58 protein-coding genes, 2 tRNA genes and 1 riboswitch (1 of these 61 cut by a window edge) are annotated in these 54,616 nt (G+C 60.8%); of the genes, 29 read left to right on the forward strand and 31 right to left on the reverse strand.

What is annotated here, in order from left to right; all coding sequences use genetic code 11:
* Positions 1 to 1,610: 1,610 nt before the first annotated feature.
* The 4 genes from GQ59_RS06855 to GQ59_RS33295 all read right to left on the reverse strand — a co-directional run bounded on the left by GQ59_RS06855 (position 1,611) and on the right by GQ59_RS33295 (position 3,266).
* A complete protein-coding gene (locus GQ59_RS06855; RefSeq protein ID WP_037079279.1) occupies positions 1,611 to 1,898 on the reverse strand; it encodes a hypothetical protein in 288 nt (95 codons plus the stop codon).
* A complete protein-coding gene (locus tag GQ59_RS33010; protein WP_051903848.1) occupies positions 1,895 to 2,332 on the reverse strand; it encodes a hypothetical protein in 438 nt (145 codons plus the stop codon). The genes GQ59_RS06855 and GQ59_RS33010 overlap by 4 nt, the downstream gene beginning before the upstream one ends.
* Positions 2,286 to 2,705 carry a glycoside hydrolase family 19 protein gene (locus tag GQ59_RS33015; RefSeq protein WP_051903849.1) on the reverse strand — a complete coding sequence of 140 codons (420 nt, stop codon included), beginning with the start codon at positions 2,703 to 2,705 and terminating at the stop codon, positions 2,286 to 2,288. Before GQ59_RS33015 ends, GQ59_RS33010 begins: the two co-directional genes overlap by 47 nt.
* A gap of 435 nt (positions 2,706 to 3,140) precedes the next feature.
* Positions 3,141 to 3,266 (reverse strand): hypothetical protein, encoded by a 126-nt coding sequence (locus tag GQ59_RS33295; protein ID WP_280114032.1) that lies wholly within the window; start codon positions 3,264 to 3,266, stop codon positions 3,141 to 3,143.
* 17 nt (positions 3,267 to 3,283) lie between these two features.
* Between GQ59_RS33295 and GQ59_RS06865 the strand changes: the two genes are divergently transcribed.
* Positions 3,284 to 3,529 carry a hypothetical protein gene (locus GQ59_RS06865; RefSeq protein ID WP_037079280.1) on the forward strand — a complete coding sequence of 82 codons (246 nt, stop codon included), beginning with the start codon at positions 3,284 to 3,286 and terminating at the stop codon, positions 3,527 to 3,529.
* 19 nt (positions 3,530 to 3,548) lie between these two features.
* Here the strand turns inward: GQ59_RS06865 and GQ59_RS06870 are convergent, their stop codons facing one another.
* Entirely contained in the window at positions 3,549 to 4,184 is a 636-nt protein-coding gene (locus tag GQ59_RS06870) for a hypothetical protein (protein WP_037079282.1), read from the reverse strand.
* A gap of 29 nt (positions 4,185 to 4,213) precedes the next feature.
* Positions 4,214 to 4,762: a hypothetical protein gene (locus GQ59_RS32515; RefSeq protein ID WP_037079283.1), complete on the reverse strand. Its 549-nt coding sequence runs from the start codon at positions 4,760 to 4,762 to the stop codon at positions 4,214 to 4,216.
* Between the two features lie 465 nt (positions 4,763 to 5,227).
* Here GQ59_RS32515 and GQ59_RS30520 point away from each other — a divergent pair, with 465 nt between their 5' ends.
* The 5 genes from GQ59_RS30520 to GQ59_RS06895 all read left to right on the forward strand — a co-directional run bounded on the left by GQ59_RS30520 (position 5,228) and on the right by GQ59_RS06895 (position 7,889).
* Complete coding sequence (locus GQ59_RS30520; protein WP_051903850.1) at positions 5,228 to 5,962, forward strand: hypothetical protein; 735 nt, start codon at positions 5,228 to 5,230, stop codon at positions 5,960 to 5,962.
* Positions 5,963 to 6,086: 124 nt separating this feature from the next.
* Positions 6,087 to 6,488: a hypothetical protein gene (locus GQ59_RS06885; protein ID WP_037079284.1), complete on the forward strand. Its 402-nt coding sequence runs from the start codon at positions 6,087 to 6,089 to the stop codon at positions 6,486 to 6,488.
* The gene (locus GQ59_RS06890; RefSeq protein WP_152564265.1) at positions 6,485 to 6,706 is read left to right on the forward strand and encodes a hypothetical protein; all 222 of its coding nucleotides are present in this window, start codon (positions 6,485 to 6,487) and stop codon (positions 6,704 to 6,706) included. The genes GQ59_RS06885 and GQ59_RS06890 overlap by 4 nt, the downstream gene beginning before the upstream one ends.
* Complete coding sequence (locus GQ59_RS32650) at positions 6,703 to 6,876, forward strand: hypothetical protein (protein ID WP_167336293.1); 174 nt, start codon at positions 6,703 to 6,705, stop codon at positions 6,874 to 6,876. Before GQ59_RS06890 ends, GQ59_RS32650 begins: the two co-directional genes overlap by 4 nt.
* 644 nt (positions 6,877 to 7,520) lie before the next feature.
* Positions 7,521 to 7,889, forward strand: coding sequence for an NIPSNAP family protein (locus GQ59_RS06895; RefSeq protein WP_037080193.1), 369 nt, complete (start codon positions 7,521 to 7,523; stop codon positions 7,887 to 7,889).
* 451 nt (positions 7,890 to 8,340) lie between these two features.
* Here the strand turns inward: GQ59_RS06895 and GQ59_RS33300 are convergent, their stop codons facing one another.
* On the reverse strand, positions 8,341 to 8,469 hold the full coding sequence (locus GQ59_RS33300) for a hypothetical protein (protein WP_280114033.1): 129 nt from the start codon (positions 8,467 to 8,469) through the stop codon (positions 8,341 to 8,343).
* Positions 8,470 to 10,178: 1,709 nt separating this feature from the next.
* A complete protein-coding gene (locus GQ59_RS06900) occupies positions 10,179 to 11,081 on the reverse strand; it encodes a hypothetical protein (protein ID WP_051903852.1) in 903 nt (300 codons plus the stop codon).
* 431 nt (positions 11,082 to 11,512) lie between these two features.
* On the opposite strand from GQ59_RS06900, the gene GQ59_RS32315 reads away from it, so the two are divergent.
* From GQ59_RS32315 to GQ59_RS31785, 3 genes are read left to right on the forward strand one after another with little or no spacing between them, the layout of a single operon-like run.
* The gene (locus tag GQ59_RS32315; RefSeq protein WP_156376345.1) at positions 11,513 to 11,668 is read left to right on the forward strand and encodes a hypothetical protein; all 156 of its coding nucleotides are present in this window, start codon (positions 11,513 to 11,515) and stop codon (positions 11,666 to 11,668) included.
* Positions 11,665 to 11,880, forward strand: coding sequence for a hypothetical protein (locus GQ59_RS06905; protein WP_037079288.1), 216 nt, complete (start codon positions 11,665 to 11,667; stop codon positions 11,878 to 11,880). Before GQ59_RS32315 ends, GQ59_RS06905 begins: the two co-directional genes overlap by 4 nt.
* Positions 11,870 to 13,033, forward strand: coding sequence for a site-specific integrase (locus GQ59_RS31785; RefSeq protein WP_152564266.1), 1,164 nt, complete (start codon positions 11,870 to 11,872; stop codon positions 13,031 to 13,033). Before GQ59_RS06905 ends, GQ59_RS31785 begins: the two co-directional genes overlap by 11 nt.
* A gap of 31 nt (positions 13,034 to 13,064) precedes the next feature.
* On the opposite strand, the gene GQ59_RS06915 is transcribed toward GQ59_RS31785, so the two are convergent.
* Both GQ59_RS06915 and GQ59_RS06920 read right to left on the reverse strand, forming a co-directional pair.
* Positions 13,065 to 13,138 (reverse strand) — tRNA-Gly (locus GQ59_RS06915).
* Positions 13,139 to 13,192: 54 nt separating this feature from the next.
* Complete coding sequence (locus tag GQ59_RS06920; RefSeq protein ID WP_037079290.1) at positions 13,193 to 14,287, reverse strand: 2'-deoxycytidine 5'-triphosphate deaminase; 1,095 nt, start codon at positions 14,285 to 14,287, stop codon at positions 13,193 to 13,195.
* Positions 14,288 to 14,360: 73 nt separating this feature from the next.
* A riboswitch (SAM riboswitch) is annotated at positions 14,361 to 14,439 on the forward strand.
* Between the two features lie 44 nt (positions 14,440 to 14,483).
* Between GQ59_RS06920 and GQ59_RS06925 the strand changes: the two genes are divergently transcribed.
* From GQ59_RS06925 to GQ59_RS06935, 3 genes are all read left to right on the forward strand, one after another.
* Positions 14,484 to 15,668 (forward strand): O-succinylhomoserine sulfhydrylase, encoded by a 1,185-nt coding sequence (locus GQ59_RS06925; RefSeq protein WP_037079291.1) that lies wholly within the window; start codon positions 14,484 to 14,486, stop codon positions 15,666 to 15,668.
* Positions 15,669 to 15,839: 171 nt separating this feature from the next.
* Entirely contained in the window at positions 15,840 to 16,232 is a 393-nt protein-coding gene (apaG, locus tag GQ59_RS06930) for a Co2+/Mg2+ efflux protein ApaG (RefSeq protein WP_037079292.1), read from the forward strand.
* 252 nt (positions 16,233 to 16,484) lie between these two features.
* A complete protein-coding gene (locus GQ59_RS06935) occupies positions 16,485 to 17,933 on the forward strand; it encodes a tannase/feruloyl esterase family alpha/beta hydrolase (RefSeq protein ID WP_051903853.1) in 1,449 nt (482 codons plus the stop codon).
* Positions 17,934 to 17,971: 38 nt separating this feature from the next.
* On the opposite strand, the gene GQ59_RS06940 is transcribed toward GQ59_RS06935, so the two are convergent.
* The 3 genes from GQ59_RS06940 to GQ59_RS06950 form a co-directional block, all read right to left on the reverse strand.
* Positions 17,972 to 18,961: an Hsp33 family molecular chaperone gene (locus tag GQ59_RS06940; RefSeq protein ID WP_037079294.1), complete on the reverse strand. Its 990-nt coding sequence runs from the start codon at positions 18,959 to 18,961 to the stop codon at positions 17,972 to 17,974.
* A 213-nt stretch (positions 18,962 to 19,174) separates the two neighbouring features.
* The gene (gene argF / locus GQ59_RS06945) at positions 19,175 to 20,092 is read right to left on the reverse strand and encodes an ornithine carbamoyltransferase (RefSeq protein ID WP_037079295.1); all 918 of its coding nucleotides are present in this window, start codon (positions 20,090 to 20,092) and stop codon (positions 19,175 to 19,177) included.
* A 53-nt stretch (positions 20,093 to 20,145) separates the two neighbouring features.
* Positions 20,146 to 21,342: an aspartate aminotransferase family protein gene (locus GQ59_RS06950; protein ID WP_037079296.1), complete on the reverse strand. Its 1,197-nt coding sequence runs from the start codon at positions 21,340 to 21,342 to the stop codon at positions 20,146 to 20,148.
* Positions 21,343 to 21,750: 408 nt separating this feature from the next.
* Between GQ59_RS06950 and GQ59_RS06955 the strand changes: the two genes are divergently transcribed.
* Together GQ59_RS06955 and GQ59_RS06960 are read left to right on the forward strand one after the other, a co-directional pair.
* A complete protein-coding gene (locus GQ59_RS06955; RefSeq protein ID WP_037079298.1) occupies positions 21,751 to 22,287 on the forward strand; it encodes a GcrA family cell cycle regulator in 537 nt (178 codons plus the stop codon).
* Between the two features lie 186 nt (positions 22,288 to 22,473).
* Positions 22,474 to 22,911: a PACE efflux transporter gene (locus GQ59_RS06960; protein ID WP_037079299.1), complete on the forward strand. Its 438-nt coding sequence runs from the start codon at positions 22,474 to 22,476 to the stop codon at positions 22,909 to 22,911.
* Positions 22,912 to 23,046: 135 nt separating this feature from the next.
* Here the strand turns inward: GQ59_RS06960 and phoR are convergent, their stop codons facing one another.
* Positions 23,047 to 24,228, reverse strand: coding sequence for a phosphate regulon sensor histidine kinase PhoR (phoR, locus tag GQ59_RS06965; protein ID WP_051903878.1), 1,182 nt, complete (start codon positions 24,226 to 24,228; stop codon positions 23,047 to 23,049).
* Between the two features lie 280 nt (positions 24,229 to 24,508).
* On the opposite strand from phoR, the gene ppk2 reads away from it, so the two are divergent.
* On the forward strand, positions 24,509 to 25,390 hold the full coding sequence (ppk2, locus tag GQ59_RS06970; protein ID WP_037079300.1) for a polyphosphate kinase 2: 882 nt from the start codon (positions 24,509 to 24,511) through the stop codon (positions 25,388 to 25,390).
* Positions 25,391 to 25,393: 3 nt separating this feature from the next.
* Here the strand turns inward: ppk2 and GQ59_RS06975 are convergent, their stop codons facing one another.
* Positions 25,394 to 26,620, reverse strand: coding sequence for a hypothetical protein (locus GQ59_RS06975; protein WP_037079302.1), 1,227 nt, complete (start codon positions 26,618 to 26,620; stop codon positions 25,394 to 25,396).
* A gap of 249 nt (positions 26,621 to 26,869) precedes the next feature.
* On the opposite strand from GQ59_RS06975, the gene GQ59_RS06980 reads away from it, so the two are divergent.
* Positions 26,870 to 27,826, forward strand: a complete 957-nt coding sequence (locus GQ59_RS06980; protein ID WP_037079304.1) for an NAD(P)H-dependent flavin oxidoreductase — start codon at positions 26,870 to 26,872, stop codon at positions 27,824 to 27,826.
* A gap of 130 nt (positions 27,827 to 27,956) precedes the next feature.
* Positions 27,957 to 28,032 (forward strand) — tRNA-Thr (locus GQ59_RS06985).
* A 63-nt stretch (positions 28,033 to 28,095) separates the two neighbouring features.
* Here GQ59_RS06985 and GQ59_RS06990 read toward each other — a convergent pair.
* Complete coding sequence (locus tag GQ59_RS06990; RefSeq protein ID WP_037079306.1) at positions 28,096 to 28,350, reverse strand: DUF6074 family protein; 255 nt, start codon at positions 28,348 to 28,350, stop codon at positions 28,096 to 28,098.
* A gap of 232 nt (positions 28,351 to 28,582) precedes the next feature.
* Positions 28,583 to 28,735 (reverse strand): hypothetical protein, encoded by a 153-nt coding sequence (locus tag GQ59_RS32320; protein ID WP_156376346.1) that lies wholly within the window; start codon positions 28,733 to 28,735, stop codon positions 28,583 to 28,585.
* Here GQ59_RS32320 and GQ59_RS06995 point away from each other — a divergent pair.
* On the forward strand, positions 28,719 to 29,492 hold the full coding sequence (locus GQ59_RS06995; protein ID WP_037079308.1) for a siderophore-interacting protein: 774 nt from the start codon (positions 28,719 to 28,721) through the stop codon (positions 29,490 to 29,492). The two genes, GQ59_RS32320 and GQ59_RS06995, sit on opposite strands and share 17 nt — an antisense overlap.
* Positions 29,493 to 29,558: 66 nt before the next feature.
* Here the strand turns inward: GQ59_RS06995 and GQ59_RS07000 are convergent, their stop codons facing one another.
* From GQ59_RS07000 to GQ59_RS07020, 5 genes are all read right to left on the reverse strand, one after another.
* Positions 29,559 to 29,900, reverse strand: a complete 342-nt coding sequence (locus GQ59_RS07000; RefSeq protein ID WP_244447930.1) for a YciI family protein — start codon at positions 29,898 to 29,900, stop codon at positions 29,559 to 29,561.
* Positions 29,890 to 30,732 carry a class III extradiol dioxygenase family protein gene (locus GQ59_RS07005; RefSeq protein WP_037079309.1) on the reverse strand — a complete coding sequence of 281 codons (843 nt, stop codon included), beginning with the start codon at positions 30,730 to 30,732 and terminating at the stop codon, positions 29,890 to 29,892. The genes GQ59_RS07000 and GQ59_RS07005 overlap by 11 nt, the downstream gene beginning before the upstream one ends.
* Positions 30,725 to 31,078 carry an extradiol ring-cleavage dioxygenase gene (locus GQ59_RS07010; RefSeq protein WP_037079310.1) on the reverse strand — a complete coding sequence of 118 codons (354 nt, stop codon included), beginning with the start codon at positions 31,076 to 31,078 and terminating at the stop codon, positions 30,725 to 30,727. Before GQ59_RS07010 ends, GQ59_RS07005 begins: the two co-directional genes overlap by 8 nt.
* Entirely contained in the window at positions 31,075 to 31,782 is a 708-nt protein-coding gene (locus tag GQ59_RS07015; RefSeq protein WP_037079311.1) for an alpha/beta fold hydrolase, read from the reverse strand. The genes GQ59_RS07010 and GQ59_RS07015 overlap by 4 nt, the downstream gene beginning before the upstream one ends.
* Before the next feature lie 237 nt (positions 31,783 to 32,019).
* A complete protein-coding gene (locus GQ59_RS07020) occupies positions 32,020 to 33,051 on the reverse strand; it encodes a uroporphyrinogen decarboxylase family protein (protein WP_037079312.1) in 1,032 nt (343 codons plus the stop codon).
* Between the two features lie 162 nt (positions 33,052 to 33,213).
* On the opposite strand from GQ59_RS07020, the gene GQ59_RS07025 reads away from it, so the two are divergent.
* Together GQ59_RS07025 and GQ59_RS07030 are read left to right on the forward strand one after the other, a co-directional pair.
* Entirely contained in the window at positions 33,214 to 33,918 is a 705-nt protein-coding gene (locus GQ59_RS07025) for a ribonuclease activity regulator RraA (RefSeq protein WP_037079314.1), read from the forward strand.
* The gene (locus tag GQ59_RS07030; protein WP_037079316.1) at positions 33,918 to 34,844 is read left to right on the forward strand and encodes a dihydrodipicolinate synthase family protein; all 927 of its coding nucleotides are present in this window, start codon (positions 33,918 to 33,920) and stop codon (positions 34,842 to 34,844) included. Before GQ59_RS07025 ends, GQ59_RS07030 begins: the two co-directional genes overlap by 1 nt.
* An 18-nt stretch (positions 34,845 to 34,862) precedes the next feature.
* On the opposite strand, the gene GQ59_RS07035 is transcribed toward GQ59_RS07030, so the two are convergent.
* A complete protein-coding gene (locus GQ59_RS07035) occupies positions 34,863 to 35,978 on the reverse strand; it encodes an NAD(P)/FAD-dependent oxidoreductase (RefSeq protein WP_037079317.1) in 1,116 nt (371 codons plus the stop codon).
* Between the two features lie 127 nt (positions 35,979 to 36,105).
* On the opposite strand from GQ59_RS07035, the gene GQ59_RS07040 reads away from it, so the two are divergent.
* Positions 36,106 to 37,056, forward strand: a complete 951-nt coding sequence (locus GQ59_RS07040; protein ID WP_037079319.1) for a D-2-hydroxyacid dehydrogenase — start codon at positions 36,106 to 36,108, stop codon at positions 37,054 to 37,056.
* 24 nt (positions 37,057 to 37,080) lie between these two features.
* Positions 37,081 to 37,920 carry a GNAT family N-acetyltransferase gene (locus tag GQ59_RS07045; RefSeq protein ID WP_037079321.1) on the forward strand — a complete coding sequence of 280 codons (840 nt, stop codon included), beginning with the start codon at positions 37,081 to 37,083 and terminating at the stop codon, positions 37,918 to 37,920.
* Here GQ59_RS07045 and xth read toward each other — a convergent pair.
* Positions 37,917 to 38,690 carry an exodeoxyribonuclease III gene (gene xth, locus GQ59_RS07050; protein WP_037079322.1) on the reverse strand — a complete coding sequence of 258 codons (774 nt, stop codon included), beginning with the start codon at positions 38,688 to 38,690 and terminating at the stop codon, positions 37,917 to 37,919. The genes GQ59_RS07045 and xth overlap by 4 nt on opposite strands.
* Before the next feature lie 157 nt (positions 38,691 to 38,847).
* On the opposite strand from xth, the gene GQ59_RS07055 reads away from it, so the two are divergent.
* The 3 genes from GQ59_RS07055 to nadE are packed head-to-tail and all read left to right on the forward strand — an operon-like array spanning position 38,848 to position 41,661.
* Positions 38,848 to 39,102 (forward strand): acyl carrier protein, encoded by a 255-nt coding sequence (locus GQ59_RS07055; RefSeq protein ID WP_037079323.1) that lies wholly within the window; start codon positions 38,848 to 38,850, stop codon positions 39,100 to 39,102.
* Positions 39,103 to 39,112: 10 nt separating this feature from the next.
* A complete protein-coding gene (locus tag GQ59_RS07060; RefSeq protein WP_037079324.1) occupies positions 39,113 to 40,666 on the forward strand; it encodes a class I adenylate-forming enzyme family protein in 1,554 nt (517 codons plus the stop codon).
* Positions 40,663 to 41,661 carry an NAD(+) synthase gene (gene nadE / locus GQ59_RS07065; protein ID WP_051903855.1) on the forward strand — a complete coding sequence of 333 codons (999 nt, stop codon included), beginning with the start codon at positions 40,663 to 40,665 and terminating at the stop codon, positions 41,659 to 41,661. Before GQ59_RS07060 ends, nadE begins: the two co-directional genes overlap by 4 nt.
* Before the next feature lie 6 nt (positions 41,662 to 41,667).
* On the opposite strand, the gene GQ59_RS07070 is transcribed toward nadE, so the two are convergent.
* Both GQ59_RS07070 and GQ59_RS07075 read right to left on the reverse strand, forming a co-directional pair.
* The gene (locus GQ59_RS07070) at positions 41,668 to 42,780 is read right to left on the reverse strand and encodes a hypothetical protein (protein WP_051903856.1); all 1,113 of its coding nucleotides are present in this window, start codon (positions 42,778 to 42,780) and stop codon (positions 41,668 to 41,670) included.
* 98 nt (positions 42,781 to 42,878) lie between these two features.
* Complete coding sequence (locus tag GQ59_RS07075) at positions 42,879 to 43,271, reverse strand: PRC-barrel domain-containing protein (RefSeq protein WP_037079326.1); 393 nt, start codon at positions 43,269 to 43,271, stop codon at positions 42,879 to 42,881.
* 275 nt (positions 43,272 to 43,546) lie between these two features.
* Between GQ59_RS07075 and GQ59_RS07080 the strand changes: the two genes are divergently transcribed.
* The 3 genes from GQ59_RS07080 (at position 43,547) to pgi (ending at position 48,338) form a co-directional block, all read left to right on the forward strand.
* Positions 43,547 to 45,244 (forward strand): long-chain fatty acid--CoA ligase, encoded by a 1,698-nt coding sequence (locus GQ59_RS07080; protein WP_037079328.1) that lies wholly within the window; start codon positions 43,547 to 43,549, stop codon positions 45,242 to 45,244.
* A gap of 135 nt (positions 45,245 to 45,379) precedes the next feature.
* Complete coding sequence (locus tag GQ59_RS07085; protein WP_051903857.1) at positions 45,380 to 46,624, forward strand: alpha/beta hydrolase; 1,245 nt, start codon at positions 45,380 to 45,382, stop codon at positions 46,622 to 46,624.
* Between the two features lie 88 nt (positions 46,625 to 46,712).
* Positions 46,713 to 48,338 carry a glucose-6-phosphate isomerase gene (gene pgi / locus GQ59_RS07090; protein WP_037079330.1) on the forward strand — a complete coding sequence of 542 codons (1,626 nt, stop codon included), beginning with the start codon at positions 46,713 to 46,715 and terminating at the stop codon, positions 48,336 to 48,338.
* 59 nt (positions 48,339 to 48,397) lie between these two features.
* Here the strand turns inward: pgi and GQ59_RS07095 are convergent, their stop codons facing one another.
* The 4 genes from GQ59_RS07095 to pyrC all read right to left on the reverse strand — a co-directional run bounded on the left by GQ59_RS07095 (position 48,398) and on the right by pyrC (position 52,526).
* Complete coding sequence (locus GQ59_RS07095) at positions 48,398 to 49,324, reverse strand: carbohydrate kinase family protein (RefSeq protein WP_037079332.1); 927 nt, start codon at positions 49,322 to 49,324, stop codon at positions 48,398 to 48,400.
* A 77-nt stretch (positions 49,325 to 49,401) separates the two neighbouring features.
* Positions 49,402 to 50,097: an orotate phosphoribosyltransferase gene (locus tag GQ59_RS07100; protein WP_037079334.1), complete on the reverse strand. Its 696-nt coding sequence runs from the start codon at positions 50,095 to 50,097 to the stop codon at positions 49,402 to 49,404.
* Between the two features lie 85 nt (positions 50,098 to 50,182).
* Positions 50,183 to 51,361: a GGDEF domain-containing protein gene (locus tag GQ59_RS07105; RefSeq protein ID WP_037079336.1), complete on the reverse strand. Its 1,179-nt coding sequence runs from the start codon at positions 51,359 to 51,361 to the stop codon at positions 50,183 to 50,185.
* Positions 51,362 to 51,482: 121 nt separating this feature from the next.
* Positions 51,483 to 52,526, reverse strand: a complete 1,044-nt coding sequence (pyrC, locus tag GQ59_RS07110) for a dihydroorotase (RefSeq protein ID WP_037079338.1) — start codon at positions 52,524 to 52,526, stop codon at positions 51,483 to 51,485.
* 235 nt (positions 52,527 to 52,761) lie between these two features.
* Here pyrC and GQ59_RS30525 point away from each other — a divergent pair, with 235 nt between their 5' ends.
* Positions 52,762 to 53,688: a tetratricopeptide repeat protein gene (locus tag GQ59_RS30525; protein ID WP_051903858.1), complete on the forward strand. Its 927-nt coding sequence runs from the start codon at positions 52,762 to 52,764 to the stop codon at positions 53,686 to 53,688.
* A 3-nt stretch (positions 53,689 to 53,691) separates the two neighbouring features.
* On the opposite strand, the gene GQ59_RS07120 is transcribed toward GQ59_RS30525, so the two are convergent.
* Positions 53,692 to 54,616, reverse strand: the 3' portion of a protein-coding gene (locus tag GQ59_RS07120) for a 4-hydroxyproline epimerase (RefSeq protein ID WP_037079340.1). 113 nt of this gene lie beyond the right edge of the window; the window shows 925 of its 1,038 coding nt (coding positions 114–1,038); the start codon falls outside the window, past its right edge; its stop codon occupies positions 53,692 to 53,694.

The following is a 54,616-nucleotide window of genomic DNA, read 5'->3' on the forward strand; positions in this document are numbered from 1 at the left end:
CCGCAACTGGAGCTCGGCACCCTGGACAGGCAACACGGAGCGATCTGATCCGCGCGGTTTTAAAGCTAATTCCGCATCGGTAGAGGTGCAAATGGATCGATAACAATGAGCATTTGGAGGGACAAGGCCGTAGGCGTTTATTACTTGGCCGTTTCGATGGTTGCGTTTTATCCAGTAAGGAGAATCTATCTTGCTGCCACGGATATTGATATTGCTGGTACATTTTCAACTTGCGGCGCGAGCTATCTAACCAGCGGTCTTCTTTGGTTGTCCATGGCTACGTTATCGGTGTTGCTGCATATGGTGATTGGACTGATTTACTACACCAGCAACGATGAGGGTCCATACGGACCGTGGCCAGTTGCCCCGCGCAGAAAGGCTCCACCAAGGAGACGCATCGTCCCATACGTTGCGAACTTCGCGGTCATTGCGAGCATTGGCATCGCTGGAGTAATGACGTTTCCAAAATGCCGAACTCCGAGCGGCCCCTCTCATCCTGCGGTTCAGTCAAACTTGCCATCTGCTCTTTGATGTCTCGGGGTTACCCCCGTGTGGAAAAGGCGCGGCACGGCACTTCTGCCGCGGCGTGCCTCACTGGGAAGCTGGATCATCGCCCGCGGATGCCTTGGATGAGTTTGCAGAACCGCGCAGCTGCCTCAGGCTCAGCGGAATAGCGTTAGGCATCTCTATCTGCGTTCTGATGTTGGCAACACACTGGAGGCCCGGTCTGGGGTGTCCTTGGGACCGGAGCGTTTGACGGGCAGTCAATGCGCATGCTGTCAGAAATATTTCCGACCCGCGCAAAGGATAACGTAAATTGTCAAAAAGGAACTCAGGTAGAATCCCACGATAGTTATGCAGCTCTTTATGAAGCCGACCCACCACCAATCATTCAGGCTGATCCGGCGATAACTTATACCTTCAACGACAGGCAGTCCGGACGCCCAGTAACTTCCAATAGCTAAAGCAACCACTATACCGAACATTCTGGGATCGAAATGGGGAGTTAAATGTCGACCCGTTTTATATAATGCGATTAATAGCCAAAGAAATAATGTAAGCCCCAAGGTCGCCCGCACAATAGCGGTGGTACAGATGTGCCTGTTAGTGAGATCACTGGCGGATACAAAGGACTCGTTTGGCGGCCAGATCAATCGGAAATCCGACCGAGCGATGGTGCAGACGTCTTGTGCCAATGCTGAGATGAACAATCCCACCAGCGCATTAGCAATGACGACGAAAAGAAGGAGCCACAAGCATTGAGCGTAGGCAGGCCCAAAATTCGGGTTAGGACGCGTCACCATTTCTCGTTTCCCCTTTCACGCTCTGTCTAACCAAGCGTCGGCGTCCCAGGCACTTCCGTATTCGCAGACTACGATTGAGGTGCGACTCCACGGATACTCTGTGCAACAATACAGGCATTCTCTTAAGGGCCTCGTTCTAAGTGTGAATTTCACCCGCGCCGCTTCGCCGTCTTCTGGTCATGCGCCAGGCATTCCCCCGGCGTCCAGACACCAGTCCCGCAGACGCCCGCGACAGTGTCGTCGATTGCCTCTTGGTCAACTGATGTTGCGCCTTTGGCACCGATCAGTGAGGTCCCAACGATTGCCCTAGCCGTGTGGGACAGTTGCCCCTTCGAGGCACCGACCTGTTGAGTTGAGGTACATGCCGCCGCGCTCACGGCACATGCGACGGTTAAAGCGAGCCTTGTCAGCTTCATTGCTCAGTTCTCCTATAGCTTTGTCGGTTGCTGCCTGCATGGTGGCGCGCTCGACGGCGCGCGCCTCCTCCTTGGCGTCAGGGAGCCACCAGACGGCATTGATGGTAGTGAAGACGGCGAAGCCGAGCGCCAGCCCACCGGCCGCGCCGATCGCCATGCTGATCTTGTCGGTGATCATGCCTCAACCGCCGTACGAATCTTTCCGAGTGCCGAGACGATGGAGTTCTGAAGCAGGAGGCCGAGGATCAGCGTCAACAGGATGACAATGGCGAGCACCGCCACGACCTGCCAGTCCATGCCAGCGAAGGCCGCGAGGCCAAGGCCGCCGAACGAGCCACCGCCGCCAAAGAGGCCGAAGATGTTGAACTTGCGCTTTACCTGCGTCTCGACGGCGACCGGCACCACGGCCTTCTCTTCGGTGACCGCCGAGGCGGAGAAGGCTGCCATCTGCACCGACGCCCCCGAGAGAGCGAGGAGATCCTTGTGCAAGGCCGCTCGAGTCTTCGGCCCCACGTCGCCATCGATATCGAGGCCGCGTTCGGACTCATAGCGCCGGATGTCCGTCTCAGTCGGCTTGTAGCCGAGCAGGACGAGCGAGATCCGGCTGCGCAACGAAGTCAGGCGGATTGAAACCCTTCTGCCGGCACCAGTCGCGGAAGGCCTCATAGTTCGCCTTGCCGGTGATTTGAATGCCGGCGCGGCCGCGGTAGAGGTAGCCGTCGCCATCGGCTGCCGGCGTGTTGCCGAGATCGGTGCGGGCGTCATACCTAGCCTGCGCCGCCGTGGGTCCCCAGATCTCCTGGTCAAAGCGGAAGGCGCCGCTCTCGTGCATCAGCTGCGCGAGATAGTGCGCGACCCGGTGCGGCCGGTTCAGGCCCAGCCCCAGCCCAAACTCCTCGAGCGCGACCAGGACCGAGTTCATATTGCCTTCGTTGACACGCGATTTTGCAGCCGCGCGGATTTGCGCGGCAGTGATGACGCTCATGGTGATGTCCTTTGAGGTTGAGTCAGCGAAGCGCATCGCGGCGTGAGACTAGCTCACACGGTCTACCGTTTGGGTGATGCGCTATCTTATAGGTTGTGCGATGTTCCCACCGCCAAGAGACTATTGAGGGCTCGAACGGGGAAAACGGGTCGAGCCCTCTTCTTTTCTGAACCTGCTGTGCTGCGTCGGGTTGAGGGCCTGCATCCTGGCGGACCGGCGCAGGCCCCCTGCATCGGCAGCAGCTCTTTTACGAGTTCGGCCACGATCGGCGTGATGCCGCCGATGAACTCCTCGCTGGTCGGCGGCGCGATCTCCCCGGCCCGACTGCGGCAAGCTGCTCGAACATGTAGTCCAATGCAGCATCCCGCCATGCGATGTAGGCCGCCGCCTCGGCGGCCCCTTGTGGCTAGGTGCTGCCCTCGTAGCTGACGATTGTCAGGCGATTATGGTATTGCCGTTGGGCGGCGACGGCGTCGAGATGAGCACGAACGCCAGCTTGTAGTGATCGATCGTCGGAGCCTCGCCAGCGATCATTGCATTCCCGGATACCCTTGGTGCCATTGTCCTAGTTCCACTGCATGACGACACCGGAGACGGCGACGTTGACGTCGCCTGGCACGACTCTGAAGTGGGGAGCCGAGCATCAGATCTCGATGGCAGAGATGCATACCCACTATTGGCAGTTCATGCTGGCGACGGGTTCATCGAACCGCGTGAACATCACGAAATTCGCGAAATTGATGAAGGAACTGGCCGGAAACATGCCTTTCCAGATCGATATCAGGGGCAACAACGAGCTCTATTATCTGGGTGTTGGTGTGTGAGAAAGGGCCGTAAGGCCCCTTACCCAGTCAAACCCTTCAAATCGGATTTGTCCGGTGTACCTTCCTCTTGTGTTGGATACTGTACTTCGAGGAAAAGCCCGTTGGCCACTATCGCCTCAGCTACTTTCTCGGCGAATTTTTTACTATACCGGCGCTTACCTGATTTGTTTTTTCGGTTAAGACGCCAAAATCTTGTTCTCTTGTTGATATACTGAGCTCGGAGCTCGGCCTCTTTCCGAGCCAACAATGTGGCCTCCCCAACGAACGTCTTTGGTGCTTGAGCGAGTATCGCGAGAGTTAGCGCATCACTATGCACTTTGACTGATTGGCCAACCTTGGCTGCAATGGCCAGCTCGCGTCGTATTTGTTCTGCCAACGAGTTCTCTACGCCTTCAAGAAACACCGATATGATGTCATTGCTCAGTCCCGCCAGGACATGGCTAACTCTACCTGGACCCGCTGCGCTGAGAACGCCGTACTTCGAGAGCCGCACTCCGAACATAAACAGTTCGTCCCTGAAGGCGCCTCCATCCAAGGGGTGCCCCTTCAAAGCGGCTTCAATCGAGCCAAGGAACTCAGCCAATGCAGAGTCATCCTTCAGGATTAGCTGCGAAATCGAGACGAGCTCTTTGGGAGATGCGTTAACTAAATCCATCCTAAGTCACCTTCGAGGCTACTTTAGACCTATTCAATGCCAATATGTAGTCCCTTAGTCACGAATAACGAGTGAACGGCAACCAAATGTGCGTCGGTTTGATGAGGGCGTATTCCATATCGGCCTGACCCACGGTTGATTTTCCAAAGAAACCCGTCGTCGTCGGTTGGTCGGAAGCGAATCTCACCCCCAATTCGCGCTAAGCGGTCGCCACTCAATAAAGAAGGATGCCCCAGGCGTCCGATCCGCCCCCCGTTTATCTCGTCCTTCAAGAGCGAGGTTACAGGGTTAGATCGGAAATATGGCATCAAGTATTGACCTGTTGTTGCGTCGATTAGTTCCTCGAACGCGACGTAGATCTCTCCAGTCGCACCCATGACCCAGAGAATGACGATTTGCTCGTGGAGCGTCCTGGGGATGGCAAGAGATTCAGCACTTTCGAGATATTTTCTTAACCCTTCGAACTGTTCGTCTCCGAATTCCTGCAGGGAATTCGGCTTGTGGACGAACTCAAGAGTTTCGATCGGTTTGCCTGCGGGCAGGCATTGACCAAATAGGTTGTCCAGTTCGATGGTCATGATGCTGAAAACGGCTCAAAATTCAATAGCTCAACTTGCGCGAAGTTCTGCTCTGAATTTTCGTCACGGTCAAGTTGCGCGAGTACACTATACTTCTGAGAATTCGATCTGGCGTCGAAATCGGTCGTGCAACTATGTTCTGGGCATCAGAAACGCGGCTCGGAGGCCTATGATAGCAGTCGGAAAACTCAAAAATTTCCCGGAGTTTTTCTGACCCCATTAAGGCCAAATAGCTCAATAATATCAGATAATTAGGTGGTACCCTTCCGGTTCACTTCCACATGGTCGTGCATTAGATTGGGGACAGTTGATCGACGAGGTCAACGAGGCAAGTGGCCTTCGGGTCACGGGCTTGCGGGTGAGGTGCGTCCTCACTCCAAGCCTCCCCCATGGGGGATGGTTCAACTCTCCCCCATGGGGGAACGGCAACTCTTCCCCACGGGGGAAACGGAAAGGGAAACGGAAATGACGCAGGTTCTCGAAGCGGCTAAGGTCGCTGGCTATCAGACTTCGACTGTTATCGCCCGTATCATGGATATGGACGTCGATGCACAGGGCAACGGCGAGAAGGCCGCATGGAAGCGGTACATGGGCCTTGCACTTCTCGCAATCGCCAAGTCGGTCGATAAGAAGAAGCTAATCGAAGCCGTCTTCGGCAAGGGCGGCAAGCCGTCGAAGACATTCCAGAACATGTATTCCATGGCTGACAAGGCGCGGAACACGCTGCTTGGTAATCGGTCATGGGATGAAATCCGGGCCATGCCGATGGACGAGGCAATGTCGACCGTCCTCCTGTCCATCAACGCTCACATGAGCGCCTTGGAAGTGTCGTCGAAGAACGACTACGACAAGGTATGCAATCTCTCCCCCGCCGAAGCCGCTGCAAAGCGGGAAGCGGACAAGGCCGCAAAGGCCGAAGCCGATGCTGCAAAGGCGGCTGAAGCCGAAGCCGACAAGGCCAAGGTGACGGAAGCCGAAGCCGATGCACAAGCCAGTGCAGCCCAACAGCCGGAACGCACTCCAGCGCAAGCCGTAATCGGCGCGCTGATAGATGCAAGCCGCGATGACTTGATGACGGTCGCCGCTCACATCCTGACGCGGATCGGTGTCGAGGACATGGCTCTGATGCACGAGACCCTGACCGCCATGATTGCCAACGCCGCAGCGGCCGAGGCGCAGCCGATGGCGATGGCCGGCTAAGCCCGAGGCTCCCCTACGGGGGAGCAATGCCTACCTCTGCAATCAGGGGTAGGCGATCTAACCGCGCGTCACATCATTGACGCGAACCTCAAACCAAAAATAGCGCGAAGGACGCCGTTTCGAAATGATCCTCGAAACCACGAACCCCAAATGCCAAACCCGCCCCCAAATTCCGGCCGGTCGCAAGTTCTACACGAACCAGCAGGAGCGTTCGGACCTCGAGTACATCTCGGAGGGTTCGCGATCCATGGCTCGCGGTGAGCTTCAGACGGAGCACTTCGTCGATCGCAAGCCTCATGAGGCTCCGATCCCGAACCGCGAACCCGAGCCGAGACCGCGGGGCTCGTCCCTATGCCTCTTCGACGAGGCTCACGATGCGCCGCTCTGGCTCATCATCGACATCATCACTGGAGCGGTTTTCGCTCGGGTTCGCGGTTCATTGCCGTGGATCGTGGACCAGGTCCGGCTCGCAGCCACTCAACTCGGGGGCAAGGAGCGCGACCTTTATTTCAAGAGGGCAAATTGACAATGTTTCGAGGTACATTCGAACACGGCTATGCTGACGCGATCCACAATCGCCAGCGGGTTCTCGGCTCTGATGCGTATCGCGCCGGCTATGATCGTGGCGTCCGCTATCGCAAGAGCGAGAAAGCCCTGGAACTGGCCGCGCTCGGCATCCTCGCCATCGTGGTCTCGGTGGCGCTGCTGATCTGGATCACCACCCCAGGTGTGGTGACCCGATGACGGAATACTTCTACCTCGATGTGCATGGCCGGATGCTCGGCTCGCTGCAGGCCTGGTCGTTTCGCGATGCCCATGCGTGGCTCGCGAGGCAGGGCATTGTCTATCATGAAATCACGAAATTCCGACCGCGGACCAGGAAGGCTCGCGATCGTCGCCTGACTTCCGCGTAGAGCGTAAGGACCTGGACCCGTGTTCCCCCGTAGTCAGAGGAACACGGGTCGAGGTGGGGCTGTCAGGCCGGGGGTATGAACCATGACCGGTGGCGCAGCTTGGGTCGAGGTTCGGGACCATAGTCGTCTCGTGTGGGAGAATTGAGTATAGTGTACTTCGATGCGCCCTAATGTTTAGAGTCGACCTTTTTTCGGTTATATCTTCTATTTTTTCTTTAACTTTGGCTTAGAGAGAGAAAAGAGAGTATAGTGTACTTAGAAGAACCTTGGAGAAGTAATTGCCCTCGCGTTCTGAGGTGGACCATCTCCACCACTGTGGTGAAGATCGCCAGAGCGGCTCATCAGCGGCCATCTTTCCCACGGCGGGACACAAGCCACCCAACCTCACAAATCGCGCTGGTGACTCGCCCTGTGGCGCCGAGCCAGCATCTGAATCTGATCCTCGATCTGCGATCCGAGGAGCGCCGATGTACGCCTTAATCACGCCAAACGGGACATATGTCCGCAAAGGTGACGGGATCAACGACTTCGTCCGCGACCCTCGCCCGATCTGTTCCTGAAAGATGTGCCATGCCATAAGGTACCACAGCCCACTGGAGGCAGGAAATCCAAGGGTCTGTCCGCAATCAAAAAGGATGGCCTTTATGCTCAAAAGCCCTGTTACGTGCGAAGTCCGCTATCGCGTCGATCAACGTCGAATCTCCGAGTTCGAGGCATACGCTCAGATATGGATCGAACTCATCGAACGCCATGGTGGAAAGCATCACGGCTATTTCACGCCGCGGGACAAGCCCGCGGAGGCCGGCGTAAGCTTTCCCGGCGTGGGCAAGGAAGGAGCCACTGATATAGCGGTCGCATTATTCACCTTTCCAGATGAGACAACCTACCTACGGTACCGCGAGCAGGTTGCGAAGGATCCGGATGGAGTAGCCGCGAACGCACGTTTTGGCGAAAATCCTCCGTTCATCAGCTACGAGCGCCTTTTCTTGACGCCATTTCCAAGAACCAGATGATATCGGCATGAGCCAAGGGCCTTTAGGTGTTTTCAGACAGTCTGCCCCAGACACGCAGAGGGAACGCGAAAGCGACCCGCCGGCGCCCGCCGGGACTAATAGTCGGGCCTCTCAAGCCGCGAACTCCTGAGCACGAGGAAACTGCTTGTACCATTGCAGCCTATAGAAGCTGTCACATCTGATTTCACGATCCTCGGCGTCAAAGACGTAGGGGAGGAGCTCACCCCACGACTATAGCGACCCACGCAATCTTACCCCCAAGGACAGCCACCCCTTGAGGGGCCATGGCGTTCTGAGGATGTTCTTGGTATGGTCTAGGGGTGCTCCAGTGGTGCTCCAGGGACAACATGCACTATGTTGTTGACACGAGTCACCCTTTGTTGAAAGCTAGCCTTACAAGTCCAGTAGGGACCGGTGCTGGTTACACCGGCCCCCTTGGCAGCAGATGCTGTTACGGACTTGCTTTCTCAGAGCCGTGTCGAGCAATCGACACGGCTTCCTTTATTTCGATCCAGGCGTGTGCGACGTAGTATGCCGCAACCGTCAGGAACGCTGCTGCCAACCAAACCTTGAGGATCATTGACGATCTCCTTTCGTTAGTTGGACGAGCTAGGATAGGGGGCGTCTTCGACGAAGCGCAAGGCGTAAAATTAAACAAAACCATTGCCCACAGTTGGGCTAAAAAATCTTAAGCAGTTTCAAAGTGATAGCAAGCGGTCGTCCATAGGATATGTGGACAACGGTGGATAAAGTCACGCCAGAAATCTGAGTAATTCGTGTACGACCGACGAGATTCGTCGTCGACCGAGTCGCATCTTGATTCTCAATGTATCGTTTTGCAAGCGGGAACCCCCGACGAGTGAGGTTTTTGGCGTAGCCGACCGCTCCTCTTCCCATTTCCGGACCGCGGACCTGATCCGCCACGGAGAAGCTATGTCTGAAAGCGTGATGAACCACCTCTCGACTCCGTCCAAGCTGCCGGCCAATGTAGTGTACGATGCCCGCCTACCACATCCTTATCATCGAGACCGACCATGGACTCCAGCGTCAACGCGACCATTGCCCTGAAACTTGTCGATGGAAGGTGTCTCTCCACCCTGAAGGGCGATTAGTCCCTCGAAACGCGACCCCTCTCAACACCGAGACCGGCTTCACCACGTCGCGGATCTTGTGCTCAAAAAGGAGCTCCCCCACTCTCTCGACGGGAAGACTGTGGTGACTGAGATCACGTGTGAAGCCGCTGCCTAAACCATGACTATCCCTGATAGTTCAGACCAAGTTCCGCCGGCTGGTCACCGTACTGGGCCCACGCTTGAGGAATTGGAGCTGGCGCCGATTCGGCCCTCGCAAATAGCTAGCAGATTGAACGCATGATGATTGCAAGCTTGCAAGTTTATAGCATCAGCACGATTCTACCGTGTGCCATCGGACTGCAATCAGACTGCTTTCCTGCTGATTGCAGTCGAGCTGATCTGGGAATAACAACCAGATTGGAGACATAAACCCAAATATTGGACGTCGGCGTTTATCTTCCCCCGGAGGCTACACTTCCCGATACCCTGATCAAATTTGACGGCCGAGGTGTGCTGCGAGGCACTCCGGGAGAATTTGCCATCCTGACCAAGCGAAGGCCTCGCTGTCGACCTGACGATGACTCTACGTAGTGCATGCTCAAGCGCGTCATTCTCACGACACGGAAAACCCGCACGAGCCGGCAAGCGAGCGTGCGGGTTCAATTCCTAACATAAGAGCCGAGGGGTGGGCGCAAGCTCATCCCTCACTCCAGCCCACAATATATCCCTTCCCCAAGCCCCGGCAACCCCGGCGGCTATTTCTTTAGGAGCGCCGGCATACTTACCATTCTCATGCCCGCGGATGGGCGTGGAAGGGAGGGACGCACTCGTACCGGACCAACCGCTGCGGTGCCTTCTACTTCTCCTGCTCCGAACAGGGCGGCTTCGTTATCGATGCCGCCACTCTCACCGACGAGGAGCTCGTCGCGATCGGCCCCTACATCGAGCTCGACGACGCAGAGTTTTTCAAGTGGGGCCGGAAGTCGCTCTTCAGCCACCCGTACCGGCGCCGCAGCGGCCGGTATTCAATGATCGCCACGCGGACCCACATCAAGTTCTTCCTGCTCGAGGAGGATTGCGATTGGTGCCTCGCGTACCTCTTCACCGGCATCCGCCGCGGAGCGGATATGGAGGCTGCACAGCGAACCTTCCACCGTTACTTCAAGGATAAAATAACATAACCACGGTATTTTTGCCGGATTTAGAGCCGCTTCGGCTATACTTTTCCGGCTTTCCATTCATTGAGGACAATGTTGAAGATAGTATGTAAAACGCTATCCGCTGGAACTTTAAAACCACTGGTAATGAGACGCCGCTTCGCAGCTTGAACCACAGCGCCTGCCTCTGAGCTGCTAAGACGCATTGGATCCTGGATGTCGACCTCTTCGAATGCGAGGAACATTATGTCGCGAAGTGCGTCGGGAGTAAGGCCAATGATTCTCTTATTCGCGAAATCGCCGCTCAACAGAGAATTGTTGAGGTCGGTGTCCGATCTGCTGAGTGCTCTCGTAAGGTGAGCAACGTCGCGCTGCAATGAGGTTAGCGTCTCGATGACGTATTCGCTCGCTGGCAGTTCGGTTGTGTCTACTTTTGCCGCTACGAATTTGCCAAAGTTTCCGAGGAATGGAGAATACTCAGGCTTTGATTGCTTGGCCTCTCTGCTCGATATGATCGCCTTCGTAAGTTTATTCTCAAGGTCTTCAACATCGTCAAAGCGCAGATCCGAACGATACCCGATGTGTTTGATAGGCGAGGTATCGAACGAATAACTGGTCTGGTCGTCTTTAATAATGACCGTGGGCTTATCGAATGCCAGTCTCAACCCGAGTTCAAACATCACGTTTGGGTTTTTGCCGCTGACATCTACGATGACGATCTCATCATCATATAGGTTTTGAACAATGCTCGCGTGGATGATAGCGGTTTCCTCACTCTCGCTGACGAGACGCGGAACCATGTCACTTTTGACAACTGCACGATCGATCACTCGTCTTACGCGATCCCAATGGCCGATGTCGTAGCCGTCGATATGTGAAATGGGCATCACGATGCCGCAAGTCTTCTGCACGGCGTCCTTCTTATCTTTTGCGTCTCGGTTTGCATCCGACTGCTTATTCATCCTGCGCCCCACTAGATATTTGCGAGTTTCCGTCCCTGCTAACGATCTATACCTCTGCGGGTGATTTGCGAAAGTCCTTGCACGCGGAAATCCCACAATCCGTTTAGGATCGCCTTCGGACGCGAACCTTTGGCTATGGCAACCCAGGAAGGCACTTGCCGCTGCAGCCGTGGATTTCAATCAGCTTGAGATCTGGTGGGACGTGATGGATAAGCGAAATCTAACGCAGCCGATCGACCTCCCCGCTATAATAGCAAGTAGCAGAAAGGAAGGTGATGCCTCTTGGGTCCCATCGAACCGTTAGACTTGTGACCTGGCCCGCCGCGTGCGGGCCTTTCGCTTTCTGACTACACTATACTCGGAAACTTCCCCCATTCCGCGCAAACAAATCCGCGACTAACTTCCCCTCACCAACAACCAAGGAATTATACATGAAGAAGCTCTTCCTTGGGGCGGCTCTCGCCCTCGCATGCCTTTTTTCCAGCCCTGCCGCCGCGCTGCCGCTCTGCACCGGAGCAGCATCTGACCCCTATAGCCAAGCCAGCGAGATCCGCGAATACGCGCGACCGGTGGAGGATAACCAGTGAGCAAGGTCGCCTTCAAGCAGGCTGACATGGAGCGGATTTTCAAGGCGGCCGCTAAAGCTGGGGCCGTCGTCCAGATGGACATGAAAACACTTCTCGCAACGATCTTGCCGCTAGATATCGAGAAACTTGTTGACGGTGAGGGCAATTCGCTGGGCAACCTTCCAATGGGCAATTTCGCCCTCGATGGAAAGGAGAATTGGGATGAGGACTGATAGGCCAGGTTACCAGTGCCGGCCAAAGAAGGACGGCACGCCCGTCCATTACTGGAATCCACACCGGGCGGTGAAAGGCGCATCGAAAAGCCTTTCGCTTATCCGTTTGCCCGACGAAAGTACCAACGAACAGATTGCGGCCGAATGCCAACGCCTCACCAATCAACTGCGAGCTGAAGTGAGAAAGGCAGGAGCCGAACCAGCGTTCGACGGTAGCATAAGGTCGCTGATCGAACGATATCGGTATGACAAGACTAGTTCTTGGCATAGCGTGAAGCACTCGACCCGCATCCGCGACTATGAACCGAGCCTACGAGTGCTGACGAAGACCGTCGGCGATCGTGACATCAATGTCCTTCGAGGGTCCGACTTCAATCGCTGGTTTAGCCAGTGGCGGAAGAAGGGCCATCGGCGGGCAAGCGGAGCGATGAAACTTCTGCGCATCATTCTGTCTTACGGAGCAGGCGAGCGGCTGCGAGGTTGCAAGCAGGCTCGGGATATCCTCTCGGATATGCGCTTCGAGCTCCCTGCATCTCGCGATGTCGCAATGACCTACGATCAGTGCCTCGCCATTGTGAAGATGAGTGCGGAGCTGAACTGCCCGTCGATCGGGTTTGTCGAAGCACTGAAGTTCGAATCGGCGCTGCGCCGGATCGACGTGATCGGTGAATGGGCGCCGCCTGAGGAAGGCGGAGCGTTCCGCTGGAGAGGCCCAACAGCTCAGAGCCTGTCCAAGGATCTCATCCTCAAACTGAAGACAAGCAAAAACGGCGCCGAGGTCGCTCGCGACCTATATGCCATGCCGCTCGTCGTTGAGGCACTGAAATCCTATACCATCCCCGAGATCGGCCCCATCGTCATCGACGAGGATCATGGTAAGCCGTATTGGGAAAATCGCTACACGGAGAAATTCCGTAAGGTGAGAGATAAGGCCGGTGTTCCTGCGAACGTCTGGTCGATGGATTCGCGCGCTGGCGCGGTTTCGGAAACGGTCGAGGCGACCGGATCTCTGGCGCTTGCCAGCGAACTGGCGACGCACTCGACAACGAAGATGACGAAAAAATACAGCCGCGGCGACGGTCTTGAGACCAGCCGTCGAATCGCCGAAGCACGAAAGGCGAACCGTCTTAGTGCAACGGCAGTGAAACAGTGAAACGCGATTTTCTTTAAGTTATTGAAGTTGCTGGAGCGGGTGAAGGGAATCGAACCCTCGTATTCAGCTTGGGAAGCTGCTGCTCTACCATTGAGCTACACCCGCGTCGGTCTGCAGACTTCCAACAGACGGCATCGACTGTCAAGCCAGAGGGTGGCGTCAGACGCGAAAATGCTTCGACAGCTTCAGGCCCTGCGCCTGATAGTTCGAGCCGAGACCTGCGCCGTACATGCCTTCGGGTTTTTCCAGCATGTGTTCGTAGACCAGGCGGCCGACGATCTGGCCGTCTTCGAGAATGAAGGGGACCTCGTGACTGCGCACTTCGAGCACCGCGCGGCTGCCCCGCCCCCCTGCCGCCTCGTGGCCGAAGCCCGGATCGAAGAAACCGGCATAATGGACGCGGAACTCGCCGACCAGCGGATCGAAGGGCGTCATCTCCGCTGCATAGAGCGGCGGCACGTGCACCGCCTCGCGCGAAACGAGGATATAGAATTCGTCCGGATCGAGGATAAGCTCGTTGCGGCCGCGGCTGTAAAGCGGCTCCCAGAAATCGAAGATGTCGTGCTGAGCCTTCTTGTCGACATCGACGACAGCCGTGTGGTGTTTGCCGCGATAGCCGATCAGGCCGACGCTATCGCCGGAAAGATCGATCGACAGTGCGATGCCGCCGCCCGAGACATTCGGCCTGGCGGACGCCACGAGGGTTTCGTCATTGTGGAGCTGCAGGAGATCCGGCTCGCCGAGCAGCGCATTGCCGACCCGGAAGCGGATCTGCGACAGGCGCGAGCCGCGGCGCACCACGATCGGGAAGGTGCGGGGCGAGATTTCGAGATAGAGCGGGCCGGAATATCCGGCGGGGATCTTGTCGAACTCCTGGGCATAATCGGTGATCACGCGGGTAAAGATGTCGAGGCGACCGGTGGAGCTCTTAGGGTTAGCCGAGGCCGACATGTTGGCCGGCAGGTCCAGCCGTTCCATCAGCGGCACGATGTAGACGCAGCCGGTTTCCAGCACAGCACCTTCGGAAAGATCGATGACATGCAGCTTGAGGCGATCGAGCTTATCGGAGACCAGGCTCTTCGGACCCGGCATGAAGCTGGCGCGGACGCGGAATGCCTTGGCGCCGAGGCGCAGGTCGAGGCTTGCGGGCTGGACCTGGTCTAGATCGAGCTCCCGCTCGGAGATCAGCCGTCCACTGTCGAAGAGCGCCGCGATCGCGCGGTCCGCTAATATTCCTGTTTCGCGAGCCATCATGTCTCTCTCAAGTTTTCGACGCGACAAAACCAAATGCGAGCCATTGACGCAAGCGGGGCGCGGCGCTATGCCAATCTTATCCCGTGGTGATTTGGCCGGTCGGCTTGCAGCCACGTTAAATAAGTGGCTAAAAAGACCGGGTGCGAAACCGGTCTGCTTATGCGACCGGTTTTTTTGTTCTGAATGGGGAACACGCATGACTAACAAATGGCGCCCGGCAACTCAGCTCGTACACGGCGGCACGTTGCGCTCGCAATATGGCGAAACCTCGGAAGCGATCTTCCTGACCCAGGGTTTCGTTTATGACACGTCGGAAGCGGCGGAAGCCCGCTTCAAGGGCGAGACAGACGGCTTCATCTACGCGCGTTACGGCAGCCCCACCAACGACATGTTCGAAAAGCGCATGTGCATGCTGGAAGGCGCCGAAGATGCGCGCGCTACCGCCTCGGGCATGGCTGCCGTCACCGCCGCGATCCTCTGCCAGCTGAAGGCCGGCGACCATATCGTCGCGGCCCGCGCGCTGTTCGGCTCCTGCCGCTGGGTGGTCGAGACGCTTGCTCCGAAATACGGCATCGAATGCACGCTGGTCGACGGGCGCTTCCTTGAAAACTGGGAAAAGGCGATCACGCCGAAGACCAAGGTGTTCTTCCTGGAAAGCCCGACCAACCCGACGCTCGAAGTGGTCGATATTGCCGGCGTCGCCAGGCTCGCCAACCAGATCGGCGCCAAGGTGGTCGTCGACAACGTGTTTGCGACCCCGCTCTTCCAGAAGCCGCTGGAACTCGGCGCCCATATCGTCGTCTACTCCGCGACCAAGCACATCGACGGCCAGGGCCGCTGCCTCGGCGGCGTCGTGCTGTCCGACAAGGCATGGATCGACGAGAACCTGCACGACTATTTCCGTCATACCGGCCCGGCGATGTCGCCGTTCAATGCCTGGACGCTGCTGAAGGGCATCGAAACCCTGCCGCTGCGCGTCAAGCAGCAGACGGAAAGTGCCTCGAAGATCGCCGACTTCCTCGCCGAGCAGAAGCAGGTCGCAAAGGTCATCTATCCGGGTCGCAAGGACCATCCGCAGGCCGATATCATCGCCCGGCAGATGACGGGCGGCTCGACGCTGGTGTGCTTCGAGCTGAAGGGAGGCAAGGAAGCGGCCTTCAAGCTGCAGAACGCGCTGGAGATCGTGCAGATTTCCAACAATCTCGGCGACGCCAAGAGCCTGATCACCCATCCGGCGACGACGACGCACAAGAACCTGACGGACGAAGCCCGCGCCGAGCTCGGCATCACGCCCGGCACGGTGCGCCTGTCGGCCGGCATCGAGGATACGGACGACCTGATCGAGGATTTCGCGCGCGCGCTTTCCAAGGCGGGCCTGTAAGCCTTCGCTATTCAAGATCGTGGCCGGGGTGGTGGATCGATCAGAAATTCACCATCCCGGTTATCCTTAACTTCAACAAATACTCACACTCGGTTGTTCAAACCGCGAGATTTCTTGACGTTGCGGCACCTCTGTACAATATCGAAGCAGTGAGAATTGTTGAGGTGCCGCATGTATCGCGCCCGGACAAGAGATATCGATGTCGTCGTCGAACCCTATTATCTGGAGGAGCAATCCAACCCGGAAGAGAGTCGGTATGTCTGGGGTTATCGCATCGTCATCGAAAACCATTCAGCGCTCACCGTGCAGCTCGTGCATCGCTACTGGCACATCACCGACCAGAACGGCATCGTCGATGAGGTGGACGGGCCGGGGGTCGTCGGCGAGCAGCCGCGGCTGAAGCCCGGCGACAGTTACGAATATTCCTCCGGCTGTCCTCTCGACACGCCATCCGGGCTGATGTTCGGCCATTACGACATGCAGACCGATGACGGCGAGACCTTCGAGGTGACGATCCCGGCCTTTTCGCTGGATTCGCCGGGCCTGATGCGCGTTCTCAACTAGACCGCGCTACCGACGACAACCTGCAGGTTATGGGTGGCGTCGGTTTTTCTATTTGTTCCCCCTTCCCTCCTGCGGCATCTTGACGTGGTCAACCGGTCTTTGGGAGGAGAACTTGATGACGCTATCGATCGAGCGGACCATTCTGCTGGCGTCCTGCGCATTTCTGGCGCTTGCGGCCTTTACCCCGGCACTCGCACAAAACAAGAGCAGTTTCATCGATCAGAAGGACAGGCCGGATTTCGCTTCCGCACCGTGTCGCCGCAGATCGCCTGCGGCATGCTGAACGGCCAGTCCTTTGCCGAGGTCACGGCGCTGAAGGCCACGCATGTGGCCGGCGTGGGAACGGTTCCCGGCCATTGCCAGGTGACCGGCTATATCCGGCCGCAGGTTCGCTTCGAGATAACCCTGCCGGACAACTGGAACCGGCGGCTCTATATGTTCGGCAATGGCGGTTTTGCCGGCGAGGATCTTGCCGCGGCGTCGCGGATCGCGACCCGCAATGCGGCCCTTTCGAGAGGCTTCCTCACCGTCCAGCAAAACACCGGCCATGATGCGGTCACCTACAAGCTCGGGGATTTCGCGCAGGATCTTGGCCTCTTGATCGACTACGGCTCACGCGCGGTGCATGTGACGGTCGACACCGCCAAGGCGATCGCCGCGCGTTATTACGACCGGCATCCCTCCTTCTCCTACTGGGATGGCTGCTCGACCGGCGGGCGTCAGGGCCTGATGGCGGCGCAGCGTTATCCGGGCGATTTCGACGGCATCCTCGCCGGAGCTCCGGTTCTCGATCTCACCAATACGCAGATCTGGGGCGTCTGGAATGCGCGGGCTCTGCTCAAGGCGCCGATCAGCCGGGCTCAGCTTCCGGTGCTCGCAAAGGCTGTGATGGACAAGTGTGATGCGATCGACGGTGCCAAGGACGGGCTGATCGCCGATCCCCGTCAATGCAATTTCGATCCGGCCACGGACCTGAAGACCTGCGAGGCAGGAGGTTCCGACTGCTTCACGCCGGCGCAGGTGGAAACGCTGAAGACGCTCGCCGGCGGGGTGAAGATCAAGGGGGAGACGATTTTCCCCGGCGTACAGTTCGGCACCGAGGGTGTCGACCCGACCGGCGTGAGCGGCTGGGACATGTGGATGGTATCCGAGCAGGGGCCGAGCCGGCAGCTGGCTTATGGCGAGACCTTCGTCAAGAACATGGCGATGCTGCCCGCCTCGGGAAAGGCGATCGACTGGAAGACATTCGACTTCGATAGCGAATATCCGAAGATCGGCGCGATCCGCGAGATTGTCGATGCCACCAATCCGGATCTCAGCGAATTCCAAAAACGCGGTGGTCGGATGATCACCTATTTCGGCTGGTCCGACCCGGCGCTCAACCCGATGATGGGCGTCAATTATTATGAAGCCGTCCGCAAACAGATGGGCGCAGAGCGGACGGCAGAGTTCTACCGCCTGTTCATGGTGCCCGGCATGTTCCACTGCACCGCGGGCTACGGCATGGATGTCTTCGATGCCTTCACGCCACTGATGGACTGGGTGGAAAACGGCAAGGCGCCGACGGCGATCCAGGCGAGGCAAATCCAGGAAGGCAAGCCGGTTATGACGCGGCCCCTCTGCCCCTATCCTCAATCAGCCAGATATTCCGGCAGCGGCGACCTGAAAGACGGCGCGAACTTTGAATGCAAAATGCCTTGATGTGAGAACGGCGGGAGGAAACTCCCGCCGTTTGATGATCAGGCCGCGGCGAATTCGTCGGCCGTGTAGCGATAGGTGGTCGAGCAGAACTCGCAGGTGACCGCGATCTCGCCGTCTTCCTCACTCGCCTCGATCTCCTCGGCGGAGAACCCCGAGAGAACGCCCTTGATCTTGTCGCGCGAGCAGCTGCAGCGGTCGAACACCGGGTGCGGCGCATAGACCCGCACCCCGCGCTCATGGAACAGACGAAACAGCAGCCGTTCGATTGCGACCCGCGGGTCTGTCAGTTCGTCGGTGTCGATGGTTTCCACCAGCGTGCGGGCTTCGGCCCAGGAGTCGTCCCCGGGGAACTCGAAATCGCGCTCGTCACCATCGCCGCCATGCAGGTCCGGCTGGCGCATGCGCTCAGGCGCGTGCGGCAGGAACTGTGCGACCAGCCCGCCTGCCCGCCAGTTGTGACGCGGCTTGCCATCGGCATCGCGGTCGAAGAGCTCGGCGACGCCCAGACGGACCTTGGTCGGGATCTGTTCCGACTGACGGAAATAGACGCCGGCGATCTCCTCGAGCGATGAGCCGTCCATCGGCACGATGCCTTGATACGGCTGCATGCCGCGGCCCTGGTCGATGGTAAAGGCAAGCACTCCGCGTCCGAGGAGATCGGGCGGCGAGGTTTTGCCTTCCTCGACGGCAGCTGCGAGGGCTTCTTCATCATAACGGGCATAGGCACGAAGGCTGTCGGGCGTCGAGAAATCCGCGACCAGCAGATCGACCGGGCCGTCGCCCTTGGTCTGCACTGTGAACTTGCCATCGAATTTCAGCGAAGTGCCGAGCAGGGCCGTCAGCACGATCGCCTCGGCAAGCAGCCGCGCGACCGGGCCCGGATATTCGTGACGGCTGAGGATGGAGTTGAGCAGCGGCCCGAGCTGGACCGCACGGCCGCGCACGTCGAGACCCTCCACCTGGAAGGGAACGACCCGATCGTCTCCGGCAAAGTCGAGTTCGTTGAGTTCCACAGTCGCTTCCGCCATGATTTCACTCCTTCGCGCCGACCCAAACCTTTACACAAGCGCCAGCCCGAGCGGAACCGCTGGCCGGAGGAAAAGACGTCGACGATGTATGTTGAAACGCCAGTCCAGAAGACGGCGTATTGTTGAAAGCCGACAAATGGGGGATTGCGGGGCGGAAATCAAGGTTGATTGCCGCCGCAGGCTCTCCGCGTCATTCCATCCGGGACGTTGAACTCAGACGGCGCCGAAGCACCAGGCGAGAATGGACTTCTGTGCGTGCAGGCGGTTTTCAGCCTCGTCAAAGACAACCGACTGCGGACCGTCGATCACCTCGTCGGTGACTTCCTCGCCGCGGTGGGCCGGCAGGCAGTGCATGAACAGCGCATCCTTGTCGGCACGCTTCATCAGGTCGGCATTGACCTGGAACGGCTGAAAGACGTTGTGGCCGCGTGCCTTGTGCTCCTGGTTCATCGACACCCAGGTGTCGGTGACGACGCAGTCGGCGCCGGCAACCGCCTTTTCGGCATCATGGCATAGCATGATATTGCCGCCGTTGTTGCGCGCCCAGTTGAGGAACTTGTCGGCGGGCTCCGAGCCCATCGGCACCGCCATGTTCATGCGGTAGCCGAAACGGGCGGCGCCTTCCACGAAGGAATGCAGCACGTTGTTGCCGTCGCCGGTCCAGGCGACCGTCTTGCCGGCGATCGGCCCGCGATGCTCCTCGAAGGTCATAATATCGGCCATGATCTGGCAGGGGTGCGTGTCGTCGGTCAGGGCGTTGATGACCGGCACGGTCGCGTGTTCGGCAAGCTCGAGCATACGGGCGTGATCCGTTGTGCGGATCATGATGGCATCGACGTAACGCGACAGGACCTTGGCCGTATCGCCGATCGTCTCGGCGCGACCGAGCTGCATTTCGGTGCCCGACAGGAACAGCGTTTCGCCGCCGAGTTGGCGCATGCCGACATCGAAGGAGACGCGGGTGCGCGTTGAGGGTTTTTCGAAGATCATCGCCAACATCTTGCCGGCGAGCGGCTTTTCCGCCGTACCGGCCTTGGTCGCCTGCTTGCGGACCTTCGCGTCGTCGAGGATAGCCCTGAGATCAGCCGGGGAAACGGCAGAAAGATCGAGAAAATGCTTGGGAGATGCCATGTGATGTTCCCTGTGAAGCGGGAACCCAGCAACGGCGTCCCCCTTTTGCCCGCTCAGGCCGATTTTTTCATCTCGGAGGCAGAAAGTTTTTCCGCCGCCCTCTCGATGCGGGCAAGCCCCTCTCGGGCTTCCTCCGCCGTGACTGTGAGCGGTGGCAGGAGACGCACCACATTGTCGCCGGCCGGAATGGCCAGCATGTATTCGCCGCGTAGGGCGGCAACCAGATCACCCGCGGGCACCTTCGCCTTCACGCCGAGCAGCAGGCCTTCACCACGAATGTCCTCGATGACGTTGGGGAAGCGGTCCTTGAGGCTCGCGAGCCCCTGGCGCAAGACCAAGGCGACATCGCGGACGTTTTCCAGGAAGCCCTCGCCCAGGATCACGTCGAGCACGGCATTGCCGACCGCCGTGGCGAGCGGATTGCCGCCATAGGTCGTGCCATGGGTGCCAGCGGTCATGCCGGACGCGGCGTCCGCCGTCGCAAGGCACGCGCCGAGCGGGAAGCCGCCGCCGATGCCCTTGGCAAGCGCCATGATGTCAGGCGCCACGCCGGCCCATTCATAGGCGAACAGCCTGCCGGAACGGCCGACGCCGGTCTGCACTTCGTCGAAGATCAGCAGCAGACCGTTGTCGTCGCACACCTGGCGCAACGCCTGGAGGAATTCCTTAGGAACCGGCCGGACACCGCCCTCGCCCTGGATCGGCTCGATCAGAATAGCCGCCGTTGCATCGGTGATCGCAGCCTTCAGGGCGTCCATGTCGCCAAACGGTACCTGATCGAAACCCTGGACCTTCGGGCCGAAGCCTTCGAGATACTTTGCCTGGCCGCCGGCAGCGATGGTCGCCAGCGTACGGCCGTGGAAGGCGCCTTCGAAGGTAATGATATGGAAGCGCTCCGGATGCCCCTTCACGAACTGATAGCGCCGCGCGGTCTTGATGGCACATTCCAGCGCCTCGGCGCCGGAATTGGTGAAGAACACCTTATCCGCGAAAGAATTGTCGGCGAGACGACGCGACAGCGTCTCCTGGCCCGGCTGTTCGAAGATGTTGGACGTGTGCCAGACCTTGTCGGCCTGCGCCTTCAGCGCGCCGACCAGGTGGGGGTGGCCGTGACCAAGCGAATTGACGGCGACGCCGGAGCCGAAATCGAGATATCGCTCCCCACTTTCCGTCACAAGCCATACGCCCTCGCCGCGCTCGAAACGCAGCGGAGCCCGGGCAAACGTGTCGAAAAGCGCGGCTTCAGCCATGGCGACATCACTCCTCTAGGCAGTCCAGAAAGGCCCATGGAAAGGGCCGAAAAAATCAAAAATGCCGCCCACTGGGCGGCGGGGGCACTATCGGGGTTTAGGCCATCAATGTCAACAAAGCTCGGCGTTTTGGGCAGGCCTTGGCCGGAAAGCGGCAGGCGCCGGCCAATGTGACAAAAATGACTCTCCCGGACAGCAAGTTGGGGAAAACCACGAAATCGATTCCCGCAGATTCCCCCGACTCTTGCCACGGAGTCAGCCTCACACTAGGTTAAAGATCAATTACTAGACTGCATGCGGCGGAACTAGTCACCTCAAGCATAGATATAGTGGGTGCTGCGAAATGAATTTCGCAGCAAAGGTGGAAGGATTCTGCATGCCAGCAACGTTCAAAGGCGGAGAACGGGCATGAACTGGACAGACGAGCGTGTCGAGAAGCTCAAAAGATTATGGTCGGAGGGCCTCAGCGCCAGCCAGATCGCAGCGCAACTTGGAGGCGTAAGCCGAAATGCCGTGATCGGCAAGGTGCACCGTCTCAGCCTGCCGGGCCGAGCGAAAGCCGGCGGCACGGTAGCGACAGGCCGTTCATCTGCGGCCAAGCGCACGACATCGGCGCCGCGGGCTCCGAACTATGCATCGCGCGTCGCGACCCGGACCGTTACCCGCGCCGTCGGTGCGACGATGGTCAAGGAAGAGATCGAAATAGAACCCTATCAGGAGATGGAATATCGTCCCGCCTCCAACGTGGTGGTGCCGATCTCCCGTCGCCTTGCATTGACCGAACTTACCGAGCGCACCTGCAAGTGGCCGGTCGGCGATCCGCTCAAGGACGACTTCCACTTCTGTGGCTGCGAATCCCCGGATGCTTCGCCCTATTGCGGCTATCACGCAAAGCTCGCCTACCAGCCGGTCAACGAGCGTCGCAAGGTTGCCGCTCGGGTCTGAGCAGCGACGCGACACGAGGACAAGATCGAAAGCGGGCTCAGGCCCGCTTTTTTGTTGTGCATGGCAGATATGCCGGCCAAGCCTTGCTCGGGATCGGCATTGGACCTATCTGAAGGACGGCGAGGACGACCTCCCCCATTCGGGCAAAAACTCCGGGACGACCCGGAAAGCACCCAAGAGGTCATCATGCGCTCGACACGCGACCGTATTCGCCATGCCATCAGCTTCGAATTGATCGGGCTCGCTCTCATCACACCGCTCGGCTCGTTCGCCTTCGGCATGCCGGCCGCCGATATCGGCGTGGTGGGCATCGGCAGCGCGACGATCGCCACCGGCTGGAACTATCTCTACAATCTCGGCTTCGACCACCTGATGCAGCGCCTTACCGGCAGCACGCAGAAGAACACCGCCATACGCGTGGCGCATGCGGTACTGTTCGAACTTGGCCTGCTGATCGCGCTTCTGCCGCTGATCGCCTGGTATCTCGGCGTCAGCCTTGTCCATGCGCTGACGATGGACGTCTCGTTCGCGGCCTTCTACGTGGTCTATGCCTTCGTGTTCAACTGGGCCTATGATCGCATCTTTCCGCTGCCGGAATGGCAGCGTCAGACCGAAGCGGCTTGACGCCGCCTCTTCGAGGTTTCCATCGAATAATCCGCGCCGCGGATGGTGCGGATGTCATCCTGCCTGTCGGAGAAGTCGAGCGCCTTCCCGAGGCGCTCGACATATACGTCGACAGCCGCGCTCTTTTATCTCATGTCAGAACCTGACGGTGAACTCGCTTCCCTTGCCGACTTCCGATTTCACGATCAGGCGGGCTCTGTGCCGGGTCAGGATGTGTTTGACGATTGCAAGGCCGAGGCCCGTCCCTTTCTTGGAACGGCTGTCGGCCACGCTGACCCGGTAGAAGCGCTCGGTCAGCCTCGGAACGTGCTCGGCCGGAATGCCCGGTCCCTGGTCGACAACCGTCACCTCCACCGGATCGGAAGCGCCGTTGCGCAGATAGACGTCCACGAATTTGCCTTCCTGGCCGTATTTGCAGGCGTTCTCGATCAGGTTTTCGAAAACCTGGACGAGCTCGTCGCGATCACCCAGAACCTCCACCTTGCCTTCCGGCAGGTGCGTGCGGATCTCCACCCCGAGATCGTCGGCGAGCGGTACGAGCGCGTCCCGCACATGACCGATCAGCGGTTTCAGGTCGATCGTCTGATCCGGAGCGATATGGGACTTGAGCTCCAGGCGCGACAGCGACATGAGGTCGTCGACAAGGCGGCTCATGCGCGTCGCCTGGTCGAACATGATGGCCAGGAACCGCTCGTGCGCGGCGGGATCGGAGCGCGCCGGCCCCTGCAGGGTCTCGATGAAGCCTCTCAGCGACGCAAGCGGGGTGCGTAGCTCATGACTGGCATTGGCGACGAAATCCGAGCGCATCCGGTCGATGCGGCGCAGTTCCGAAATGTCCCGGAAGGAGAGAAGATAGAGCTTCTGCGCCGCGCCTTCCAAGCTTTGCTGGGTCGGCTGGCCGAGATCGATAGGCGCGATGCGCAGGGTATAGACGCGCTCGGAAGGCAGCCGCTCGGAATGTTCGATCTGGTTGGGCTCGTCGGTCGCGATAGTTTCCCGCACCATGTCGAGAATGCCGGGGGACCGTAGCCGGGCCGAAAGATGCGAACCGGGAGAAAGAATTCCAAAGGCCCTTTCGGCGGCCTTGTTCTGATAGAGGACCGTGACATCCTCGCCGAGCACGAAGGCCGGAATATCCAAGGCACCGAGGGTTGCCGCCACCTGGGGCAACGGCTGAAAGCCCGGCTGCTCTCTCTCGGCGACCTCGAGCACCGGCGGCGGAAGAACGGCAGGCTTGCGGCCGACGACGACCAGCACCAGGAGCAGCCAACCCACCAGGACGCCCACCCAGTCCATGCCGATCAGGAACGCGATCATTGCCAAGAGGGTCAGAAGCAGCAACAGAGCGCGTTCCTGGCGGCCCCTCGCAACGAGCGTGCCCAGACCTCGACGCCATTTCTCCAATACCGACTCCACAGACAGACTCGCAGCTTCCACAGGTTGAACACGCGCTCATATATCCCTTGCATGACAGATATACATCGCTTCCGTTGGGATATTGGAAAATTGGCGCTATCCGGAGAGTAGCGGAATTTCTAACTTGCGTTACATATCGGCTACCGCCTCGTATGGCGGATCGATCGGAGGAAGCACCATCATGGCGGATAAAACCGAAAGCCGGGCAGTCAGCATCGACATCAACGGCAAGCTCAAGCAGTTCGATATCGACGATCCGGTCCTGCCGGCCTGGATCGAGGAACATGCCCTCGGCTCCGGCGGATATCCCCATGACGACAAGCTCGACAAGGACAAATACGCCAAGCAGCTCGAAAAGCTGCAGGTCGAACTCGTCAAGGTGCAGTTCTGGCTGAAGGCGACCGGCAAGCGGATGATGGCGCTTTTCGAGGGCCGCGATGCGGCCGGCAAGGGCGGCACAATCTTTTCGATCAATGCCTATCTCAACCCGCGTTCGGCCCGCGTGGTGGCGCTCAACAAACCGACGGAGACCGAGGCCGGCCAATGGTATTTCCAGCGCTACATCTCGCATTTCCCGACATCCGGGGAGATCGTGCTCTTCGACCGCTCCTGGTACAACCGCGCCGGGGTCGAGCCGGTGATGGGTTTCTGCACGCCGGAACAGTACAAGGACTTCATGAAGGCGGTTCCGCGCTTCGAGGACACGATTTCCGACGAAGGCATCATCTTCTTCAAGTTCTGGCTGGATATCGGCCGCGAGATGCAGCTCAAGCGTTTCCATGACCGGCGGCACGATCCGCTCAAGATCTGGAAACTGTCTCCGATGGATATCGCCGCGTTCAACAAGTGGGACGACTACACCGAGAAACGCGACGCGATGCTTGAAAGGACCCACAACAAGGAGACACCATGGGCCGTCGTGCGGGCCAACGACAAGCGCCGTGCCCGCCTCAACCTCATTCGCCATATCCTGCTGTCGCTCGACTACGAGGGCAAGGACAAGGACGCTATCGGCGAGATCGACGACAAGATCTTCGGTTTCGGCCCGAAGTTCCTCCGATAAAGGTCATTGGCCGGGCAGGATGCGCACCGAATAGAGCAGCACCGCCCGGTCCGCGCCGTCGATGCCGCTGTTGAAGATCAGGCGGCCGGGCCGGTTGGGGGCGAGCGACCGCTCGAAGGTCACCCGGAAGAGCGCCTCCAGCTTCTCCTGGGTTGCCGTGAAGCGATGACGGCTGCAGTTGCCAAGGCTTCCGAAATCGCAGCGGACCGACAGTTGCACGGAACTGTTCTGCCCCGACTGCAGGGTCAGGGCTACCGTCGAACTCTTGCCGGCCATTTCGCGCAGCACTTCCGGCGGCACTTCGACCGAGACGTCGCCCCCGTCGCCGGACGTCGCCGATGCAATGCGGACGGCCTGCCCTTCCGATGCGGCCACCGCCTCGACTTTCGCCTGGCCGCCGGCTTTCATTTCCGCCGCCTTGGAGGGAACGAAGATTTCCACCCATTCATCCGAGAAGCCGCGGCGCGGATCGAATGCGACCGGGCCTCCCACCCCCTGGCCGGCGGCCGAGCGGTCGGCCGACTTCATGGCTTCCTCGACGATCGATTGCACCAGGCCGGATTGATAGAACCACCAGCAGGCACCGCCGACCACGCCAAGGGTGACGACCCAGGTCAGCAGATGCGACAGGAAACCGCGACGCTTTCGCGGTTTGGCGGCCCGTTCCGGGGGAACGTCCAGTCCGCTATCGGAGGACGGGCGGGCGTTCCTGTTCGGCTTGCCCGGCTTTGCCTCTTTCGCCGGCGGTTCCGGCTGGAAAGGCTCGGCTTCGATCCGCGCGCCTCGCGCGGGGCTGACGCCACCGAGATCGCCGGAGGACATCGCAGCAGCGGATGGAGCGCGCGTCTCACCCGAAACGGTATCGATGGACGGCGCGGCAGGTGAAGGTGGTGCCTGCCGTTGCGGCGCATCCGGCCGCAGCCGAGCCTCCATGACCGGAGACTCCACGGCCATGGGTTCTGCCGCATATGGCTGTTCCGGATCGAGTTCGACGGAGGGTTCCGGCGCCGGTTCGGCCAGGCGCTCGACTTCCGCCATCTCGATCTCGTGGATCTTACGTTCCAGGAGTTCATGCTGCTGCATGATGATCAGCCGGTCGGTAACGCCTTGCTTGCGAAGGCCGGCGTCCAGTGCCTGGCGCGCCGACTGATAAATACGCGCCCGGATCTCCCGGTCCGCCCGGTTCGAGCGATCCAGTGCGTTTCTGATGGCCGTTTCCAAACCGCTCACTGCCGGTCCTTCTTCATTCTCATTCCCACTGCGCGGGAGTTTACGTTTCGGTAACCTCTCCGCCGCGGAACTGCAAGCACCGCCTTCGACTGCACCATGGCCAAAAATAAGGACAGGATATGTCGGGGGGCTTTCGCCGGACGTCGCGAAGATCTGCTGCGAAAATCTTTCCACCGGCTTTTCGAGCCTGCCGCGATCTGGTAGACGGATTTACGTTTGCGTAAAGGTCAATCGGGAGGTTTTTGATCCATGCTTCCAGCAGTCCTCAAGGACAGGCTCCGCCTGCCCGTGGTCGCGTCGCCGCTGTTCATCATTTCCCATCCGGAACTGACGCTGGCGCAATGCAAGGCCGGCGTCGTCGGCGCCTTCCCCGCCCTCAATGCGCGGCCGGAAAGCCAGCTCGACGAATGGCTGGCCATGATCACGGAGGATCTCGCCAGCTATAACGCCGCCAATCCCGCCAGGCCTGCCGCTCCCTTTGCCGTCAATCAGATCGTCCATACCTCCAACAAGCGCCTGGAGCACGACCTGATGATGTGCGTGAAATACAAGGTGCCGATCGTCATTTCCTCGCTCGGCGCCGTGCCGGAGGTGAATGCCGCCGTGCATTCCTATGGCGGCATCGTGCTGCACGACATCATCAACAACCGCCACGCCAATTCGGCGATCCGCAAGGGCGCCGACGGACTGATTGCGGTCGCTGCCGGCGCCGGCGGGCATGCCGGCACGCTGTCGCCTTTCGCGCTGGTGCAGGAAATCCGGGAATGGTTCGACGGGCCGCTGCTGCTCGCCGGGGCTATCGCCACCGGCGGCGGCATCCTTGCCGCCCAGGCCATGGGCGCCGACATGGCCTATATCGGCTCGCCCTTCATCGCCACGAAGGAGGCGCGCGCCGTCGATGGCTACAAGCAGATGATCGTCGATTCGAATGCTGCCGACGTCGTCTACTCCAACTATTTTACCGGCATTCACGGCAACTATCTCAAGGGTTCCATCACCGCCACCGGCATGGACCCGGACGCCCTTCCGGTCGCCGATCCGTCCAAGATGGATTTCGACCAGGCGGTCAGCGGGCCGAAGGCCTGGAAGGAGATCTGGGGGGCAGGCCAGGGCGTCGGCGCAGTCAAGGCGGTGGTTCCGGTCGCGGAACTCGTCGACCGGCTGGAAAGCGAATACCGGGCGGCACGCGAGCGCCTCGCAGTTTGAACTGCGGGGCCGGATAATAACCGTCTTTCCAGGAAAATCGTCGAGAAGCCCAAAACCCGGCTTGAAATCGCAGGTCATTGCCTGTATCAGCCGCATCACTCGCAGCCCGGCCAAACCGGTCGCTGCCCGTGCCGCTTTAGCTCAGGTGGTAGAGCACATCATTCGTAATGATGGGGTCGCAGGTTCGAGTCCTGCAAGCGGCACCACTTATCTTCCAATTCTTCCCAGCGCCTGCGTCGCCGATATCTCGGCGCGAAGGCCGGCGGGCGTCAACCCGCCACAAGGCTCGTTTCGTCGTCCAGGCAATCGCTTTGGAGCTGCATCTGGACGGCGTGCATGAACAGGCCGGCCTGGCGGGAGATTTCCTCGTCTGCCACGCCCTGAGCTCTGAGAGTTGCCGCGAAACCGGCCATTTCCGATCGCCAGAAACGATTCGCCTGTTCGCCGTGAAGCCGTAGAAGCGCTTCGGCGCAACGTTTTACGTCAGCGGTGCGCCGGTCGGCGGGGAATTGCAGCAGCGTCATGCCATCTCCATAAGGTCGGGCGAATCGCCCAGGGATCGCAGCACATTGGCCGCCAGTCCTTCACAAAGGCTGAACGACTGGAGGTATCTGGTGCAGGGAAGGTGGATGTCGAGGCCATCGCTGCGGGGACGGCGCTCTTGACAGGAGCTCTCCGCAGTTTCCCAACTGGCAAAATTACCCGAGTTGGCGCTGCCAACCCTTGCCGTCCGGGCTTTGCCCGCCTAACTTGAGTTCACACTGCGAGTGCCGCAAGGCTTCGCACGTAAGCGTTAACGTCACTCAACGCGCTGATCGACCGGGCATTGCCGGTTTCGATCTGCGCGGTCGTGTCCGGCAGGTCGATATCGGCAGCCCGTGAAAGGACACAGATGAACGACCTTACCACCCAGGACCAGACTTCCTTCGCTCCCAGGATCGAGCGCATCCGTCACGAACTCAAGCGTCGCGTGCTGACGGTCGAAACCGTCGAGCGCATCACGCCGCAGATGCTGCGCATCACGCTCACCGGCGAGGATCTTTCGGATTTCGTCAGCGCTGCGCCGGACGACCACGTCAAGATATTCCTGCCGATCGACGCCGGCGAACCCGAGCGTCGCGACTATACGCCCCGGCGGTATGACCAGGACGCCAGGTCCCTGGTGCTCGATTTCGCCGTCCACGATGCCGGTCCCGCCACGCGATGGGCGCTCGATGCCGTGCCCGGCAGCACGTTGTCGATCGGCGGCCCGCGCGGTTCGGCCGTCATCTCCGGCGTGAAACGCTGGCTGCTTGTCGGTGACGAGACCGGGCTTCCGGCGATGGGCCGCCGCATCGAAGAGGCAGGCGAAGACGCCGTGATCACGAGTATCGGGCTGGTCACAGGGCCTGAAGAGGAACAGGTCTTCGAGACGCGGGCGTCGCTCGAGACGATCTGGATACACCGCCCCCTTTCCCGCGCCACGGATGCCTCCGGACTGATCTCCGTCCTCGATACGATCGCACTTGAGCCCGAGACCTTCGTCTGGATCGCCGCCGAAGCCTCGGTCGCCCGTGCCGCTCGCGCCCATCTGGTCGAAAAGCGCGGATATCCGCTCGCCTGGATCAAGGCCGCCGGATATTGGGCCGAGGGCAAGGCGGATGCCCACGAGACGATCGGGGACTGAACCAAAAACAAAAGGCCGCGCCATCCTGGCTTGGATGGGCGCGGCCTTTTCAATGCTCGAATGGGATCAGCGGTGCTTTCGCGGGGTCATCGGATCGCTGATGCGGGCCGTCTGGAACGTGTCGGGCAGTTGTGTGAGCTCGATCGCCGAAACGATCCCGGCGCGATTGAAGGGATCGCCTTGCGCAAAAGCCTGCGCCTCCTCAAAGCTCGCAGCCTCGAGGATACCAAAATTGCCGATCGCCGAGCCACCGTCATCGACGAGGGCGGAGCCGATCAGGACCGCAGCGAGGCCTTCTCCGCCCGACTGGACCCAAGCCCGGTGTGACGGGCGATGGGTATCGCGGGCGGCGTCCTGGCCTTCATGGTGCAGGCAGCGCATCAGGAAGAACATCGGATCAGGCCGCATTTTCCAAGACGACCATGCCGGCGCCGGTCATCGAGGCCGGGGCATGGTAGTGCTTGTGGATGAGGTTGACGTCGCTGTTCATCGCGGCACGCATGACGAGCCACATGATCAACTCGGCGCCTTCTGAACCGAACTGTTCGACATAGTCCTCGCGGCTCATGGCGCGATAGGGTTCCGGATTGTTGGCGATGCCGTCCAGCCAGGCGCGGTCCGCTGCCTGGTTGATGAATCCGGCGCGGGCACCCTGCAGTTGATGTGACAGGCCGCCGGTGCCGAGGATGACGACGCGTTCGTCGCCCGGCCAGCTTTCGATCGCTTCGCGCAGAACTGTGCCCATGTCCCAGCAGCGCTGCGGCGTCGGGATCGGATACTGGATGGTGTTGACCCAGATCGGCAGGACCTTCACCGGCCAGGCTTCCGGCCGGCCGAAAAACAGCTCCATCGGCACCTGCAGGCCGTGATCCACCTCGATCTCGCGGCAGACCATCGGGTCGAAATGCCGCTCGACCAGCTTGTCGACGAAATGCCAGGAGAAATCCACTGCCCCTTCGAATGCCGGGATGGCGCGCGGCCCCCAGCCTTCGTCGACCGGATTGTAGGTTTCGGCAACCCCGACGGCGAAGGTCGGCACCCGGTCGAGGAAGAAGGTATTGCCGTGATCGTTGAAGACGACGACGGCAATATCGGGCTTGGCGTCCCGCATCCACTGCTTGCCGACTTCGTAACCGTCGAAGAACGGCTTCCAGTCCGGCGTGTCGCGCAGCCCCTTGTCGAGCGCGGCACCGATCGAAGGAACGTGGCTCGTTCCGAGCCCACCGATGATCTTAGCCATTGCGCTTTTTCCCCAGCCGCAGATGCAGGAAGTCTTCGTGTTCCATACTGGCCTGGGCCGCACCGATCCTGGTGATCGGGGTCGGATCCACCGCGGAAATCTTCAGGATGAAGAACAGATTGCCGCCAAGGCGCACCATCTCGTGCCAGTCTCGGCCCATGACCGCAGACTTCTCGTGGGCGCTCAGGCCGAAACTGTCGAGATAGGCCTCTTCATCGGCTTTGAAGGCTGCGCGGTTGGCGGGCTGGCCAAGCGCCATCGCCATCTTGTTGATCCGGTAGCCGCGGATCGAGCCTGCCCGGTCGAAGAGCGGGGTATCCGGTATCGTGGCTGCTACTTCACTCATTGGGATTCTCCAAATCTGCGCGCCAGCCATTCGGTGATGGCGGCGGTCGTTTCCACGGGTCGTTCGAGGGGAGCGAAGTGCCCGGCATTTTCGATGATGACGAGTTCTGCATCCGGCGCTGCGGCGGCGATTTCCTGGTGCTGGGCGATCGGGCTCCAGCCATCCTGGCGAGCGGCGACAAGCAGGACAGGACAACGAAGATCGGCGATATAGGCGCTCGCGTCCGGCCGGCCGATAAGCGCGCGGATCTGGCGCTCGTGTATTTCGGAACCGGCTCTAAGGACCATGGCACGCAGGGTATCGATCAGTTCTCTGTCGTCGACACGGGCCGGGTCGAGCATCGGCGGCAGCCATTGCTGCGCAAGTTCATCGATGCTGCGGTTGCCGAGATCGATCATCTGCTGACGCTTGACTTCCTCGCCTTCGCGCTTCGGATGATGCCCGGTGTTGGCCAGCACGAGACCGCGAACCCGGTCCGGCGCCATGCGAGCCATTTCCAGGGCGACGCGGCCGCCCATCGAGTGACCGACAGCAACGATATCGCCAGCCGTCTCGTCGAGAAGCGTTCGGGACATTCCGGTGATCGATATGCCGCCGGAGAGATCGGCGTGATGAACCGGCATGACGCCAGACACCGCTTCTGCCAAGGGCGCCCAGACGATGGCGTCCGATACAAGCCCGGGTATGAGAACAAGGGTCGTCATGATCTTCCTGTCGGACCAGCCTGTGTGGGGCAGATCGCCCCAATCGCAAGCCGAAAATTCTCTGGCCCAATGTATACATCAATTTTATTCAGGATACAATACACCGATTTGAAAGCTACTTATGATCAAAATCTGTCTATTTGGGATACAAATTTTCAAGTCGTGCTGCCCATACCACAAAACAAAAGGGCGATTGCCGCAGCAATCGCCCTTATTGTTCAGGCACTCGAATGGAAGTCAGGCAGCCTCGCCGAATTCCCGGCGCATGATCTTGGCACCCTCGACCATCGCCTTCATCTTGCCGAAGGCGACCTCACGGGGCAGGTATTTCATGCCGCAATCGGGCGCGACGATAATGTTCTTCGCCTCCACATAGGGCAGCGCCCGGCGGATGCGGTCGGCGACCGTTTCCGGAGTCTCGATATTCATGTCGGAGAGGTCGATGACGCCGAGCATCAGCGTCTTGCCGGAAAGGCCGGTCAGCGTCGAGCAATCGAGGTTCGACTGTGCGGTTTCGAGCGATACCTGATGACAGGAACAGCCCGAAAGTTGGGTCAGGAAGGAATAACCTGACGGCCGCTCGTGGATGATGGCCGCATAACCGAAGCAGATGTGCACGGCGGTCGTACCCTTGACGCCGTCAAGCGCCCGGTTGAGTGCGGCAAGGCCGTATTGCTCGGCCTTCTGCGGGCGGGCCTGCATGTATGGCTCGTCGATCTGCACTACGTCGGCACCGGCGGCGAAGAGATCGCGGATTTCGGCATTCACCGCGTCGGCATAATCGTAGACGGCTTCCTCTTCCGACTTGTAGAAATCGTTCTGGGCCTGCTGCGACATGGTGAAGGGGCCGGGAACGGTGATCTTGATCTTGCGGTCCGTGTGGCTGCGCAGGAATTTCACGTCCTCGGCCTCGACTGCGTGCTTGCGGCGGATCTTGCCGGTAATCCGTGGCACGGGGTTCGGGTGGCCGGAACGATCGAGCGCCGAGCCCGGATTGTCGAGATCGACGCCTTCGAGCGCGGTCGCAAAGCGGTTCGAATAACTTTCGCGGCGGATTTCTCCATCGGTGATGATGTCGAGGCCAGCTTCCTCCTGCGCCTTGATCGCCATGATCGTCGCGTCATTCTGCGCTTCGGCGAGGTATTCCTGAGGGATGCGCCAGAGTTCCCTGGCACGGACGCGCGGCGGGAAACGGCCCGCAAGCTTGGCGCGGTCGATCAGCCATTCCGGCTGTGGATAACTGCCGACAAGGGTCGTTGGAAAAAGCACTGTCTCATCCTCCCATGTGTCAGTGTTGAAAGACGTTATACCTCGACAGACGGCGGTCGTGTCAATGACGGCGGGGCGTTAGTTCCTTGACGAACGAGAAGTCGCGACCGAATATCGCCCGCCGTCTGCGAAGGCGTCATTCAAGAATCCCAAGGAGAATTCATGCCGCTGGACCCCAAGATCATCGAGACGCTGAAAGGCGTCTCCACCGCCACGCTGACCACGGTGCTTTTGAAGAAGGGCCTGCGCAATGTCTGGATGCGCGGCACCAAGCCGCTGAAGCCGGGCCAGGGCCGCATCGTCGGACCGGCCTTCACACTGCGTTTCGTGCCCGCCCGCGAGGATCTCGCGACGCCGGAAAGCTGGGCCTCGCCGATCTCCACCCGCGCGGCGATCGAGGCGATGCCGGAAGGCTGCGTCGCGGTCGCGGGTGCGCTCGGCGTCACCGATGCCGGCATTTTTGGCGATATTCTGTGCTACCGCATGGCCAAGCGCGGCGTGGCAGGGCTTGTGACCGATGGTGTGATGCGTGACGCTGAAGGCGTGCTCGGCAGCGGCATGAAGGTCTGGTGCGACGGCATCGCTGCCCCGCCTTCGGTCGCCGGCCTCACCTTCGTCGGCTGGCAGGAGCCGATCTCCTGCGGCGGCGTTGCCGTTTTCCCGGATGATATCGTCGTGGTGGACGAGGACGGCGCAGTGCTGATCCCGGCCAAGCTGCTCGATGCGGTCCTCGCCGAGGCGCCGGAACAGGAACGCATGGAAGGCTGGATCATGACCGAAGTGGACCGCGGCGTGCCGCTTCCGGGCCTCTATCCGATGAATGCAGAAACGAAAGCCCGCTACCAGGCTTGGAAGGACGCCCAGTAATGACCTTCGGAATCGAATCCAAAGGCGTCTACGCCATCGCCACCACGCCGTTCTTCGAAGACGGATCGATCGATTTCAACTCCATCGATCGGTTGACGGATTTCTACGAGGAGAGCGGCTGCACCGGCATCACCATTCTCGGGATCATGGGCGAGGCGCCCAAGATGGAGCCGGACGAAAGCCGCGCCATCATCAAGCGCGTCGTCTCGCGGGCGAAGGTGCCGATCATCGTCGGCGTCTCGGCGCCCGGCTTTGCAGGCATGCGCTCGCTCGCCCGCGACGCGATGGACATGGGGGCCGCGGGCGTGATGATCGCCCCGACGCCGGCGCTGCGCACCGACGACCAGATCGTCAACTATTTCGCCGGCGCCGTCGAAGCGGTCGGCGAAGATGTGCCTTGGGTGCTGCAGGATTATCCGCTGACGCTGACCGTCGTCATGTCGCCGGGCGTGATCGCCAGGATCATCACCAACCACCCGTCCTGCCTGATGCTGAAGCACGAGGACTGGCCGGGGCTGGAAAAGGTCTCGAAGCTGCGCGCCATGCAGAAGGCCGGCGAACTGCGTCCGTTCTCGATCCTCTGTGGCAATGGTGGCATGTTCCTCGATTTCGAACCGGAACGCGGCGCGGACGGCGCGATGACCGGCTACGGTTTCCCCGACATGCTGACGGAACTGGTCAACCTCTTCGCTGCCGGCAGGCGCGACGAGGCGCATGACCTGTTCGATGCGCATCTGCCGCTGATCCGCTACGAACAGCAGGCCGGCATCGGTCTTGCGATCCGCAAGCACGTGCTGAGACGGCGCGGCATCATTATATCGGATGCGCAGCGCAAGCCGGCGCAGATGCTCTCCGCGGCCGCTAAGGCCGAAGTTGACTATCTGCTCACTCGTCTCGCCAAGCACGACAAGCGCGCGGCGTTTTGAGGCGGCAAGCTCCTGGCCTCATCGCGAGGCCAGGCGCGCCACCCTTCCCGCGATCGCCAAGGAGGCGGTGAGGCCAGGGCTTTCAATACCGTAGAGCGCGGCATAGGCCGGGTGCCCGGTCGCTTCAGGCCCCTGAATGACAAAGTCGCCGGCCCCTCCCCCGTTCGGACCGGCCACTTTCGGTCGCATGCCCGAATAGGCAGGCTGCAGTGCGCCGTCCGGCAGATTTGGCCAGTAGCGACGGATCGCTCCATAGAATTTTTCAGCGCGGTGGGGATCGACGTCGTAATCGATTGTCTCGACCCATTCGACATCCGGGCCGAACCGTGCCTGGCCGGCGAGATCGAGGGTCAGGTGGACTCCGAGCCCGCCGGTCTCCGGGACCGGGTAGATCAGCCGTTCCGCCGGCGCGCGGCCGGTCAATGAGAAGTAACAGCCTTTTGCGTAGTGGCGCTCGGGAATCGTTTTGCAGTCGAGGCCGAGCATGCCCTCGGAGATCGTCCAGGCACTCAGCCCGGCTGCATTTACCACCAGTTTCGCCTCGATCTCCACGGGATCGCGACCACCGATCGAAAGCCGCACGGCATCGGCCAGAAGCTCGCCACCAAGGACGGGCGAATTCAGCACGACGCTGCCGCCATGGGCTTCGATGTCGGCAATATAGGCTTCCATCAGCCGATGGCTGTCGATGATGCCGGTCGAAGGGGAGACGAGCGCGGCAAAACCGGCGATGTGCGGCTCGAGGCAGGCAAGTTCGGCGCTGTCGATCAGCCGGCAATCGTCGACACCGTTGGCTTCCGCCTGTTTCAGCAGTTTTTCGAGATAGGCGACTTCGGCCTCGTTCGACGCGACGACCAGCTTTCCGCATCGCTTGTGCGGGATGTGGCGGTCTCGGCAGTAGTCGTAGAGCTTCTGTCTGCCGGCGACGCAGAGTTCGGCCTTCAGGCTGCCGGTCGGGTAGTAGAGCCCGGCATGGATGACCTCGCTGTTGCGGGAAGAGGTAATGCAGCCAGTCATCGGCTCGGCTTCGAGAACCACGACGTCGCGGCCAGCCATCGCCAGTTCGCGGCCGACTGCAAGCCCTACCACGCCGCCGCCGATGACGACGCAGTCGAGCGCCAGCACCTCACTCATGACATTCTCCGCACTTTGGCCTTCCGGATGACAGGCGGGATGATATACGAGAAATCCATCGCGGCCAGCGCTTCAGCCGCCGTGAGTTCGATTGGGAGGAGTTTCGAATCATGCAGGAATTTTCGCGATGAAGGTCGTGTTTCTGGACCGCGACACGATCGGCCCCTCGGTGACGATCACCCGGCCCGCCTTTGCGCATGAATGGGCGGAATACGGTAAGACGGCGCCCGAGGACGTGGCTTCCCGCATCGCCGACGCGGATATCGTCATCACCAACAAGGCGCCGGTGCGCGAACAGTCAATCGCCGGTGCGCCGAAATTAAAGATGATCGCGGTCGCCGCAACCGGTTACGACGTGATCGATCTTGCCTTTGCCAAGGAGCGTGGCATCACCGTCTCCAACGTGCGCGGGTATGCGGTCAATACCGTCCCGGAGCATACGTTCGGCCTGATCTTTGCCCTCCGCCGCTCGATCGTCGGCTTCCGCCAGGACGTGATCGCCGGCGAATGGCAGCGCGCCAACCAGTTCTGCTTCTTCAACCACCCGATCAAGGATCTGGCCGGTTCGACACTCGGAATTTTCGGGCGCGGCACGCTCGGCAAGTCGGTGGCGAAGATCGCCGAAGCTTTTGGCATGAAGGTGATCTTCGCGGCCCGGAAAGATGCGGACGAGGTCGAGCCCGGCTACACCGCCTTCGACGAGGTGCTGGAAACGTCGGACATCATCACCTTCCACATGCCGCTGACGCCCGCGACCCGCAACCTCATCGGCTTGCCCGAGTTCCGAAAGATGAAGCGGCATCCGCTGATCATCAACACCGCCCGCGGCGGGCTGGTGAACGAGGCGGATCTGGTGACAGCGCTCGACGAAGGCCTGATCGGCGGCGCCGGTTTCGACGTGCTGACCAAGGAACCGCCGGCACCGGACAATCCGCTGCTGACCATCCTGGAACGGCCGAACTTCATCCTCACCCCGCATGTCGCCTGGGCGAGCGACGAGGCGATGCAGACGCTCTGGGCACAGGTGATCAGCCATGTCGAGAATTTTGAAAAGGGTTCGCCGTCCAACGTACTGTGAGGCGACAAGGTCGGGAGAGAGGTCATGACATCCGCCATTTCCTATCGCCGCCTGTCGGAATGCAGCCTGGAAGATGCGGCTGAGGGCTTCACCGCCGGTTTTTCCGGCTATGTGGTGCCGATGAACGTGACGGTCCCGTCGCTGCAGTTGCGCATCGAACGCGATCATGTCGATCCCGACGAGAGCTTCGTCTATTTCGACGGCGAAAAACCGGCGGGCATTCTGCTGATCGGCCGGCGGGGTGATCTTTCGCGGGTCGGCGCGATCGGCATCGGGCCGACGATTCGCGGCCGCGGTTTCGGGCGCAGCGTGATGCTGGATGCCATCGAGGCGGCGAAGGCGCGCGGCGACCGGAAACTCATCCTCGAAGTGATCAACACCAATGAGCGGGCGCGCGATCTCTATCTGTCGCTCGGATTTGTCATCACGCGAAAACTGGTCGGCTTCGGGCGCAGCCGCAAGCTTGCCGCGCCGGATGTGGCGCCGGGCGAGGAATGCAATCTCGGGAAGGCTGCCGGAATGCTCGCAAGGTTCGCCGATACCGATCTCACATGGCAAACGGATCCCCGGAGTTTCGAGACGGCCGGACCACCGCTCAAGGGGTTCACGTTTGACGGCAAAGCCATTGCACTCCTGGATGATACGGGCAGGCATGTCCGGCTTTACGGCCTCGCCGTCGACCCCGCCCATCGCCGCCAGGGGGTTGGCCGATCGCTGATCGATGCGCTCGCCGCCCGTTATCCAGGCCGCAGGCTGTTCATCATCGAGAACGTGCCGGAAGGCCTGATCGACCGCTTCATGCGGCGGATCGGCTGGCGGAAAAGCACTCTCACCCAGTCGGAGATGGCGATCGATCTGGCCTAGTCGCCGAGTTCGATCCAGGCCGGTGCATGGTCGCTGGCATGCTCGCGGCCGCGGACATGTCGATCGACGCCGGCTGCCTGCAACCGGTTCGCGACCGAAGGGCTGAGCAACAGGTGGTCGAGCCGCAGGCCGGCGTCTCGGTCCCAGGCATTCCGGAAATAATCCCAGAACGTATAGATGCGTTCGCCCGGGTGCAGCTTGCGGATCGCGTCGGTCCAGCCTTGTTCCTGCAGCCGGGAAAAGGCCTCTCGTACCTCCGGCCGGAACAGCGCGTCATCCCGCCATCGTTCCGGTTTGTAGACATCGAGATCGGTCGGCATGATATTGTAGTCGCCGGCAAGGACGATGGGGGCGCCAGTGTCCAGCAGCGCCTGGGCATGCGCCAGGAACCGCTCGTACCAGGCAAGCTTGTAGGAGAATTTCGGACCGGGAGCGGGATTGCCGTTCGGGGCGTAGAGGCATGCGACCAGCACGCCTTGCACCGCCGCCTCGATATACCGGCTGTGAAGGTCCTCCGGATCGCCCGGCAGGCCACGGCGCGTTTCGATCGGATCGGCATCACGGGCAAGGATGGCGACGCCGTTCCAGCTCTTCTGGCCGTGCCAGACCGCGCCGTAGCCGGCCTTTTCGATTGCGTGTAGCGGGAATCTCTCCTGCGGCGCCTTCAGCTCCTGCAGGCAGACGACATCCGGCCGTGCCTCCTCGAGCCATTCGAGGAGCAGATCGAGGCGACCGTTGACGCCGTTCACATTGAAGGTCGCGATCTTCATGGAAGCATCAACGTCGATGCCGGAATTTGGATGCAGTTAAGCTTATCAACAAAAGCGTTTTAGAAATTAGCAAAACATTCAGGGATAGCCCGGAAGATGCCTTTCAACCGACCGCGCCTCATCCGCGCGGCAAATCTGTTTGCGGAGAGGGCCGGCGATGGCGGGAGCATTCGAAAATAGCGTGCGTGAATTCATTGCGGAGAACTTCCTGTTCCGCGCCGACGCAGAGGTTTCGAACAACCAGTCGCTGCTCGAAAGCGGCGTGATCGATTCCACCGGCGTGCTCGAACTGATCGCCTTCCTGGAGCAGACGTACGGCATCACCGTTGCCGACGAGGAGATCGTTCCGGAAAACCTCGACAGCATCGACAACATGACGAGCTACCTGTCGACCAAGCTGGCAGCGGCCTGAGGCTGCGCCGATGCGCATGGAGGCCCGGCTCCGCGACAGCGCCAGACGCTTCGGCGACAAGTGCGCGCTCATCGCGGGCGGCGTCCGGCTGACCTATGCGGAACTCGACACCTTATCCGATCGGCTCGCCGCAAGCCTTGCCCGCGGCGGCATCAAGCCCGGTGACCGGGTGCTGATGGTGCTGGACAACGGCCATGAGGCGGTGGTCAGCTTCTTTGGTCTCTGGAAGGCGGGCGCTGTGCCTTGCCCGCTTTATCCGTCGATCAAGGCGGAAAAGCTCTCTCTTATTCTAAACAGCACCGAGGCTTCCGTGGTGATCACCCACGACCGCCAGCGGGTAACTGTGGATGCGGCCATCGCCATGACGAAGAGGCAGCCGCTGACGATCGTCGTCCAGGCGGATGCCGGCGACGATCCCGGTTACAGGTTGCGGTTCGAAGATCTGATCCGCGGTGAGGTTTCTGTTCCGCTCAGGGAACTCGAAAACACCGAAGCGCTGGCGCTGCTGCTCCACACTTCCGGCTCCACCGGCCAGCCGAAGGGCGTGATGCTGACCCACGCCAATGTCGGCGCCGCCTGCGAAGCGATCGTCGCCTATCTCGGCAACACGGCCGATGACGTCGTGCTCAGCGTCCTGCCGCTGTCCTTCGGCTACGGCATCACCCAGGTGGTGACGATGGTGATGGCCGGCGGCACGCTGGTACTCGAGAAGAGCTTCGCCTTTCCGCGAAAGATCCTCGAACGCCTGGCGGAAGTGAAGGCAACCGGGTTTCCGCTGGTGCCGCCGATGGCCGCTCTGATTACCGGCATGAAGGATCTGGAGCCTGGCTTCCTGCCGCATCTGCGCACTATTACCAGCGCCGCAGCGGCGATGCCGCCCGCTCTTTCCGAGCGGTTGCAGCAGCTTTTTCCCGACACCCGGCTTTTTCTGATGTACGGCCAGACCGAATGCCTGCGTGCCACCTATCTGCCGCCTGAAGAGGTTTCCCGCCGGCCGCTTTCCGTCGGCCGCGCCATTCCCGGCACCAGCGCCTTCGTGATCGACGAGGACGGACGCCCGGCTCCTCCGGGCACCATCGGTGAACTTGTCGTCGAGGGCCCGCATGTGATGTCCGGCTACTGGGACAACGGCCTGACCTCGGTACGCGCGCTTTCGCCGGTTGCGAGCGGCAGTCGGCTGCACACCGGGGATCTCTTCCAGGCAGATGCGGACGGCTTTCTCTATTTCGTCAGCCGGCGCGACGACATCATCAAGACGCGCGGCGAAAAGGTCAGCCCGCAGGAGGTCGAGCGCGCGCTCTATGCGATGCCGGGCATCAAGGAGGCGGCGGTTGGCGGCATCGACGACCCGATCTTCGGCCAGGTCGTCCGCGCCTATGTGGTGGTTGAGGACGGCGTAACGCTTGCCGAACGACAAATCATCCGCCACTGCGCCCAGTTGCTCGAAGACTACATGGTACCGAAAAGCGTCGAATTCCGCGACGCGCTGCCGCGCACCACGACCGGCAAAATCCGGCTCGGCGCGGATGAAACTCACACTGTCACACAGGGGAATGTCGCATGAACCAGAGCCTGAAGCGCATTCAGAAGACGGAGAAATTCTCGGCCGACACGCTGAAGCTCGATGCGGAGGCCGAGATCGAGCGCATCTGCGGCTGGCTGCGCGAGACGGTGCTGAAGGACCTGCGCAAGCGCGGCGCGGTGCTGGGCTTGTCCGGCGGCATCGATTCCAGCGTGACCGCGGCTCTCTGCGCCCGCGCGCTCGGTCCGGGCAAGGTGACAGGCATCTTCATGCCGGAACATGATTCCGATCCGGACAGCCTGAAGCTCGGCCGGGCGCTGGCGGATGCGGTCGGCGTCGAGACCGTTCTCGAAGACATCGGGCCGGCGCTTGCCGCGGCCGGCTGCTATACCCGCCGCGACGGCTTCATCCGCCAGATCGTTCCTGAATTCGGCGGAGGCTGGGGCTGCAAGGTGGTGCTGGAAAATGCGCTGACCGGCCGTGGTTACAACATTTCCTGGCTGGTGGTCGCCAATCCGGCCGGCGAGCAGAGCCGCCATCGTATGCCGCTTGAGGTCTATCTCGGCATGATCGCGGCCGCCAACATGAAACAGCGCACCCGCAAGCAGATCGAATATTACCACGCCGACCGGCTGAACTTTGCCGTCGCCGGCACGCCGAACCGGCTCGAATACGACCAGGGCTTCTTCGTCAAGAACGGCGATGGCGCCGCGGACTTCAAGCCGATCGCGCATCTCTACAAGAGCCAGGTCTACCAGCTCGCGGAAGCGCTCGGCGTGCCCGCCGATATCCGCCGGCGCCCCCCGACGACGGACACATGGTCGCTGCCGCAGGGCCAGGACGAATACTATTTCTCCCTCCCCTATGACCGGATGGATCTCTGCCTCTACGGTCTCGACAACGGGATAACGCGGGAGGAGGTCGGCGACGCCGCCGGGCTGACGCCGGACGAGGTGGACGCCGTCTGGCGCAATATCGCTTCGAAGCGCAAGGTGGCGGAATATCTGCATGCCGAACCGGTGACGATGCTCGGCTGAGAGGCCTCAGTCGAACCGGTCGCCGATCAGGCGCGTCCAGCTTTCTCCGGCAAGGCCGCTGATCAGCGCCTGGCCGGACCTGATCGGCTCCAGCAGGCTCTTGTCGCTCGCCTGCGCAACAAAGAACGAGCGGCCGTAAAATATCGTCTTGCGGTTCATCAGCGTCGGGATCAGCCATGGATGCGCGGCGCCGCGGATGCCTGAACATCCCAATTCGTAAGCGTGGGCAAACATATCGTCGACAAGGTCGGCGGTCGCATTCGGCACCGACAGCGCCTGCAGCAGCCAGCCGATCTCGCCAGGACCGGCGAAATAGACGTAGGCCGCAACCGGTCGCCCGTCGGGAGCAAAGCCGACGCGCCATTCGGGATAACCCAAATTCCGCTTGTTTTCCGCCTGACCTAGAAACCATGACAACGAGCCGTCGTCCCAGCGCGGGCGAAGCGGGTAATTCGAGGCAAGCGCTGTGAGCGCCTTACCGAACTCCTCGCTTGTGACGTCGCGGAACGTGATCTTCGAGGCACTGCGTTCGGCCGGCCGAAGGGGCGTCATACGGACCATAGCCGAGCCACGGTCGGCGATCCGGCCAAAGGGACGCAGGAGGGCCGCGGGACGTAACCGCCTGGCCAGGACCTCGACCGCTGCGGAAGCCGGACGCAGGATGCGCAGCCAGTTCATGCTGTAGCCGGGATCAAGCGAATTGCCGGCCTTCTGCCACATGCCGAGCGCCGTGGAATTGGCGGTCTCTGTCAGCGAGATATCTTGCGGGCCGGCAAGGAAGGACCGCAGCAGGCGTGCGCCGGCAAGTGGATTTTCCTTCGGGTTCTGGACCATCATCGAGCCGGCGAAGGCAGCGCGGAGCGGCCGGCCATCGAGTTCCAGCCGCGACGGAAAGACGCCGATGAAACCGGAAACCCTCCCATCAGCCTTCGCAAAGACCTTGGACCGGATATCCGGCTCAGCCCAGGGATGATCGAAAAAGGCTTCTTCCAGATAGGCGATCAATGAGGGCGACGGCGCATTCGATTTGCGGAACGTCTCCTGGAAAAGCTGCGCTACAGCCCCGATATCATCGCGCTCGAAATCGCGGATCGTGCCCGCTTCCGTCTTTCCGGTCATCACCGTCCCCTTGTCGCGAGGACCTTTGCATGAGGAGAATTAAATAAACGAAAAGAGGCCCCGCAACGCGGAGCCTCCGGTATCTGGGGGCGGAACGGTTACATCCAGTAGGGCGGAACGCCGTAATAATCGTAGATCGTCCGGCCTTTGTCGTTGTACCAGGTATCGTCGTTCAGATCGCGGTAGCGCGGGGCGCCGGTGATCTGGTCCTTGGTCAGGTCGATACGGTAGCCGTCGAGCTCTTCGTCGTAGCGAAGCTTTTCCCAAGGGAGCGGGTAATAGTCGTCGCCGATGCCGAGAAAGCCACCGAAGCTCAGTACCGCATATCCGACGCGGCCGCCGCGCTTTTCGAGAAGCACGCGGGCGATAGAGCCGATATGCTTGCCGTCGGCGCCATAGACCTTGGTCCCTTCAACCTTGTCGCTGGCGATCAGCGACGGAGTGTCCTTAACATAGGGGTCCTGTCCGGCTCGTGGTTCGTGATGCAACATTGTGCGCCTCCTTTGTGATTCCTCATGCATTTTGTTACCCTTGGAAAACGTCCGACCCTTTGGGATGTTCCGCTCTTGGTCCAAATACACCCGGATATCGCTCCCAAGCCCTCATTGACGTTTACGTCAAAGTTAGATAGCTGTTTAAATCTGTGCCGATGGCTTGATGCTGCCGCGGCATGGCATAAGCTGTTGTTCGCGGGAGGGTGGAGGACCTGGCCCGCACGCGCCGGGAAAGCGTGGCACAACAAGAAAAACGATGGAGGAGGTCCAGCATGAACGAAGTCACCGCACGTACCGGTGCCAATCCACCGAAGATCTGGCTCGCCTCCTATCCGCCGACGGTGCCAGCCGAGATCCCACCGCTGCAGCATCAGTCGCTCGGAGACCTCTTCGAGGACAGCTGCGCTCGCTATGCGGACCGCCCCGCCTTTTCGAGCATGGGCAAGTCGCTGACATTCCGTCAGCTCGAAGGGGAAAGCCGCAAGATCGGCGCCTGGCTGCAGGCCCAGGGTCTTGTGAAGGGCGATCGGGTGGCGGTGATGCTGCCGAACATTCTCCAGAACCCGGTGATCGTCTACGGCATCCTTCGCGTCGGCATGGTGGTCGTCAACGTCAACCCGCTCTACACCCCGCGCGAACTGGCCTACCAGCTCAAGGATGCCGGCGCCAAGACGATTTTCGTTCTCGAAAATTTTGCCCATACCGTGCAGCAGGCTTTGCCCCAGACGGAGATTAAGCAGGTCGTGGTCGCCACGATGGGCGACATGCTGGGCCTGAAGGGCCATATCGTCAATCTGGTCGTGCGCAAGGTGAAGAAGCTGGTGCCGGAATGGTCGCTGCCATCGGCAAGGAGCTTCAAGGAGGTGATTGCGGAAGGCGCCAGGCAAACGATGAATCCGGTCGAAGTCTCGCCTCGCGATATCGCCTTCCTGCAATATACCGGCGGCACGACCGGCGTTTCCAAGGGCGCGATCCTCACCCATGCCAACCTGCTCGCCAACAAGGAACAGATGGGCCTGTGGCTGGAAACCGCCTTCCTCAACAAACCGCGCCCGGAGCAGATCCAGTTCGTCTGCGCCCTGCCGCTCTATCATATCTTTGCGCTGACGGTGAATTCGCTGATGGGGGTTGCGACCGGCAGCCACAATATCCTGATCGCCAATCCGCGCGACATTCCCGCCTTCGTCAAGGAACTGCAGAAGTACAAGATCCACGTCTTCCCCGGGCTCAACACGCTGTTCAATGCGCTGATGAACAATCCGGACTTCCAGAAGCTGGATTTCTCCTCGATGATCCTCGTTTTCGGCGGCGGCATGTCGGTGCAGCGACCGGTCGCCGAACGCTGGCTGAAGATGACCCACTGCCAGATTACCGAGGGTTACGGCCTGTCGGAAACCTCGCCGGTCGCCACCGCCAACCGGCTCGACGCCACCGAATTCAGCGGCATGATCGGGCTTCCCATCTCGTCCACGGAAATCTCGATCCGTAACGACGACGGGTCCGAAGTGGAACTCGGCGATGTCGGCGAGATCTGCATTCGTGGCCCGCAGGTGATGGCCGGCTACTGGAACCGACCGGACGAAACCGCCAAGGTGATGACGACAGACGGTTTTTTCCGGACCGGCGACATGGGCTATATGGACCGCCAGGGTTACACGAAGATCGTCGACCGCAAGAAGGACATGATCCTCGTCTCCGGCTTCAACGTCTATCCGAACGAGGTCGAGGAAGTCGTGGCGACCCATCCCGGCGTGCTGGAATGCGCGGCGATCGGCGTGCCTGATGAACATTCCGGCGAGGCCGTGAAGCTCTTCGTGGTCAAGAAGGATCCGAACCTGACGGAAGCGGACCTCAAGGCCCATTGCGTGGCCAGCCTGACCGGCTACAAGCGCCCGCGCTTCATCGAATTCCGCACCGAACTGCCGAAATCCAATGTCGGCAAGATCCTGCGGCGCGAGTTGCGTGGCTAACCTACCGTTGCACCGCTGCGACAGACGATCACCAAGCGTCGGTCGCGGAGGCAAATTTCCTGGGTTAGCGGTGGACGATCCTGCAATCCTTGATTAGCCCTCACAAGGGGCTGGGCAAAGCATGTTGGAGTTCGCTTGGAAAGCCGCACCGGATTTTCGTTTCGTGTGATTGCCGTCTTCACGGTACTGAGCGCCCTTGCAGGCTGTGCAGGGCGTCCCGAAGGCGTGCTCATTCCAACCCAGACGCAGGCGGCCGGAACCTCGAAGATCGATGTGCTGGTGGCGACCACGCGACGCTCGACCGAAACGCCCGGTGTGCTGTTTTCTGGCGAGCGCGGCAAGGAACCTGTCGTCACCGAGATTGCCATCTCCATTCCGCCGGACAAGGCTCGCGAGATCGGGCAAGTGCAGTGGCCATCGAAGCTGCCGGCCAATCCGGCCAAGGAATTTACGACGGTCTCGGTCACGCCCCTGAAGCCGCAGGCCGCGCAGTCGTGGCTCAAGGGCCACCTCGGCAAGAGCCGACGCGTGTTCGTCTTCGTTCACGGCTTCAACAACCGCTACGAGGACGCGGTCTATCGCTTTGCCCAGATCGTCCACGACTCGAACGCGGATGTGGCCCCGGTCCTGTTCACCTGGCCGTCTCGCGGCAGCGTCTTTGCCTACAATTACGACAAGGAAAGCACAAACTATTCCCGCGACGCGCTGGAGGAGATGCTGCGCCGGCTGGCGAAGGAGCCGAATGTCGGGGAAATCACCGTCATGGCCCATTCGATGGGATCGTGGCTGACCGTCGAGGCGCTGCGCCAGATGGCAATTCGCGACGGCCGCGTGGCACCGAAGATCCAGAACGTCATTCTCGCCTCGCCGGACCTCGATGTCGACGTATTCGGCCAGCAGCTTGCCGAGATCGGCGAGAAACGGCCCCATTTCACACTGTTCGTATCCCGCGACGACCGGGCACTCAGTCTGTCCAGACGGATTTCCGGCAATATCGACCGGCTCGGCCAGGTGGATCCGACCGTCGAGCCCTATCGCAGCGAATTCGAAAAGGCCGGTATCGTCGTGCTCGACCTCACCGCGCTGAAGACCGGGGACCGCCTGAACCACGGCAAGTTCGCCGAAAGCCCGGAAGTGGTGAAGCTGATCGGCAACCGGCTGATCGCCGGCCAGACGGTCACCGACTCCGACGTGGGGCTCGGCGACCGGCTCGGCGCCGTGGCCTTGGGTGCTGCCCAGACCGTCGGCGGTGCTGCAAGCGTGGCCGTCAGCACGCCGATTGCGATCTTCGATCCCGCGACGCGACGCACCTACAACGACCAGGTCGACCGGCTCGGCAATGCCGTCGGCAATACGGTGACGACGGCCGTCGGGCAATAAACACGCCATCGCTTTCGACCGTGCTTGATTTGACATGGAAACGGAATAGGTTCCCGATCATCCCATTCCGAGTGCCGAGGAATCAGCCATGCAGGCCATCGTCCAAGACCTTAAGTCCACCGTCGCAAAAGCCAATGCCACGGATATTCGCGCCGCCTTCGCAGCCGATTCCGGCCGCTTCGCGAAGTTCAGCGCCACTTTCGACGACCTGCTGATGGACTATTCCAAGACGGCCGTGAACGACGAGATCATGGTGCTGCTCGAAAAGCTGGCGGAGGCCGGCGGCGTCGCCAGGAAGCGTGAGGAGATGTTCTCGGGCGTCGCGATCAACTTCACCGAAGGCCGCGCCGTTCTGCACACGGCGCTGCGCAACCGTGCCAACACGCCGGTCATGGTCGACGGCAAGGATGTGATGCCGGATGTGAACGGCGTGCTCGCCGCCATGGGCAAGTTCGCGGACGGCATCCGATCCGGCACACTGAAGGGCGCGACCGGCAAGAAGATCACCGATATCGTCAATATCGGCATCGGGGGATCCGACCTCGGCCCGGTCATGGTCACCCTAGCGCTCGCGCCCTTCCATGACGGCCCGCGGGCGCATTTCGTCTCCAATGTCGACGGCGCCCATATCGCCGACACGCTGAAGCTGCTCGATGCGGAAACGACGCTGTTCATCGTCGCCTCCAAGACCTTCACGACCATCGAGACGATGACCAATGCCGCCTCAGCGCGCGCCTTCATCGCCGACAAGCTCGGGGAAGCGGCCGTCGGACACCATTTCTGCGCCGTTTCCACCGCGCTCGACAAGGTCGCGGCCTTCGGCATCGAGAGCGACCGCATCTTTGGCTTCTGGGACTGGGTCGGCGGACGCTATTCGATCTGGTCGGCAATCGGCCTGCCTTTGATGATCGCCGTCGGCCCGGAGAATTTCGGCAAGTTCCTGGATGGCGCGCATGCAATGGACACCCATTTCCGCACCGCGCCGGTGCGCCAGAACCTGCCGATGCTGCTCGGCCTGATCGGCTTCTACCACCGTAACGTTCTCGGTTATCCGTCGCGCGCCATCCTGCCCTATGACCAGCGGCTGCTGCGCTTCCCGGCCTATCTGCAGCAGCTCGACATGGAATCGAACGGCAAGGGCGTGACGATCGACGGCACGCCGGTCGAGGGCAATTCCGGCCCGGTCGTCTGGGGCGAACCCGGCACCAACGGCCAGCACGCCTTCTATCAGCTCATCCACCAGGGCACGACCGTCATCCCGGCCGAGTTCATGATCGCTGCCAACAGTTTCGAGCCGCATCTGCGCCACCAGCACGAGTTGCTGATCGCCAATTGCCTGGCACAGTCGGAAGCGCTGATGAAGGGCCGCACCGTGGCGGAAGCCAAGGCGCAGCTGACCTCTAAGGGAATGGACGACAAACAGGCCGATTTCATCGCGCCGCACCGCGTCTTCACCGGGAACCGTCCGTCGATCACCTTCGTCTACGACAAGCTGACGCCATTCGCCCTCGGCCGGCTGATCGCGCTCTACGAACACCGCGTATTCGTCGAAGGGGTGCTGTTCCGCATCAATTCTTTCGACCAGTGGGGCGTCGAGCTCGGCAAGGAACTGGCGACTGGCCTGCTGCCCGTGGTGGAAGGCAAGGAAAGCGCCGGCAGCCACGACGCCTCGACACAAGGGCTGGTGAAGGCATTGCTCGCCGCCCGGAAATGACGTTTCGGCCCTCCCTCAGGGGGCCGAACTATTTCCCTTTGAAGACCGAGGATAGGACCTCAGAGACCGATCTCATGCGCAAACGGCGGGTTGGCGCCCGCCCGCGACACCGTGACGGCAGCGGCCTTTGCACCGAGTGCGAGAGCCTTGCTCACGGCATCCTCGGTCAAGCCCGCGACCTTTTCCTTGGTCAGCAGGCCTTGCATCTTCAGCGAGGCCAGAATGCCCGCGTCGAACGTATCGCCGGCGCCGACGGTGTCGACCACCGTGACGCGCTCGCTCGGCACGGATACCTTGAAGTTTTTGGTATAGCCGGTGGCGCCATCCGCACCACGGGTGAGGACCACCAGCTTTGCACCCCGATCCAGCCAATGCGCTGCCAGCGTATCGTGGTCGCCCTGCATGCCGAACCAGTCGAGGTCCTCATCGGAGAACTTGATGATGTCGGACATGGCGGCCATCCGGCGGACGCGGTCCATGTGTTTCGGCTTGTCCTTGATGAAGCCGGGGCGGATGTTCGGATCGAAGGAGATCACCCGCTTGCGGTATTCGCGGGCCATCAGCGCCTCGTAGGTTGCGCCACAGGGTTCGGGGATCAGGCTGATCGCGCCGAAATGCATGGCCTCGCAGTCATCGCCGAGCACCGGCAGGTCGGCCTCGGTGATCATCCGGCCGGCGGTGCCTTCGTCGTAGAAGGCATAGGTGGCCTGGCCGTTGACTAGTTTCACGAAGGCGATGGTCGTCGGGCGGGACGAAACGGCCGCAAGGCGGTAGTCCACGCCGCTCTTTGCCAGCGTGTCCCGCAGGACGTCACCCATCAGATCATCAGAAATGCCGGTGAAAAACGCGGTCGGCTGACCAAGCCGGCCAAGCGCGATTGCGGTGTTGAAGATCGCGCCGCCGGCGTATGGCGCAAAGCCTTTTTCACCGAGCGTAGTGTCACGCGGAAGCATATCGATCAGGGCTTCGCCGCAGCACAAAATCATAAAAATCCTCCCGCGCACTTTCTCAGCAGTTTTTCAATCGATTAAGCGAGCTTTTGCCAAAAGGCCAGAGCAAAAAATCAGAGTGCGATTTCGCTAACACCGCCATGGCGTCCCGACCAGGCCAGCGGCGCATCAAGAAAGGCCTCGACTTCCGACAGAGTGTTTTCATCGAAAAGCTTGCCGTCCCTGGCTGCCGCCAGAACGTTACGCCAGGTGGCAATGTGATGAAGCTTCACCTGGCCGTTCGAGAAACGCTCATAGGCTTCCGGGAAGATATCATAGAAGAAGAGCGCGATGCCGTGATCGACAGTAGCGCCGGCTGCCCGGATCGCATCGATGAACTTGAACATGCTGCCGCCGGCAGTCGTCAGGTCCTCGATGACCAGCACGCGCGCGCCTTCCGGCAGATGGCCCTCTATCTGCGCGTTACGCCCATGGCCTTTCGGCGCTTTGCGGACGTAGATCATCGGCAGGCCCAAACGTTCGGCGAGGAAAGCCGCGAAGGGGATACCTGCGGTCTCGCCGCCGGCAACGCAGTCGAACTTCTCGAAACCGGCGTCGCGCATGACGGTCGCGGCCGCGAAATCCATGATCGCCGAGCGGATGCGCGGATAGGAAATCAGCTTGCGGCAGTCGATATAGACCGGGCTCATCAGGCCGGAGGCGAATTTGTAGGGCTTGTCGGCGCTGAAGTGGACCGCTCCGATCTCCCAGAGCATCTTCGCCATCAGTTCGGCCATTACGCCGCGGTCCGGAAATGTGGTTTGAATCATGCGCCCGCTCCTTTTGTCAAAACCACGCGCCGCAATAGCAGCATGCGGCGGAGTATGCCAGACGATGCGAAAAATAAGGAGGGAGTCAGGCGGTGGTACGCGTCTCGTTCAAGTCCACCGGGCGAAGATAGCCTGAGACATGCACGCGGTCGCGACCGGCCCGCTTTGCTTCGTAGAGCGCGTTGTCGGCCAGGCTAAGCACGGTCTCGAAAGGCTGGCCGGTCGGGGCACCGACCGCGACGCCGGCGCTGACCGTGCACTTAAGCACCGCGTCGCCGACGATGATCTCGCGAGCGGCGAAGCGGCGGGAGATGTCGTTGGCGATCCGTTCGGCCCGTCCGGGAAGGGCGTTGACGAGGATCATCACGAACTCCTCGCCGCCGAGCCGAGCCACGGTGTAGCGGGTTTTGGTGCCGCTTCTGAGATCCTCGGCAAACAGCCTCAGCACTTCGTCGCCGGCGGCATGGCCGTGCTGGTCGTTGATGGCCTTGAACCGATCGATATCGAAAACGACGACGGCGGTCGACGGACCGAGAGTGCGATGGCCATACTGCTCGAAGAGGGCGCGGCGGTTGAGAAGCCCCGTCAGCGCATCGGTAATCGCCTCGTGGCGATGGTGGGCCGCCATGCGCCACTGATGCAGCGCCAGCGACAGTGCGCCTATGCCGGTCATGCCGGCGATGCAGACAGCGATATTGAGGTTTTCGGCCCAGTTGTCCGGCGCGTGGCCCAGAACCCATTGCTGTCCGTCGATCAGGACGGCAGCACATAGGGCGAAAGATGCCGCGGTGGCGGTGTAGAGCACCGCTATTCCGATGAGCGGTCCCGGCGCCTCGCGGCGTGCGCGCCAATATTGCCTGGCGGTCTCGAGGAGCAGCCCGGCGGTGGCAAGGTTCATGACGATGAACCCGAGGCCGTCGAGGCCGGCAATCATCAACGGCACGCCGAAAGTCACGGAAGCGGCGGTAATGGCGCCAGCCATTATCCAGGGCCGCGTCCCGCTGCGGAACTGCACGGATGCCGCATAGATCGTGCCGAACCCCGCCATCAGGAACGTATAGGCGATCGAGGCACCCACGACGTCGGCCTCGACAGTATAGGAACTATAGGCGAAAATCCCTGAAACCGTGAGACAGAGCGCGATGACGAGGGTAAGAAGGAAGGAATCCGTGCGGCGTGAATACCATGTGCCGAACAGCGTCACCATCAGGCACGCCGCCGAGACGCCCAGCGCGAGCAGAAGAGAATGGTAGTCGAGCATCATGCCTAGCTTTCTCTTCGGGTACATCCCCGCCGGAAAATCTTGGGCGCCAAGCTAAGCCCGGATTCTATCCAAAAGGTTACCGGATCGATCTGACCAGCATCAATCCGGATATCATTAGCATTTACTTATCAACCACATGCCAGTGCAGCGGGAACATCGGATCGAAGACCGTGATCGGCCCGGCGGCGCTCGCGCGCTTGTCCGGAAACTTCACCGGCTCGTCGCGCTTTTCAAGCGTGATCGTTTCCTCGTTCGGCTTCAGCCCATACCAGGCAGGGCCGTTCAGCGAGGTGAAAGCCTCCAGCCGGTCGAGCGCGTTGTCGTCCTCGAACACATGCGCAAGGCAGCTCATGGTGTTGACGGACGTGTAGATGCCGGCGCAACCGCAGCCGCATTCCTTCAGCGGATCGACATGGGGGGCAGAGTCGGTGCCGAGGAAGAAGCGCGGATCGCCGGATGTCGCCGCCGCGCGTAGCGCGAGGCGATGGTTCTCGCGCTTGGCGACCGGCAGGCAGTAATAATGGGGGCGAATGCCGCCGACCAGGATGGCGTTGCGGTTGATGATCAGGTGGTGGGTGGTGATCGAGCCGGCGAGATTGCCCTTCGACGACTTGATGTAGTCGATGCCGTCGGCGGTCGTCACGTGCTCCATCGTGACTTTAAGTTCCGGCAGGCGCTGGCGCAGCGGATCGAGCACCGTTTCGATGAAGACGGCTTCACGGTCGAAGATGTCGACCTCCGGCGTGGTCACCTCGCCGTGCACGCAGAGCGGCAGGCCGACCTTCGCCATTCGCTCCAGAACCGGCATCGCCTTGTTGAAATCGCGCACGCCGCCATGGGAATTGGTGGTGGCCCCGGCGGGATAAAGTTTCACGGCCGAAATCAGGCCGCTCCTCTTGCCCTCTTCCACATCGTCCGGATCGGTATGCTCCGTCAGGTAGAGCGTCATCAGCGGCTCGAAGCGGTCGCCTGCCGGAAGGGCGGCGAGAATGCGCTCGCGGTAGGCCTTGGCATCCGTCGTTGTCACCACCGGCGGCACGAGGTTGGGCATGATGATGGCGCGTGCGAAATGCCGGCTCGTATCGCCGATCACCGCTTGCAGGACATCGCCGTCGCGAAGGTGCAGGTGCCAGTCGTCAGGGCGGCGGAGAGTGAGCGTTTTCATGGGAGAACTTCCGGACGTGGTCGATCAGTCCGCCATAACATCAATGGTTCGGACAAAACAATCCGATCATGCGAGGAACCTGCAATCCAGCAGGTCAGACGCAGGTTACTTTTCTCACGCGAATGTGCGGGATGCAAAGGCTTCTCACGCACGAAACCTGAAAGGCACACGGAACCGGCGCCTGCTTCCGGCGTTCGTTAAGCAATCTGAATGATCAGTTAAATCGGAGCGCAAGATGAAATCCCGCCTCTCGATAGTCAACAGGGGTTTTGCAATTGCCACAGGTACCGCCGTCGCGTTGTGCGCCCTGACGGTTTCGCCAGGTGCCGAAGAGCGGGCCAGCCTGCAGCTTGCGTCTGCGGTGCAGACGGAATGTGACCGCCTCGCCGGCAGCCCCTACGATCAGCAGCGCAACGGAGAGTTTGCGCCTGTCGGCATTTCGGATATCGACGGCACCGCGGTAGACGCCTGTCGCATGGCCTATGACGCGACCGGCAACCCGCGTTTCGCCTATCAGCTCGGCCGGGCTCTCAACAAGACTCAGCAGGCCGACCAGGCGATGAACGCCTATGATGTCGCAGTCCGGGCAGGATATGCCGCCGCCAAGGTGAATTTCGGCATGCTGATGGGCCGGCTCGGCGACGAACGATCGGAGTTCCAGCTCTATACCGAGGCTGCCAATGGCGGCAACGTGCTGGCCGCCTACAATCTCGGCGTCGCCTATCGGGATGGCCTCGGCACCGAGCCGGACGTCAAGCGGGCGCTTACATGGTTCGAAAAGGCTGCGGCGGAAGGTGACGATACGGCTGCCTTCAATATCGGCGCGATCTATGACGAAGGCCAGCTCGTGGAGCAGGACGACCAGACGGCGATCGCCTGGTACGACCTTGCGGCCCAGCGCGGCAATGCCGATGCGATGATCAATCTCGGGCTGATGTACGAAGCCGGCGAAGGTATCGAAGCGAATAGTCTCAAGGCTGCCGAAATGTACGGCAAAGCTGCCGAAAAGGGCGATGTGTTCGGCGCCTACAAATTTATGCAGATGCAGGAACTGGGCGTTGTCCCGGGTCCGAGCGATCCCGCAACGACCGAAGGCGTCAATTCGCTGGTGCTGAAGCCGGGCGACATGGAACAGTCGGCCGGCAACGGCAAGGAAATCTGACACTCAGATTTCCCCAGCGGATGGTCCCCATACATCGGTCATCGCAAATCCGTCCGACAGCGGGTCGAACGGATCAAGAGCAATCTGATGCAGACCGAAGGTGAAACCGCGGCCGGTGATCGTCGGAATGATCGCCGGCTTTCCGGCGACCTCAGTTTCGGACGCCAGCCCCACCTCAAACTGGGAACCGATGATCGAGCGCGACTTGAAGACGTCCCCCACCCTTACCTTGCCGCGCGCATGGAGCGCTGCCAGATTGGCGGAATTGCCGGTGCCGCAGGGCGAACGGTCCGCCCTCCCCGGCCACATCGTCGTGCAGGTCCGCACCGTGCCGTCCGCTTCCGTGTCCCGGAACATCACGTAAGCGACGCCGGAGATCGCGGGGATTTCCGGGTGTACGACCTCGATCTGCCTGTTGATCAGGTCCTTCAGCACCATGCCGGCCTGGACGAGTGCTGCCGCATTGCCCTTCTCGATGGTCAGACCGATCTGGCCGACATCCACCAGCCCGTAAAAGATTCCGCCATAACAAAGGTCGAGCGTGATCTCGCCCCATGACGGGGTCTGAACCCTGACATCAAGTTGGTGCACGAAAGACGGCACCATGGTGAGCTTCACTTTTTCGCAGCGCCCATCGCGGCATGTGGCGGTCGCGCGCACAAGGCCGGCTGCGGTTTCCAGAACAACCACGGTTTCAGGCTCCTGCATTTCGACAATGCCTGATTCCAGAAGCGCCGTTGTCACGCAGATCGAGTTCGAACCGGAACTCGCATGCGCCTGGTCCGGCTGCAGGATGATGAAGGCGGCGTCCGCATCGGGATGTTTCGCCGGCAGCAGCAGGTTGACCGAGCCGATCGGCGCTCCACGCGGCTCGAGGCAGAGGAAGCGGCGAAGCTCGTTGCCCTTCGGATCGGTGTTCAGCCAATGA

It is taken from the genome of Neorhizobium vignae (assembly GCF_000732195.1).
In the GTDB taxonomy this organism is placed as follows: domain Bacteria; phylum Pseudomonadota; class Alphaproteobacteria; order Rhizobiales; family Rhizobiaceae; genus Neorhizobium; species Neorhizobium vignae.

Coding starts and splice junctions, on each gene's coding strand:
- GQ59_RS06955 (WP_037079298.1), top strand. CDS start 21,751: ATGAACTGGACAGACGAGCGTGTCGAGAAGCTCAAAAGATTATGGTCG.
- GQ59_RS06990 (WP_037079306.1), bottom strand. CDS start 28,350: ATGACGCTGCTGCAATTCCCCGCCGACCGGCGCACCGCTGACGTAAAA.
- GQ59_RS30520 (WP_051903850.1), top strand. CDS start 5,228: ATGACGCAGGTTCTCGAAGCGGCTAAGGTCGCTGGCTATCAGACTTCG.
- GQ59_RS06940 (WP_037079294.1), bottom strand. CDS start 18,961: ATGGCGGAAGCGACTGTGGAACTCAACGAACTCGACTTTGCCGGAGAC.
- GQ59_RS06855 (WP_037079279.1), bottom strand. CDS start 1,898: ATGATCACCGACAAGATCAGCATGGCGATCGGCGCGGCCGGTGGGCTG.
- GQ59_RS06895 (WP_037080193.1), top strand. CDS start 7,521: ATGCTCAAAAGCCCTGTTACGTGCGAAGTCCGCTATCGCGTCGATCAA.
- GQ59_RS07070 (WP_051903856.1), bottom strand. CDS start 42,780: ATGACCGGAAAGACGGAAGCGGGCACGATCCGCGATTTCGAGCGCGAT.
- GQ59_RS07000 (WP_244447930.1), bottom strand. CDS start 29,900: ATGCGGCCTGATCCGATGTTCTTCCTGATGCGCTGCCTGCACCATGAA.
- GQ59_RS06885 (WP_037079284.1), top strand. CDS start 6,087: ATGATCCTCGAAACCACGAACCCCAAATGCCAAACCCGCCCCCAAATT.
- GQ59_RS32315 (WP_156376345.1), top strand. CDS start 11,513: ATGAAGAAGCTCTTCCTTGGGGCGGCTCTCGCCCTCGCATGCCTTTTT.
- GQ59_RS07025 (WP_037079314.1), top strand. CDS start 33,214: ATGCCGCTGGACCCCAAGATCATCGAGACGCTGAAAGGCGTCTCCACC.
- GQ59_RS06950 (WP_037079296.1), bottom strand. CDS start 21,342: ATGGCTGAAGCCGCGCTTTTCGACACGTTTGCCCGGGCTCCGCTGCGT.
- GQ59_RS06995 (WP_037079308.1), top strand. CDS start 28,719: ATGAACGACCTTACCACCCAGGACCAGACTTCCTTCGCTCCCAGGATC.
- argF (WP_037079295.1), bottom strand. CDS start 20,092: ATGGCATCTCCCAAGCATTTTCTCGATCTTTCTGCCGTTTCCCCGGCT.
- GQ59_RS06870 (WP_037079282.1), bottom strand. CDS start 4,184: ATGGATTTAGTTAACGCATCTCCCAAAGAGCTCGTCTCGATTTCGCAG.
- GQ59_RS07060 (WP_037079324.1), top strand. CDS start 39,113: ATGCGCATGGAGGCCCGGCTCCGCGACAGCGCCAGACGCTTCGGCGAC.
- GQ59_RS07075 (WP_037079326.1), bottom strand. CDS start 43,271: ATGTTGCATCACGAACCACGAGCCGGACAGGACCCCTATGTTAAGGAC.
- GQ59_RS07105 (WP_037079336.1), bottom strand. CDS start 51,361: ATGATGCTCGACTACCATTCTCTTCTGCTCGCGCTGGGCGTCTCGGCG.
- xth (WP_037079322.1), bottom strand. CDS start 38,690: ATGAAGATCGCGACCTTCAATGTGAACGGCGTCAACGGTCGCCTCGAT.
- GQ59_RS32650 (WP_167336293.1), top strand. CDS start 6,703: ATGACGGAATACTTCTACCTCGATGTGCATGGCCGGATGCTCGGCTCG.
- GQ59_RS06960 (WP_037079299.1), top strand. CDS start 22,474: ATGCGCTCGACACGCGACCGTATTCGCCATGCCATCAGCTTCGAATTG.
- GQ59_RS33015 (WP_051903849.1), bottom strand. CDS start 2,705: ATGAGCGTCATCACTGCCGCGCAAATCCGCGCGGCTGCAAAATCGCGT.
- GQ59_RS07100 (WP_037079334.1), bottom strand. CDS start 50,097: ATGATTCAAACCACATTTCCGGACCGCGGCGTAATGGCCGAACTGATG.
- GQ59_RS33295 (WP_280114032.1), bottom strand. CDS start 3,266: ATGGCACCAAGGGTATCCGGGAATGCAATGATCGCTGGCGAGGCTCCG.
- GQ59_RS07015 (WP_037079311.1), bottom strand. CDS start 31,782: ATGACGACCCTTGTTCTCATACCCGGGCTTGTATCGGACGCCATCGTC.
- phoR (WP_051903878.1), bottom strand. CDS start 24,228: ATGATCGCGTTCCTGATCGGCATGGACTGGGTGGGCGTCCTGGTGGGT.
- GQ59_RS07055 (WP_037079323.1), top strand. CDS start 38,848: ATGGCGGGAGCATTCGAAAATAGCGTGCGTGAATTCATTGCGGAGAAC.
- GQ59_RS06900 (WP_051903852.1), bottom strand. CDS start 11,081: ATGAATAAGCAGTCGGATGCAAACCGAGACGCAAAAGATAAGAAGGAC.
- ppk2 (WP_037079300.1), top strand. CDS start 24,509: ATGGCGGATAAAACCGAAAGCCGGGCAGTCAGCATCGACATCAACGGC.
- GQ59_RS07040 (WP_037079319.1), top strand. CDS start 36,106: ATGAAGGTCGTGTTTCTGGACCGCGACACGATCGGCCCCTCGGTGACG.
- GQ59_RS07095 (WP_037079332.1), bottom strand. CDS start 49,324: ATGATTTTGTGCTGCGGCGAAGCCCTGATCGATATGCTTCCGCGTGAC.
- GQ59_RS31785 (WP_152564266.1), top strand. CDS start 11,870: ATGAGGACTGATAGGCCAGGTTACCAGTGCCGGCCAAAGAAGGACGGC.
- GQ59_RS07045 (WP_037079321.1), top strand. CDS start 37,081: ATGACATCCGCCATTTCCTATCGCCGCCTGTCGGAATGCAGCCTGGAA.
- GQ59_RS32515 (WP_037079283.1), bottom strand. CDS start 4,762: ATGACCATCGAACTGGACAACCTATTTGGTCAATGCCTGCCCGCAGGC.
- GQ59_RS06980 (WP_037079304.1), top strand. CDS start 26,870: ATGCTTCCAGCAGTCCTCAAGGACAGGCTCCGCCTGCCCGTGGTCGCG.
- apaG (WP_037079292.1), top strand. CDS start 15,840: ATGTATCGCGCCCGGACAAGAGATATCGATGTCGTCGTCGAACCCTAT.
- GQ59_RS33300 (WP_280114033.1), bottom strand. CDS start 8,469: ATGATCCTCAAGGTTTGGTTGGCAGCAGCGTTCCTGACGGTTGCGGCA.
- GQ59_RS06925 (WP_037079291.1), top strand. CDS start 14,484: ATGACTAACAAATGGCGCCCGGCAACTCAGCTCGTACACGGCGGCACG.
- GQ59_RS06920 (WP_037079290.1), bottom strand. CDS start 14,287: ATGATGGCTCGCGAAACAGGAATATTAGCGGACCGCGCGATCGCGGCG.
- GQ59_RS07010 (WP_037079310.1), bottom strand. CDS start 31,078: ATGAGTGAAGTAGCAGCCACGATACCGGATACCCCGCTCTTCGACCGG.
- pyrC (WP_037079338.1), bottom strand. CDS start 52,526: ATGAAAACGCTCACTCTCCGCCGCCCTGACGACTGGCACCTGCACCTT.
- GQ59_RS07035 (WP_037079317.1), bottom strand. CDS start 35,978: ATGAGTGAGGTGCTGGCGCTCGACTGCGTCGTCATCGGCGGCGGCGTG.
- GQ59_RS07005 (WP_037079309.1), bottom strand. CDS start 30,732: ATGGCTAAGATCATCGGTGGGCTCGGAACGAGCCACGTTCCTTCGATC.
- GQ59_RS30525 (WP_051903858.1), top strand. CDS start 52,762: ATGAAATCCCGCCTCTCGATAGTCAACAGGGGTTTTGCAATTGCCACA.
- GQ59_RS07030 (WP_037079316.1), top strand. CDS start 33,918: ATGACCTTCGGAATCGAATCCAAAGGCGTCTACGCCATCGCCACCACG.
- nadE (WP_051903855.1), top strand. CDS start 40,663: ATGAACCAGAGCCTGAAGCGCATTCAGAAGACGGAGAAATTCTCGGCC.
- GQ59_RS06865 (WP_037079280.1), top strand. CDS start 3,284: ATGACGACACCGGAGACGGCGACGTTGACGTCGCCTGGCACGACTCTG.
- pgi (WP_037079330.1), top strand. CDS start 46,713: ATGCAGGCCATCGTCCAAGACCTTAAGTCCACCGTCGCAAAAGCCAAT.
- GQ59_RS07080 (WP_037079328.1), top strand. CDS start 43,547: ATGAACGAAGTCACCGCACGTACCGGTGCCAATCCACCGAAGATCTGG.